General features: G+C 54.4%; 48 protein-coding genes and 1 riboswitch (2 of these 49 cut by a window edge). Of the genes, 22 read left to right on the forward strand and 26 right to left on the reverse strand.

Features of this window, described 5'->3' with window-relative positions; translation table 11 throughout:
• The 13 genes from ftsW to leuO form a co-directional block, all read right to left on the reverse strand.
• On the reverse strand, positions 1 to 801 hold the 5' portion of the coding sequence (ftsW, locus tag ACUY4S_RS19310) for a cell division protein FtsW (RefSeq protein ID WP_312687274.1). Its footprint begins 444 nt before the window's first position; only the first 801 of its 1,245 coding nucleotides appear in the window; its start codon is at positions 799 to 801; its stop codon lies beyond the left edge, outside the window.
• Entirely contained in the window at positions 801 to 2,117 is a 1,317-nt protein-coding gene (gene murD, locus ACUY4S_RS19315) for a UDP-N-acetylmuramoyl-L-alanine--D-glutamate ligase (RefSeq protein WP_458021813.1), read from the reverse strand. The genes ftsW and murD overlap by 1 nt, the downstream gene beginning before the upstream one ends.
• A gap of 2 nt (positions 2,118 to 2,119) precedes the next feature.
• Entirely contained in the window at positions 2,120 to 3,202 is a 1,083-nt protein-coding gene (gene mraY / locus ACUY4S_RS19320) for a phospho-N-acetylmuramoyl-pentapeptide-transferase (RefSeq protein WP_312687270.1), read from the reverse strand.
• Entirely contained in the window at positions 3,196 to 4,554 is a 1,359-nt protein-coding gene (gene murF / locus ACUY4S_RS19325; protein WP_458021812.1) for a UDP-N-acetylmuramoyl-tripeptide--D-alanyl-D-alanine ligase, read from the reverse strand. The genes mraY and murF overlap by 7 nt, the downstream gene beginning before the upstream one ends.
• Complete coding sequence (murE, locus tag ACUY4S_RS19330; RefSeq protein WP_312687266.1) at positions 4,551 to 6,038, reverse strand: UDP-N-acetylmuramoyl-L-alanyl-D-glutamate--2,6-diaminopimelate ligase; 1,488 nt, start codon at positions 6,036 to 6,038, stop codon at positions 4,551 to 4,553. Before murE ends, murF begins: the two co-directional genes overlap by 4 nt.
• Positions 6,025 to 7,791: a peptidoglycan DD-transpeptidase PBP3 gene (gene ftsI / locus ACUY4S_RS19335; RefSeq protein ID WP_312687262.1), complete on the reverse strand. Its 1,767-nt coding sequence runs from the start codon at positions 7,789 to 7,791 to the stop codon at positions 6,025 to 6,027. The genes murE and ftsI overlap by 14 nt, the downstream gene beginning before the upstream one ends.
• Positions 7,792 to 7,816: 25 nt before the next feature.
• Positions 7,817 to 8,182: a cell division protein FtsL gene (gene ftsL / locus ACUY4S_RS19340; protein WP_312687260.1), complete on the reverse strand. Its 366-nt coding sequence runs from the start codon at positions 8,180 to 8,182 to the stop codon at positions 7,817 to 7,819.
• Entirely contained in the window at positions 8,179 to 9,120 is a 942-nt protein-coding gene (gene rsmH / locus ACUY4S_RS19345; RefSeq protein ID WP_458021811.1) for a 16S rRNA (cytosine(1402)-N(4))-methyltransferase RsmH, read from the reverse strand. The genes ftsL and rsmH overlap by 4 nt, the downstream gene beginning before the upstream one ends.
• Positions 9,121 to 9,122: 2 nt before the next feature.
• A complete protein-coding gene (mraZ, locus tag ACUY4S_RS19350) occupies positions 9,123 to 9,581 on the reverse strand; it encodes a division/cell wall cluster transcriptional repressor MraZ (protein ID WP_312687255.1) in 459 nt (152 codons plus the stop codon).
• A 621-nt stretch (positions 9,582 to 10,202) separates the two neighbouring features.
• A complete protein-coding gene (cra, locus tag ACUY4S_RS19355) occupies positions 10,203 to 11,207 on the reverse strand; it encodes a catabolite repressor/activator (RefSeq protein WP_312687253.1) in 1,005 nt (334 codons plus the stop codon).
• Positions 11,208 to 11,385: 178 nt separating this feature from the next.
• Positions 11,386 to 11,877 carry an acetolactate synthase small subunit gene (gene ilvN, locus ACUY4S_RS19360; protein ID WP_007373137.1) on the reverse strand — a complete coding sequence of 164 codons (492 nt, stop codon included), beginning with the start codon at positions 11,875 to 11,877 and terminating at the stop codon, positions 11,386 to 11,388.
• Positions 11,878 to 11,879: 2 nt separating this feature from the next.
• The gene (gene ilvI, locus ACUY4S_RS19365) at positions 11,880 to 13,604 is read right to left on the reverse strand and encodes an acetolactate synthase 3 large subunit (protein WP_312687250.1); all 1,725 of its coding nucleotides are present in this window, start codon (positions 13,602 to 13,604) and stop codon (positions 11,880 to 11,882) included.
• Positions 13,605 to 13,990: 386 nt separating this feature from the next.
• Positions 13,991 to 14,953, reverse strand: a complete 963-nt coding sequence (gene leuO / locus ACUY4S_RS19370) for a transcriptional regulator LeuO (RefSeq protein WP_312687471.1) — start codon at positions 14,951 to 14,953, stop codon at positions 13,991 to 13,993.
• A 543-nt stretch (positions 14,954 to 15,496) separates the two neighbouring features.
• On the opposite strand from leuO, the gene leuL reads away from it, so the two are divergent.
• From leuL to leuD, 5 genes are all read left to right on the forward strand, one after another.
• Positions 15,497 to 15,583, forward strand: a complete 87-nt coding sequence (leuL, locus tag ACUY4S_RS19375) for a leu operon leader peptide (RefSeq protein ID WP_409429800.1) — start codon at positions 15,497 to 15,499, stop codon at positions 15,581 to 15,583.
• 94 nt (positions 15,584 to 15,677) lie between these two features.
• Positions 15,678 to 17,249, forward strand: a complete 1,572-nt coding sequence (leuA, locus tag ACUY4S_RS19380; RefSeq protein ID WP_458021810.1) for a 2-isopropylmalate synthase — start codon at positions 15,678 to 15,680, stop codon at positions 17,247 to 17,249.
• Positions 17,249 to 18,340, forward strand: a complete 1,092-nt coding sequence (gene leuB, locus ACUY4S_RS19385; RefSeq protein WP_312687246.1) for a 3-isopropylmalate dehydrogenase — start codon at positions 17,249 to 17,251, stop codon at positions 18,338 to 18,340. Before leuA ends, leuB begins: the two co-directional genes overlap by 1 nt.
• A 2-nt stretch (positions 18,341 to 18,342) precedes the next feature.
• A complete protein-coding gene (gene leuC / locus ACUY4S_RS19390) occupies positions 18,343 to 19,746 on the forward strand; it encodes a 3-isopropylmalate dehydratase large subunit (RefSeq protein WP_312687244.1) in 1,404 nt (467 codons plus the stop codon).
• Positions 19,747 to 19,756: 10 nt separating this feature from the next.
• Positions 19,757 to 20,362 (forward strand): 3-isopropylmalate dehydratase small subunit, encoded by a 606-nt coding sequence (gene leuD / locus ACUY4S_RS19395; RefSeq protein WP_458021809.1) that lies wholly within the window; start codon positions 19,757 to 19,759, stop codon positions 20,360 to 20,362.
• Positions 20,363 to 20,446: 84 nt separating this feature from the next.
• Here leuD and ACUY4S_RS19400 read toward each other — a convergent pair whose 3' ends face one another.
• Positions 20,447 to 21,625, reverse strand: a complete 1,179-nt coding sequence (locus ACUY4S_RS19400) for a sugar efflux transporter (protein WP_458021808.1) — start codon at positions 21,623 to 21,625, stop codon at positions 20,447 to 20,449.
• Positions 21,626 to 21,720: 95 nt separating this feature from the next.
• Entirely contained in the window at positions 21,721 to 21,897 is a 177-nt protein-coding gene (gene sgrT, locus ACUY4S_RS19405) for a glucose uptake inhibitor SgrT (protein ID WP_312687239.1), read from the reverse strand.
• 87 nt (positions 21,898 to 21,984) lie between these two features.
• Between sgrT and sgrR the strand changes: the two genes are divergently transcribed.
• The 4 genes from sgrR to thiQ all read left to right on the forward strand — a co-directional run bounded on the left by sgrR (position 21,985) and on the right by thiQ (position 27,062).
• A complete protein-coding gene (sgrR, locus tag ACUY4S_RS19410) occupies positions 21,985 to 23,640 on the forward strand; it encodes an HTH-type transcriptional regulator SgrR (protein WP_458021807.1) in 1,656 nt (551 codons plus the stop codon).
• A 36-nt stretch (positions 23,641 to 23,676) separates the two neighbouring features.
• Positions 23,677 to 23,777: riboswitch (TPP riboswitch) on the forward strand.
• Between the two features lie 30 nt (positions 23,778 to 23,807).
• A complete protein-coding gene (gene thiB, locus ACUY4S_RS19415) occupies positions 23,808 to 24,791 on the forward strand; it encodes a thiamine ABC transporter substrate binding subunit (protein ID WP_458021806.1) in 984 nt (327 codons plus the stop codon).
• Positions 24,767 to 26,377, forward strand: coding sequence for a thiamine/thiamine pyrophosphate ABC transporter permease ThiP (gene thiP, locus ACUY4S_RS19420; protein WP_458021805.1), 1,611 nt, complete (start codon positions 24,767 to 24,769; stop codon positions 26,375 to 26,377). The genes thiB and thiP overlap by 25 nt, the downstream gene beginning before the upstream one ends.
• Positions 26,361 to 27,062: a thiamine ABC transporter ATP-binding protein ThiQ gene (gene thiQ, locus ACUY4S_RS19425; protein ID WP_312687231.1), complete on the forward strand. Its 702-nt coding sequence runs from the start codon at positions 26,361 to 26,363 to the stop codon at positions 27,060 to 27,062. The genes thiP and thiQ overlap by 17 nt, the downstream gene beginning before the upstream one ends.
• Here thiQ and ACUY4S_RS19430 read toward each other — a convergent pair.
• Both ACUY4S_RS19430 and araC read right to left on the reverse strand, forming a co-directional pair.
• Positions 27,056 to 27,826 (reverse strand): DedA family protein, encoded by a 771-nt coding sequence (locus ACUY4S_RS19430; protein WP_458021804.1) that lies wholly within the window; start codon positions 27,824 to 27,826, stop codon positions 27,056 to 27,058. The two genes, thiQ and ACUY4S_RS19430, sit on opposite strands and share 7 nt — an antisense overlap.
• Positions 27,827 to 27,953: 127 nt before the next feature.
• On the reverse strand, positions 27,954 to 28,799 hold the full coding sequence (araC, locus tag ACUY4S_RS19435; protein WP_312687228.1) for an arabinose operon transcriptional regulator AraC: 846 nt from the start codon (positions 28,797 to 28,799) through the stop codon (positions 27,954 to 27,956).
• 335 nt (positions 28,800 to 29,134) lie between these two features.
• On the opposite strand from araC, the gene araB reads away from it, so the two are divergent.
• The 6 genes from araB (at position 29,135) to rluA (ending at position 39,465) form a co-directional block, all read left to right on the forward strand.
• A complete protein-coding gene (araB, locus tag ACUY4S_RS19440; protein WP_458021803.1) occupies positions 29,135 to 30,826 on the forward strand; it encodes a ribulokinase in 1,692 nt (563 codons plus the stop codon).
• A gap of 10 nt (positions 30,827 to 30,836) precedes the next feature.
• Positions 30,837 to 32,339 (forward strand): L-arabinose isomerase, encoded by a 1,503-nt coding sequence (araA, locus tag ACUY4S_RS19445; RefSeq protein WP_312687224.1) that lies wholly within the window; start codon positions 30,837 to 30,839, stop codon positions 32,337 to 32,339.
• A gap of 102 nt (positions 32,340 to 32,441) precedes the next feature.
• Positions 32,442 to 33,137, forward strand: coding sequence for an L-ribulose-5-phosphate 4-epimerase (araD, locus tag ACUY4S_RS19450; protein WP_312687222.1), 696 nt, complete (start codon positions 32,442 to 32,444; stop codon positions 33,135 to 33,137).
• Positions 33,138 to 33,210: 73 nt separating this feature from the next.
• Positions 33,211 to 35,568 (forward strand): DNA polymerase II, encoded by a 2,358-nt coding sequence (gene polB / locus ACUY4S_RS19455; RefSeq protein ID WP_458021802.1) that lies wholly within the window; start codon positions 33,211 to 33,213, stop codon positions 35,566 to 35,568.
• Between the two features lie 319 nt (positions 35,569 to 35,887).
• On the forward strand, positions 35,888 to 38,794 hold the full coding sequence (gene rapA, locus ACUY4S_RS19460; protein WP_312687218.1) for an RNA polymerase-associated protein RapA: 2,907 nt from the start codon (positions 35,888 to 35,890) through the stop codon (positions 38,792 to 38,794).
• An 11-nt stretch (positions 38,795 to 38,805) separates the two neighbouring features.
• Complete coding sequence (gene rluA / locus ACUY4S_RS19465; protein ID WP_458021801.1) at positions 38,806 to 39,465, forward strand: bifunctional tRNA pseudouridine(32) synthase/23S rRNA pseudouridine(746) synthase RluA; 660 nt, start codon at positions 38,806 to 38,808, stop codon at positions 39,463 to 39,465.
• A 37-nt stretch (positions 39,466 to 39,502) separates the two neighbouring features.
• Here the strand turns inward: rluA and djlA are convergent, their stop codons facing one another.
• Positions 39,503 to 40,333, reverse strand: coding sequence for a co-chaperone DjlA (gene djlA, locus ACUY4S_RS19470; RefSeq protein ID WP_458021800.1), 831 nt, complete (start codon positions 40,331 to 40,333; stop codon positions 39,503 to 39,505).
• 197 nt (positions 40,334 to 40,530) lie between these two features.
• On the opposite strand from djlA, the gene lptD reads away from it, so the two are divergent.
• The 6 genes from lptD to apaH are packed head-to-tail and all read left to right on the forward strand — an operon-like array spanning position 40,531 to position 47,306.
• Positions 40,531 to 42,927 carry an LPS assembly protein LptD gene (lptD, locus tag ACUY4S_RS19475; protein ID WP_458021799.1) on the forward strand — a complete coding sequence of 799 codons (2,397 nt, stop codon included), beginning with the start codon at positions 40,531 to 40,533 and terminating at the stop codon, positions 42,925 to 42,927.
• Positions 42,928 to 42,980: 53 nt separating this feature from the next.
• Positions 42,981 to 44,267, forward strand: a complete 1,287-nt coding sequence (gene surA / locus ACUY4S_RS19480) for a peptidylprolyl isomerase SurA (RefSeq protein ID WP_312687210.1) — start codon at positions 42,981 to 42,983, stop codon at positions 44,265 to 44,267.
• On the forward strand, positions 44,268 to 45,254 hold the full coding sequence (gene pdxA / locus ACUY4S_RS19485) for a 4-hydroxythreonine-4-phosphate dehydrogenase PdxA (protein ID WP_312687208.1): 987 nt from the start codon (positions 44,268 to 44,270) through the stop codon (positions 45,252 to 45,254).
• On the forward strand, positions 45,251 to 46,072 hold the full coding sequence (gene rsmA / locus ACUY4S_RS19490) for a 16S rRNA (adenine(1518)-N(6)/adenine(1519)-N(6))-dimethyltransferase RsmA (protein WP_458021798.1): 822 nt from the start codon (positions 45,251 to 45,253) through the stop codon (positions 46,070 to 46,072). The genes pdxA and rsmA overlap by 4 nt, the downstream gene beginning before the upstream one ends.
• 3 nt (positions 46,073 to 46,075) lie before the next feature.
• On the forward strand, positions 46,076 to 46,453 hold the full coding sequence (apaG, locus tag ACUY4S_RS19495; RefSeq protein WP_312687204.1) for a Co2+/Mg2+ efflux facilitator ApaG/CorD: 378 nt from the start codon (positions 46,076 to 46,078) through the stop codon (positions 46,451 to 46,453).
• Positions 46,454 to 46,457: 4 nt separating this feature from the next.
• Entirely contained in the window at positions 46,458 to 47,306 is an 849-nt protein-coding gene (apaH, locus tag ACUY4S_RS19500) for a bis(5'-nucleosyl)-tetraphosphatase (symmetrical) ApaH (protein WP_312687202.1), read from the forward strand.
• A gap of 33 nt (positions 47,307 to 47,339) precedes the next feature.
• Here apaH and folA read toward each other — a convergent pair whose 3' ends face one another.
• The 8 genes from folA to ACUY4S_RS19540 form a co-directional block, all read right to left on the reverse strand.
• Positions 47,340 to 47,819, reverse strand: a complete 480-nt coding sequence (gene folA / locus ACUY4S_RS19505; protein ID WP_312687200.1) for a type 3 dihydrofolate reductase — start codon at positions 47,817 to 47,819, stop codon at positions 47,340 to 47,342.
• A 176-nt stretch (positions 47,820 to 47,995) separates the two neighbouring features.
• The gene (gene kefC, locus ACUY4S_RS19510) at positions 47,996 to 49,858 is read right to left on the reverse strand and encodes a glutathione-regulated potassium-efflux system protein KefC (RefSeq protein WP_312687198.1); all 1,863 of its coding nucleotides are present in this window, start codon (positions 49,856 to 49,858) and stop codon (positions 47,996 to 47,998) included.
• On the reverse strand, positions 49,851 to 50,381 hold the full coding sequence (gene kefF, locus ACUY4S_RS19515) for a glutathione-regulated potassium-efflux system oxidoreductase KefF (protein ID WP_312687196.1): 531 nt from the start codon (positions 50,379 to 50,381) through the stop codon (positions 49,851 to 49,853). Before kefF ends, kefC begins: the two co-directional genes overlap by 8 nt.
• Positions 50,382 to 50,525: 144 nt before the next feature.
• Complete coding sequence (locus ACUY4S_RS19520; protein WP_312687194.1) at positions 50,526 to 50,759, reverse strand: YgdI/YgdR family lipoprotein; 234 nt, start codon at positions 50,757 to 50,759, stop codon at positions 50,526 to 50,528.
• A 206-nt stretch (positions 50,760 to 50,965) separates the two neighbouring features.
• On the reverse strand, positions 50,966 to 54,190 hold the full coding sequence (gene carB / locus ACUY4S_RS19525) for a carbamoyl-phosphate synthase large subunit (RefSeq protein WP_458021797.1): 3,225 nt from the start codon (positions 54,188 to 54,190) through the stop codon (positions 50,966 to 50,968).
• 17 nt (positions 54,191 to 54,207) lie between these two features.
• On the reverse strand, positions 54,208 to 55,356 hold the full coding sequence (carA, locus tag ACUY4S_RS19530; protein ID WP_458021796.1) for a glutamine-hydrolyzing carbamoyl-phosphate synthase small subunit: 1,149 nt from the start codon (positions 55,354 to 55,356) through the stop codon (positions 54,208 to 54,210).
• A 453-nt stretch (positions 55,357 to 55,809) separates the two neighbouring features.
• Positions 55,810 to 56,631 carry a 4-hydroxy-tetrahydrodipicolinate reductase gene (dapB, locus tag ACUY4S_RS19535; RefSeq protein WP_312687188.1) on the reverse strand — a complete coding sequence of 274 codons (822 nt, stop codon included), beginning with the start codon at positions 56,629 to 56,631 and terminating at the stop codon, positions 55,810 to 55,812.
• 161 nt (positions 56,632 to 56,792) lie between these two features.
• On the reverse strand, positions 56,793 to 57,428 hold the full coding sequence (locus tag ACUY4S_RS19540) for an alanyl-tRNA editing protein (protein WP_458021795.1): 636 nt from the start codon (positions 57,426 to 57,428) through the stop codon (positions 56,793 to 56,795).
• Between the two features lie 92 nt (positions 57,429 to 57,520).
• Here ACUY4S_RS19540 and ACUY4S_RS19545 point away from each other — a divergent pair, with 92 nt between their 5' ends.
• Positions 57,521 to 57,671: the beginning of a LysR family transcriptional regulator gene (locus tag ACUY4S_RS19545; RefSeq protein ID WP_312687183.1), read on the forward strand. Its footprint extends 749 nt past the window's final position; the window shows 151 of its 900 coding nt (coding positions 1-151); the start codon lies at positions 57,521 to 57,523; its stop codon lies beyond the right edge, outside the window.

Here is a 57,671-nt window from a genome sequence, read left to right on the forward strand (position 1 = left end):
CGACTGGGTAAGCTGGTAACCGCTACCAAAAGGATCTTCCCATGGGTTCCAGAAGGACGTTACACGGCGAATACGGTAGGGCTCAGCCAGGATTAACAGCACCACGGCTGCAATACCGGTGCCGATAATGGCGATGAATTGCCACAGTTTCGCCCCCGCCAGGAACAGCATGGCCAGCGTGGTAATAAACAGCACCACCACCGTACCAAGGTCCGGCTGCGCCAGCAGCAGCACCGCCAGCACCAGGATCACCCCCATCGGTTTGAGGAAGCCGCGCAAGTTATTGCGTACCTCATCAACCTTGCGCACCAGGTAGTTAGCCAGGTAGCAAAACAGCGACAGCTTGGTAAATTCCGCCGGCTGGAAACGCATCACTCCAAGGTCGATCCAACGTGATGCCCCATTGATCGAACTACCGACAACCAGTACCACTAACAGCATGATGATCGCGGTGATCAACATGACGGAGCTGTATTTTTGCCAGAATTCCATAGGCATACGCAGCGTGATCATCGCCGAGCAAAACGCCAGGAACAGGTACAACGCATGGCGCTTGGCAAAGAAAAAGGGATCGTTCGTCAGACGTTGACCGACCGGCATTGACGCCGAGGTCACCATAATGAAGCCAATCGCCGCCAGGCCCAGCGTCAACCACAGTAATGTGCGGTCGTACATGACCAGGCTGTTGGTATCTTTCTCTCTGGAGCCCATCACCCAGCCTTTTAATGCCGCAAACAGCCACGCCAGGACACCAAATCCTGGCAAGTGCGGCATTTTCGGGCGAGGGAGAGTTAAACGCATCAACCTAACTCCTGCGCCAGGCGGGTAAAGACATCACCCCGCTGTTCAAAGTTTTTAAACTGATCGAGGCTTGCGCAGGCGGGAGAGAGCAATACCATATCACCCGACTGTATGCGCGTGGCAATCTGGCGCATGGCCTGGTCCATGGTCTCGAATTGTTCGGCAATTTCCGGACGCAGTGCCGCCAGTTCCGCCCCATCACGGCCAAAGCAGTACAGACGCACGCGCTCGCCGCCGAGATAACGTTTCAAGGGAGAGAAATCCGCAGACTTCCCATCGCCCCCCAGGAGCAGGTGTAACGTCCCGTCAACGTGCAGACCGTTCAGCGCCGCTTCTGTACTCCCGACATTGGTCGCTTTGGAGTCGTTGATCCAACGCACGCCGTTATGATCCAGCGCCAGCTGGAAGCGATGCGCCAGCCCGGTGAAGGTTGTCAGTGCTTTCAGACTGCTTGCGCGCGGTAAACCCGCGGCATCCGCCAGCGCCAGCGCCGCCAGGGCGTTGGTATAGTTATGCTGGCCGGTCAGTTTCATCTCTTTAACATTCAATACCTTTTCACCTTTCACCCGCAGCCAGATCTCGCCCTGCTGGCGGTTAAGGTGATAGTCGCCGACATCGACGCCAAAACTGACGCAACGTTCATCCGCCCCGCGAACCGGCATCGTGAGCGCATCATCAGCATTGACCACGCACACTTTCGCGCTTTCGTAGATACGCAGTTTCGCGGCGCGGTACTGCTGCAGACCAAACGGATAACGATCCATATGATCTTCAGTGACGTTCAGAATGGTTGCCGCCACGGCCTGCAGACTGGAAGTGGTTTCCAGTTGGAAGCTGGACAGTTCCAATACATACAGTTCGCGGGCTTCGTCGAGTAGCATTAATGCAGGCAGACCGATATTACCGCCCACGCCAACGTTTACCCCGCCCGCTTCGGCCATCTCGCCTACCAGTTTGGTGACGGTGCTTTTGCCGTTCGAACCGGTGATCGCAATAATGGGTGCCTGCGCTTCACGGCAGAACAGTTCAATATCGCCAACAATTTCGACGCCCGCGTCCGCCGCCGCGCTCAAAGAAGGATGCGCCAGGGCGATGCCCGGGCTTGCGACAATCAGATCCGCCGCCAGAAGCCAGTCATCGTTAAGAGTACCAAGATGGCGTTCCACCTCTTCCGGCAGCTTATCCAGCCCCGGCGGTGAAATGCGCGTGTCCATAACACGTGGCATCACACCGCGCGCGAGGAAAAAGTCCACGCAGGAAAGGCCCGTCAGGCCTAAACCGATAATGACGACTTTTTTACCCTGGTAATCTGCCATGATTAACGTACCTTCAGCGTTGCCAGGCCAATCAGCACCAGCATCAGCGAAATAATCCAGAAACGCACGATCACGCGCGGCTCCGGCCAGCCTTTCAGTTCATAGTGGTGGTGGATCGGCGCCATACGGAAAATGCGCTGACCGCGCAGCTTGAACGACCCAACCTGCAAAATCACCGACAGTGTTTCCACCACGAAGACCCCGCCCATGATCACCAGCAGGAACTCCTGACGCAGCAGCACGGCGATAATACCCAGTGCGCCGCCCAAGGCCAGCGAGCCAACATCCCCCATAAAGACCTGAGCCGGATAGGTGTTGAACCATAAGAAGCCGAGCCCCGCGCCGACAATCGCCGTGCACACGATCACCAGCTCCCCCGCGTGGCGGAGATAAGGAATATGCAGGTAATTCGCAAAATTCATGTTCCCGGTCGCCCAGGCGACCAGCGCAAAACCGCCCGCCACAAATACGGTCGGCATAATCGCCAGGCCATCAAGACCATCCGTCAGGTTCACCGCATTGCCCGTGCCGACAATGACAAAATACGCCAGCGCGATGTAGAGCAAGCCCAGTTGCGGCATCACATCTTTAAAGAAAGGCACCACCAGTTCGGTGGCCGGGGTATCTTTACCTGCGAGGTACAGCGCAAAGGCAACGCCCAGGGCAATCACCGACATCCAGAAATACTTCCAGCGCGCGATAAGCCCCTTGGTATCTTTGCGTACCACTTTGCGATAGTCATCAACAAAGCCAATGGCACCGTAACCCACCAGCACCACCAGCACGCACCAGACGTACGGGTTGGACGGGTAAGCCCAAAGCAGCACAGACACAACGATCGCTGTCAGGATCATGATGCCGCCCATCGTGGGCGTACCGCGTTTACTGAAGTGTGATTCCGGGCCATCGTTACGCACGACCTGCCCGAAAGAGAGCTTTTGCAGGCGAGCAATCATACGCGGCCCCATCCACAACGAGATGAAGAGTGCGGTCAGCAGGCTGACAATGGCGCGAAACGTCAAATAGGAAAAGACGTTAAAGCCCGAATAATATTTGACCAAATGTTCGGCCAGCCACACTAACATGTCCCGTTCTCCTGTAATTCGCGTACCACCTCTTCCATGGCGGAACTACGTGAACCTTTCACTAAAATGGTAATAATTTGCTGTTCAGCAATCAGCGCTTTTAAGCGCGCCGCCACTGCCGCTTTATCGTTAAAATGCTCGCCGACGCCGCTAGCGTCGCTTAATGCCTTACTCAGTGCGCCAACACTCAGTACCTTGTCGATCCCCACGGCTTTTGCCGCTTCGCCAACCTGAATATGACAGGCTTCGCTTTCATCGCCGAGTTCTGCCATATCGCCAACCACCATCACCCGGTAGCCCGGCATTTCTGCCAGAACATGAGCCGCAGCCGTCATTGAACCGACATTGGCGTTATAGGTGTCATCCAGAAGTAGCTGGTTTTCAGCCAGCCTCACCGGGAACAGGCGGCCGGGTACGGCTTTCAGATTCGCCAACCCTTTTTTCACTGCATCAAGACTGGCATCCACCGCCATTGCCAACGCCGTTGCCGCCAGCGCATTGGCAATGTTGTGCCGTCCTGGTAATGGCAGAGTGACATCCATGTTGCCCGCCGGCGTTTGCAGCGTGAAATCGGTGCCATGAGAGGTGACGTGAATATTGATAGCCGTAAAATCGCTGTTTGCTGCGTTCGGCGAGAAGCGCCACACTTTGCGATCGCCAATAATGCTCTGCCAGTTCAGCCAGTCGTTATTGTCGGCGTTCAGAATGGCAATGCCGTTCTCGGGCAGGCCGGTGTAGATCTCACCTTTTGCTTTCGCCACACCCGCCAGTGAACCAAAACCTTCCAGGTGTGCTGCTGCCAGGTTATTTACCAGCGCGGCTTCCGGGCAAGTCAACCCAACCGTCCAGGCAATTTCGCCCTGGTGGTTAGCGCCCAGTTCAATTACGGCGTATTGATGCTCTCTGGTCAGACGCAGCAGGGTCATCGGCACGCCGATATCATTATTCAGATTGCCTGCGGTATAGAGGGTGTTGCCGCATTCGCTGAGAATGGCTGCCGTCATCTCTTTCACCGAGGTTTTGCCAGATGACCCCGTCAGGGCAACGACACGTGCGGGAACCTGCTGGCGGACCCATGCGGCCAGTTGACCAAACGCCTGGCGGGTATCTTTCACGACCAGTTGCGGCAGATCGATATCCAGCTTGCGGTTGACCAGCAGCGCGCCTGCGCCGCCTGCTTTCGCTTTGTCAGCAAAATCATGCGCATCAAAGCGTTCGCCTTTCAGGGCCACAAACAAGCAGCCCGGCGTCAGTTTTCGGGTATCACTGGTCACCGCATCGATAGTGATGTCATGACCGTGTAATTCTCCCGGCAGAATGCCGGTGAGTTGGCTGAGCGTTACGCTAATCATGCCACGACTCCCAGCAAACGTGCCGCCGTTACGCGGTCTGAATAATCCAGACGGCGGGTGCCGACTATCTGATAATCTTCATGGCCTTTACCAGCCAGCAGAACCACATCGTTCTCTTTCGCCTGCATAATGGCGTTGGTTACGGCTTCCGCGCGGCCTTCCACCACGTGCGCCCGGCCAGCGTCCAGCATTCCGGCCAGAATGTCATTAATGATGGCGCGCGGCTCTTCTGTTCGCGGGTTGTCATCCGTCACAACGGGCATATCCGAAAACTGTTCAGCAATTGCCCCCATCAGCGGGCGTTTGCCTTTGTCGCGATCGCCACCGCAGCCAAAAACGCACCACAATTTGCCTGTGCAGTGCAGGCGTGCGGCCTGCAAGGCTTTTTCCAGTGCATCTGGTGTATGAGCATAATCCACCACCACCGTGGGTTTACCCGGCGCGCTGAACACTTCCATACGGCCGCATACAGGTTGCAGACGTGATGCCGTCTTAAGCAGCTCCTGCAACGGGTAGCCCAGCGCCAGCAGCGTCGCCAGCGCCAGTAACAGGTTGCTGACGTTAAATGCCCCCATCAGGCGACTTTCAATTTCGCCTTCACCCCAACTGGAGCTAAAACGGATAGTCGCGCCACTGTCGTGGTAATCGACAGCGATGGTTTTCAACCAGCGACCATGGCAATCAGGATTGATATGGTCTTCCATTGATACCGCAACCGCATCCGGCAACTTCGCCAGCCAACGGCGCCCCACTTCATCATCGGCGTTAATAATTGCCTGGCCGTAGTGATGCGCGGAGAACAGTAGCCACTTCGCCGCTTCGTAGTTGGCCATGTCACCGTGATAATCCAGATGATCGCGGCTGAGATTGGTGAATACCGAAGCAGCAAACTTCAACGCCGCAACACGATGCTGCACCAGACCATGGGAGGAAACTTCCATTGCTGTGAAGGTCGCGCCCTGTTCTGCCAGTCCGGCAATCACATGCTGCACATCCACCGCCGAGCCAGTGGTATTTTCCGTTGGGGTGACTTTGCCCAGCAACCCGTTTCCTACCGTGCCCATCACCGCACTGGTTTCGCCCAGCAACTGGCTCCACTGCGCCAGCAATTGGGTGGTGGTGGTTTTACCGTTGGTGCCGGTAACGCCAATCAGGCGCAGTTGCTCAGAAGGTTCGTTATAAAAACGGCCTGCCAGCGCGGAGAGGCGCTCAGTTAACTGGCTGAGATAAATGACCGGAACACCATGCATTTCACGAATTTCACCGTCATTTGCTTCGTCTTTCGCTTCAGCAATAATGGCAGCAACACCTTGCGCAATCGCCTGCGGGATATATCGACGCCCGTCCGCCTGATGACCGACCACCGCCACAAAGAGATCGCCCGATGCAGCCACACGGCTATCGAGTATCATTTCCCGCAGTGTTCGCTCCGGCGCGCCAGGCACCCACGGAGCGAGAAGGTCGCGCAAATTACGATCTGCCACCTGTTCCCTCGCCTTGATTAATTACAAACTCACTTTTCTCGCCTGTGGTCAGCGCATCCGGCTCAATGTTCATGGTACGCAGAACGCCGCCCATGATGGCACCGAAGACCGGCGCGGACACAGCGCCACCGTAGTATTTACCCGCTTGCGGATCGTTGATAACCACCACCAGCGCAAAGCGCGGGCGGCTGGCAGGCGCGACGCCAGCGGTGTAAGCAATGTATTTGTTGATATAACGACCGTCAGGCCCGACTTTTTTCGCTGTACCGGTTTTAATCGCAATGCGATAGCCTTTGATGGCTGCTTTTACGCCGCCGCCGCCAGGCAGCGCGACGCTCTCCATCATATGCACCACAGTACGGACAATCGGCTCCGCAAAAACGCGTTCGCCAGGCACGGGCGGATCAACTTTGGTTATCGACAGCGGGCGATAAATGCCATAGCTGCCAATGGTTGCATAGACTCGCGCTAACTGTAACGGCGTTACCATTAGCCCGTAGCCGAAAGAGAAGGTGGCCCTCTCTATGTCAGACCACCGTTGTTTTTGAGGAAATAAGCCACTGCGTTCCCCGACCATCCCCAAATTGGTCGTTTTTCCCAATCCAAAACGTGAGTAAGTATCTACTAACGCTGAGGAGGGCATCGCTAACGCCAGCTTGGAAACGCCGACGTTACTCGACTTCTGTAGCACACCGGTAAGGGTCAATTCGCTGTATCGCGCCACGTCCTTAATTTCGTGGCCGTTAATACGGTAAGGTACGGTGTTTAATACGGTATTCGGATTCACGACACCACGTTGCAGGGCGGTCATCACTACCATCGGTTTAACTGTAGAACCCGGTTCGAAAACATCGGTAATAGCGCGGTTGCGCATCGCGTCCTGCGCCGTACCGGTAAAGTTGTTCGGGTTGTAGGAGGGGCTGTTAGCCATCGCCAACACTTCGCCAGTATTTACATCCACCAGTACCGCACTGCCGGATTCGGCTTTGTTAAACGCCACAGCATTGTTCAGCTCACGGTAGACCAGCGCCTGCAGACGTTCATCAATGCTCAGCGCCAGGTTATGCGCAGCCTGGCTGTCAGTAGAGGAGATATCTTCAATGACCCGACCATAGCGATCTTTACGCACAATGCGCTCGCCGGGTTGACCGGTAAGCCATTTATCAAAGCTTTTTTCAACCCCTTCAATGCCCTGGCCATCGACATTGGTGAAACCAATGAGGTGAGCGGTCACTTCCCCGGAAGGATAGTAGCGACGTGACTCTTCCCGCAGGTGAATACCTGGCAACTTGAGTTTTTTAATGTAGTCGCCCAGATCCGGGTTAACCTGACGCGCAAGGTAGATAAAGCGCATTTTCGGGTTTGCGTTAATACGTGCCGCAAGCTGGTCGAGCGGCATATTCAACGCATCGGAAAGCGCTTTCCAGCGGTTATCCAGCGTAACGCCGCCCGCATCGTGTAACTCTTTCGGATCCGCCCAAATAGCTTTTACCGGTACACTGACCGCCAGCGGGCGGCCCGACCGATCTGTGATCATCCCCCGCGATGTCGCGACTTCTTGTACGCGCAGAGAACGCATGTCTCCTTCACGCACCAACATCTCCGGATTGACGATCTGCAAATACGCAACGCGCCCGAGCAGGAACCCGAGCGCAAGTAAAATGCAACCGCAAAGCAACGCAAAACGCCAACTTATAAAGTTGGCCTGTTCTTCCTGGCGTTTCGGTTTAAGCGTCTTCGCCGCTGCTTTCATGCGTTGCGTGATTCCTTATTCATCTTTATTTCTGCACGACAATGTTTTCCTGAGAGGGATCGACATGCTGCATTTGCAGTTTATCCGTCGCGATCCGTTCAACACGGCTGTGATCGCCGAGCGCGTTCTCTTCCAGGATCAGGTTGCGCCATTCGATATCCAGCGCATCACGCTCAAGCACCATTTGTTCACGCTGCGCGGTGAGTAAGCGAGTGTGGTGTGCGGTAGTGACCACCGTTACCGCCGTCATGATGATGCAAATGAACAGACAGAGTGGCAGTTTCCCAAATCGCAAAAGATCGTCGCCGATCACGCCAGGCAAAGCATGGCGCTCGTTGCTTCCTAACGATCCCTTCACTTTGCTCAGGGTCTCTGTCACTCTGCTGATCATGCGTTCGTCCTCTCTGCGATACGCAGAACTGAACTACGGGCACGTGGGTTTTCAGCCACTTCTTCTTCGCCCGGCATCAACTTTCCTAAAGCTCGCAGTTGGCGGCCACCCAGTTTACTGAGCTGCTCTTCGGTCATCGGTAGCCCGGCAGGAACCTGAGGGCCACGGCTTTGTTCCCGCATAAAGCGTTTAACAATCCGATCTTCCAGCGAGTGGAAGCTGATAATCGAGAGCCGCCCACCAGGGGCAAGCACACCGAGCGAGTTTTTTAGCGCCAGCTCGATCTCTTCCAGTTCACTGTTCACCCAAATGCGCACCGCCTGGAAGGTACGGGTCGCAGGATGTTTGAATTTGTCTTTCACCGGCGTAGCTGCCGCGACAACTTCTGCCAACTCTTTCGTGCGGGTCATTGGCTCAACACGATTACGCTCTACAATCGCGCGAGCGATACGTTTTGCGAAACGCTCTTCGCCAAAGGTTTTCAACACCCAGGCAATATCGGCTTCTTCTGCGGTTTGCAGCCATTCGGCGGCAGACTGACCGCGTGTCGGATCCATACGCATGTCCAGCGGGCCATCGCGCATAAAAGAGAAACCGCGTTCAGGATCGTCAAGTTGCGGCGAAGAGACACCAAGATCGAGAAGAATTCCGTCGATCTTGCCATTAAGTTCGCGCTCGCTGACATAATCAGCAAGCGCAGAAAAGGGCCCATGAATGATGGAGAAGCGGGGATCATCAATGGTCTGTGCTACGGCAATTGCCTGCGGATCGCGATCGATCGCCAGCAAGCGTCCTTCCGCTCCCAGTTGGGAGAGGATCAGGCGTGAGTGACCACCGCGACCAAAAGTGCCATCGATGTAAATGCCATCCGGACGAATGTTCAGGCCATTAACGGCCTCATCCAGCAGCACCGTCGTGTGTTTAAAATTTTCCATCATATTTACAGAGACAAATCCTGCAATCGATCCGAAAGCGCTTCAGAACCTGATTGCTCAGCGTCGATATCTTCCCTGACCTGTTGATACCAGGTCGTTTCGTCCCACAGCTCAAATTTATTGAACTGCCCGACCAGCATCACTTCTTTGGTCAGCCCGGCGTGTTGCCGTAAAACAGGCGCGATCAATAGACGCCCGGCGCTATCCATCTGGCACTCGCTGGCATGACCTAGCAATAAACGTTGCACGCGTCGCTCAAGCGGGTTCATGCTCGACAGACGCGACAATTTTTGCTCGATAATTTCCCATTCGGGCAGGGGGTAAAGCAGCAGGCATGAGTGACGGATGTCAATGGTGCATACCATTTGACCGGAGGCATTCTCTTGTAGCAAATCCCGATACCGGGTAGGGACGGATAACCGCCCTTTGCTGTCGAGATTGACTAACGTCGCGCCACGGAACATGTCCGATTCACCCCCAGGTGACCTTTTTCACCACTTTATCCCACAAATCCCCACCAAGGGAGTTTACGGAGCGGAGGAAAAGCTTGTCAAGCTAGCGAAAAGGCTAACCAGAGCAAAAGATCCCTTATTCGCAATGAATATCTGCGTTGGTGAATTACTGCTCAGCTTACGAGGCAAATTAACGTCATGAATATTTGCAAGAAAATAAATAGAATATGCGCACCGGCGTTTACAACCATTCAATTTCTGCGCGCGAAATATAAAGTGTCAGTTTGCGACGCGGGCGGCATTTTAAGCCATATTTAGCCCACTGAACAGTGCCAGTTGCGTCCGTTAGCACTTTGCATGGCGGCATGTGCACTGTGTTTACTCGCCTTAAGGGAAAGCGGTTGTTAATTCAGCAATTACGGTGCTTTTTAGATGTAACAATTTAATACAGAAGTCATGTTCAGTTACTTCTCAATAACCTTTAAAAATTGTTTTTAAAGAAACGCCCAGAATAAATAAAAAGTGACCTAAGAAAAAATAAGGATTTATCTTAGGAAGGTGAAAGGCAATAAATGGATTAAAAACATCAGAGAGAACTAAAAAGGCAGCTTGCGCTGCCTTTAATCTTAACAGTTAAACGCGGCTCAATATCCCGCGGCGGTAAAGATTCCTGCGGATACGGCTCAAACCGGCTTTGGGTTTACGCGGCTCATCGAGGCTTGCAAGCACGATCTCCAGCACCCGCTCAGCGACGTCGCGGTGACGCTGCGCCACTGCAAGCACCGGGCATTGCAAAAAATCGAGCAGTTCGTGATCGCCGAAGGTTGCAATCGCTAAATCGGACGGCAGTTTACCGTCCCGGCGTAGCGTAACGTCCAGCACACCCTGCAATAACGCAAAAGAGGTGATAAACAACGCCTGTGGCATTGAGTTGGTTTCCAGCCATTTATCAAATAATTGCGCGGCAGCTTCCCGCTCGTAACTGTTCGCATAGAGGAATTGCACCTCGCGCGGGTCATCTTTCCAGGCAGTGCGGAAGCCTTGCTCTCGCAAGAAGCTGACCGACAACTCCGGAAGCGCCCCCATATAAAGCACGCGTTCCGCCGGGAATTTACGCAGCTCCTGCGCCAGCATCTCTGAATCATCCTGATCGGCACCAACAACGCTGGTGAAATGTTCGCGATCCAGTGCGCGATCCAGCGCGACAATCGGGAAAGAATCATTCGCCCAGCGCTGGTAAAACGGATGCTCAGGCGGAAGAGACGTCGAAACGATAATTGCATCCACCTGGCGCTGCAGGAGATGCTCGATACAGCGCATTTCGTTATCAGGTTGATCTTCTGAACAGGCAATAAGCAACTGGTAGCCGCGCTGACGCGCTTGCCGTTCGAGATAGTTGGCAATGCGTGTATAGCTTGTATTTTCAAGGTCGGGGATAACCAGCCCAATAGAGCGAGTACGTCCTGCTCGCAGCCCAGCCGCTACCGCATTCGGGTGGTAGTTATGCTCACGAACGACAGCCATGACTTTCTCAACGGTTTTGTCGCTGACACGATATTGCTTCGCCTTACCATTAATGACGTAGCTTGCCGTGGTACGTGAGACGCCGGCTAACCGGGCGATTTCATCCAGTTTCACAATTGCCCCTCAAAATGATGTACTCCATAACCTTTTTAGGGATATAGGATAATTTCCATAACATCTAAGCGCAGAATAGGCACTGCGGCAACCGCTTTCGTATCTGGTTCCGTCTGATTTCGCAAAAAAAAGCCCGACACAGCTATGTCGGGACTTTAAATGCAGACAGCAATAACGATTAACGCATGATTTTATCGCCGCGCGACAAGCCAACAACACCTGAGCGAGCGACTTCAACAATTTTCGCCACATCGCGAATGGTCGCCAGAAAGGCATCCAGCTTATCGCTGGTGCCGGCAAGCTGAACCGTATAAATAGAAGGCGTGACATCAATAATCTGACCACGGAAAATTTCCGCGTTTCGTTTGACCTCTTCACGCCCGTATCCGCTGGCCTGGATCTTCACCAGCATGATCTCACGCTCAACGTAAGCGCCCTGCCCCAGTTCATTAACCCGCAGTACATCGACCAGCTTGTGCAGTTGCTTTTCGATTTGCTCAAGTACTTTCTGATCGCCGACCGTTTGAATGGTCATACGCGACAGTGTCGGATCGTCGGTCGGTGCAACCGTCAGGCTTTCAATGTTGTAGCCGCGTTGTGAGAAAAGACCGATCACGCGCGATAACGCGCCCGACTCGTTTTCCAGTAAGACAGACAGTATCCGGCGCATAATCAGGTCCTCTCCGTTTTGCTTAACCACATCTCATCCATTCCGCCGCCGCGGATCTGCATCGGATAAACGTGTTCACTACCATCAACGGTAACATCAACAAACACCAGGCGATTATTTTTCACCTGCTCCAGCGCGTGTGCCAGCTTCTCTTCCAGTTCATCCGGGCGCGTAATATTGATCCCTACATGACCGTAGGCTTCCGCCAGCCGGGCAAAATCAGGCAGAGACTGCATATAGGATTGTGAATGGCGACCGGAATAAATCATGTCCTGCCACTGTTTCACCATGCCTAAATAGCGGTTGTTCAGATTAAGCACCAGCACCGGCAGCTCATACTGCAGCGCAGTAGAGAGTTCCTGAATATTCATCTGGATGCTGCCATCGCCCGTTACGCAAATAACAGTCTCATCCGGAAACGCCATCTTCACACCTAGCGCGGCAGGCAAACCAAACCCCATCGTGCCCAGGCCCCCGGAATTGATCCAGCGGCGTGGCTTATCGAAGCGGTAATAAAGCGCGGCAAACATCTGGTGTTGCCCCACATCGGAGGTCACATACGCCTCGCCGTTGGTCAGGCGCCAAACCGCTTCGATGACTGCCTGCGGCTTGATGCTGTCGCTTTGCGTGTCATATTTCAGACACTGACGCGCCCGCCACTGCTCAAGGCGCAACCACCAGTCACGAACATCATCCAGCGATTGCGGGTACTCTTCCTGAGCCAACAGTTCCAGCATTTGCTCCAGCACTAAACGCGCATCACCGACAATAGGCACGTCCGCCTGTACGGTTTTAGAAATTGAGGTGGGATCGATGTCGATATGAAGAACAGTGGCGTCGGGGCAATATTTCGCCAGGTTATTGGTCGTACGATCGTCAAAGCGCACGCCGACCGCAAAAATGACATCGGAATGGTGCATTGCCATGTTGGCTTCATAAGTGCCATGCATGCCAAGCATACCCAGAGATTGACGGTGAGACGCTGGAAATGCGCCTAATCCCATGAGAGACGACACCACCGGCACATTGAGTTTTTCCGCCAACTGACGGAGCTGGCTTTCACATGCGGAATTAATGGCCCCACCACCGACATAGATAACAGGCTTTTTGGCTGCGCTAAGCGTTTGAAGCGCACGCTTTATTTGCCCTTTGTGCCCCTGCGTTGTCGGATTATACGAGCGCATACTGACCGATTCCGGCCAAACATACGGCAACTTATTCGCTGGATTCATAATGTCTTTTGGCAGATCAACCACCACAGGCCCCGGGCGCCCGCTGGCTGCCAGCCAGAACGCTTTCTTTAATACGCCTGGAATATCTTCGGTCTGTTTAACCAGGAAGCTGTGTTTTACCACCGGGCGGGAGATCCCCACCATGTCGCACTCCTGAAAAGCATCGTAGCCAATCAGAGAAGTCGCCACCTGCCCGGACAGTACGACAAGCGGGACCGAATCCATGTACGCTGTGGCAATCCCCGTAATGGCATTTGTTGCCCCCGGCCCGGATGTAACCAACACAACGCCCACTTCTCCCGTTGCCCGTGCCAGACCGTCCGCCATATGCACTGCGGCCTGTTCGTGGCGTACCAGTACATGTTCTATCCCCCCAACCGTATGCAGGGCATCGTAGATATCGAGGACCGCGCCTCCGGGATAACCGAACACTTTCTTGACGCCTTGATCGATAAGCGATCGGACGACCATCTCGGCTCCAGACAACATCTCCATGGTTTGCCTCCAGGCTTTGTTTTGTCGACTGACGGCGAAAATCATTTCCGCGCTGTCGCTCTGTTCAGAACAGGAAAACCCTGCATTCTGATTATGAATGGCAGTTACCATAACCGCTCAAAATCTGGCAGGCAATTAGCAAACCGGTGATGGCAGATGGCCTGAAAAGAGAAATAGCAACGTCAGTTCGCAAGAATTGGTGAAAACATCTGTGATAAGTAAAGACAATGACCAATCATCGTCCTGATAAGGGACAGCGCAGTAATTCATGCATTTTTACTGCAACCACCAGCGTTTTAAGGATGACAAATCAGGACAAAATACTACCAACGAAACTGAATACAGAATAAACCGGGAGAGGGATCCCGATTTATCCTGTTACGGGGTTATCGACTGCATATCGAAACGAGCAGTTCTTCCATCCACTGGTGCCCTTTATCGCGCCCCGCCGCCTCATGCCATGAGAGATAACAGGTTCGGCTATTCAGGTGCAACGGCAGCGGTAACATGTATAACCCCAGACTTTCCGCGAACTCTTCCGCCAGCCAGCGGGGAGCAATGGCCACAAGATGCGTTTGCGAAACCACATTCAAGGCACTGGTTAACGCCATTCCCTGGTAGGCAATACGGTTTTGTTTTTCTGGCGTGTCATACCAGGGCTGGCTGAAAGAAGCATAGCGCTCCAGGGAAACGACAGCATGCTGCTCTTTAAAAATATCCTCTTCTGTGACGAGAGCATCAAGACGAGGATGATTTGTACTGGCAACCAATACCATATCGTCTTTAAAAAGAGGCACACAGACAAACTCAGGGCGGCGGAATTCATCATAGCCGATCACAAATTCAACTTCCTGATAACGCAACTGATGTTCTGTATTATGATTAAGCGCGGATTTAAAGCCTAAGTGAATATTTGGCGCAATTTTCTCTACGTTATTGTAAATAATAGAGGTTAAAAAATTATCAAGTGGACTACAAACGCAAAGATTAAAAACGCGATCGCTGGTAACAGGCTCAAATCCCGCGCCGGGTAGTTCGTTTTGCACCAGTTGCAGCGCCTGACGGATCGATCCAAAAAGCTGACAGGCGCGTGTTGTAGGTTGAATACCACGGCCATATCGCACAAAAAGTTCGTCATTAAACATTAGCTTAAGGCGGGCGACAGCATTACTGACCGCCGGTTGAGACATACCCAGCGAATGGGCCGCCCGGGTAATGTTTTGCTCCTGCATTACCGCATCAAATACGGTAAGCAGATTAAGATCCACAGAGCGTAATTGCGGTTTCCCACTACTAACAATCCTATGATTATCAACGCTCTTCCCCGGAAAATCACATGCTGTCGACATCATATACTCCCTTCAATTTCATAATAATATTCAGGAAGATGATTTATCATGCATATTGCATTAATAGAAGTATGCTACGGCAAATTAGGAATATATAAAGCCCATACCTAATGCTTAAGAAACAAAAAAATAGCGGTAATTTGTGAGGTAATATTATGACCTTAACTATTTTTTCAGTTGACTTTATAAACATATCAGGCAATTAAAAAGGAAATCATCTTATTTTCACAGAAAAATAACATACTTTATTGACTTTCCTTGTTCTTAATTTATTTGAAAAGCTAAAAAAAAGATTAATTAAATAAAAATGTTAAAAATAGACTTTGCACAAGCCAGTCCGCGCCAGCCGCATATGGCATAAGAGCGCAGACAGCAAACAAAGCGAACGGTAATAGTGCATTTCATACCACAAGCAGAATAATTATCTAAATCCATGTCAAACAATTCGCCCTCAAAGCGGTGCATTGACATGCATCAGGGTTGACATTGCAGAACGCATCCGGTACCACTAAAAGCATATCGCATTCATCTGGAGCAAGATTCATGATTCGCAACGTCGGTTTCGCTGGTCTACTACTACTAAACGCATCTCTCGTGCGCGGTAGACCGGTGGGCGACATTCAGAATTGAATCGTCTTCCAGTTTAAGACTAAGAACCCGCGCCTTGGCGCGGGTTTTTTTATGCTCGTAGCAAGGCGACCCAAGAAACAAAAGGACCTAAACCATGAGCCAGCAAGTCGTTATTTTCGATACCACGTTACGTGATGGTGAACAGGCTTTACAGGCAAGCCTGAGCGTGAAAGAGAAACTGCAGATCGCCCTGGCACTGGAACGTATGGGTGTTGATGTCATGGAAGTCGGCTTCCCTGTTTCTTCCCCGGGCGATTTCGAATCCGTGCAGACTATCGCGCGCCAGGTGAAGAACAGCCGGGTTTGCGCCCTCGCTCGCTGCGTTGAAAAAGATATCGATGTCGCAGCTGAGTCGCTGAAAGTAGCAGAAGCGTTTCGTATCCACACGTTTATCGCCACTTCACCGATGCATATCGCTACCAAATTGCGCAGCACGCTGGATGAAGTGATTGAGCGCGCTATCTATATGGTTAAACGTGCGCGTAACTATACCGATGATGTTGAGTTTTCTTGTGAAGATGCAGGTCGTACACCGATTGCCGATCTGGCACGGGTAGTAGAAGCTGCGATTAACGCTGGCGCTAAAACCATCAATATTCCGGATACCGTTGGCTACACCATGCCGTTCGAGTTCTCTAACATCATCTCCGGCCTGTACGAACGCGTGCCAAATATTGATAAAGCGATTATCTCTGTCCATACCCATGACGATTTAGGCCTGGCGGTAGGCAATGCGATTGCCGCTGTGCATGCCGGGGCTCGCCAGGTTGAGGGCGCCATGAACGGTATCGGCGAACGCGCCGGTAACTGCTCGCTGGAAGAAGTGATCATGGCAATTAAAGTGCGCAAAGACATTATGAATGTGCACACCCAAATCAATCACCACGAAATCTGGCGCACCAGCCAAACCGTCAGCCAAATTTGCAATATGCCCATCCCGGCCAACAAAGCCGTTGTCGGCAGCGGCGCATTCGCCCACTCCTCCGGTATTCATCAGGATGGCGTGCTGAAAAACCGCGAAAACTACGAAATCATGACCCCGGAATCAATCGGCCTGAACCAGGTGCAACTGAACCTGACCTCCCGTTCTGGTCGCGCAGCGGTGAAACATCGCATGGATGAAATGGGTTACAAAGAAACGGATTACAGCCTGGATAACCTGTACGACGCGTTCCTGAAACTGGCGGACAAAAAAGGCCAGGTATTCGACTACGACCTGGAAGCGCTGGCGTTTATCAACAAACAACAGGAAGAGCCGGAGCATTTCCGTCTCGAATATTTCAGCGTGCAGTCCGGCTCTAATGATATCGCCACGGCCTCGGTAAAACTGGCCTGCGGGGATGAAATCAAAGCTGAAGCCGCCAACGGTAACGGTCCGGTCGATGCAGTTTATCAGGCGATCAACCGTGTGACGGAATACGACATTGAACTGGTGAAATACGGCCTGAGCGCCAAAGGCCAGGGCAAAGATGCACTGGGCCAGGTCGATATCGTGGTGAACTACAATGGTCGTCGTTTCCATGGTGTAGGTCTGGCGACCGATATCGTTGAATCTTCTGCAAAAGCAATGGTGCACGTACTGAATAGCATCTGGCGCGCCGCCGAAGTCGAACAAGAATTGCAACGCAAAGCTCAGAACAAAGAGAACAACAAGGAAACCGTGTGATGTCGAAGAATTATCATATTGCTGTGTTGCCAGGTGATGGCATTGGCCCGGAAGTGATGGCGCAAGCGCTGAAGGTACTGGAAGCTGTGCGCAACCGTTTTGGTATGCGCATTACCACCAGCCATTATGATGTCGGCGGCATCGCCATCGATCGTCATGGCAACCCACTGCCGCAGGCAACCGTGGAAGGTTGCGAGCAGGCAGACGCGATCCTGTTTGGCTCCGTAGGCGGACCAAAATGGGAAAACTTGCCCCCGGCGCAGCAACCGGAACGCGGCGCATTGCTGCCACTGCGCAAGCATTTCAAACTGTTCAGCAATCTGCGCCCGGCTAAACTTTATCAAGGTCTGGAGGCATTTTGCCCGCTGCGTGAAGACATCGCGGCAAACGGCTTCGACATCCTGTGTGTACGTGAATTAACCGGTGGTATTTACTTCGGCCAGCCGAAAGGCCGCGAAGGAACCGGTCAGCACGAGAAAGCCTTTGATACAGAGGTGTATCACCGTTTCGAGATTGAGCGTATCGCTCGTATCGCATTTGAATCGGCGCGCAAACGGCGTAAGAAAGTGCACTCTATCGACAAAGCCAACGTTCTGCAGACTTCTCTGCTGTGGCGCGAAATCGTTAACGAAATCGCCACGGAGTACCCGGATGTGCAACTGGCGCATATGTATATTGACAACGCCACCATGCAGTTGATTAAAGATCCGTCCCAGTTCGATGTGCTGCTGTGCTCTAACCTGTTCGGCGACATTCTGTCGGATGAATGCGCAATGATCACTGGTTCCATGGGCATGCTGCCATCGGCAAGCCTGAACGAGCAGGGTTTTGGCCTGTATGAACCGGCGGGCGGCTCAGCGCCGGATATCGCGGGTAAAAATATCGCTAACCCGATTGCGCAAATCCTGTCGCTGGCGTTGCTGTTGCGTTATAGCCTGGACGCGGGCGCTGCGGCTGATGCCATCGAAGGCGCTATCAACCGGGCATTAGAAGAAGGCGTGCGCACCGGCGATTTAGCCCGTGGCGCGGCTGCAGTCAGTACCGATGAGATGGGCGATATCATTGCCCGTTATATCGCTGAAGGGGTGTAATTATGGCTAAGAGCTTGTATGAAAAGTTGTTTGACGCCCATGTCGTCTACGAAGCGCCCAACGAAACCCCGTTGTTATATATCGACCGGCATCTGGTGCACGAAGTCACTTCGCCACAGGCCTTTGATGGTTTGCGCGCGCACCGCCGCCCGGTCCGTCAGCCGGGTAAAACCTTCGCCACGATGGATCACAACGTTTCCACGCAGACGAAAGACATCAACGCCTCCGGCGAGATGGCACGCATTCAGATGCAGGAGCTGATCAAAAACTGTAACGAGTTTGGCGTCGAACTGTACGATCTGAACCACCCGTATCAGGGCATCGTCCACGTTATGGGGCCGGAACAGGGGATCACCCTGCCTGGGATGACCATCGTTTGTGGGGACTCGCATACCGCAACGCACGGCGCATTTGGCGCACTGGCTTTTGGTATCGGCACATCGGAAGTCGAACATGTTCTGGCCACACAAACCCTGAAACAGGGCCGCGCCAGGACCATGAAAATCGAAGTAAAAGGCACTGCCGCACCCGGCATTACCGCAAAAGATATCGTGCTGGCGATCATTGGCAAAACCGGCAGCGCGGGCGGCACAGGTCATGTGGTGGAATTCTGCGGCGATGCTATCCGAGCTTTGAGCATGGAAGGTCGTATGACTCTGTGCAATATGGCAATCGAAATGGGGGCGAAAGCAGGCCTGGTTGCGCCTGACGAAACCACCTTTAATTATGTGCGTGGGCGTCTGCACGCGCCGAAGGGCAAAGATTTTGACGACGCTGTCGCCTACTGGAAAACCCTGCAAACCGACGAAGGCGCGGCCTTCGATACGGTGGTGACGCTGCAGGCAGAAGAGATTGCGCCGCAGGTAACCTGGGGCACGAATCCCGGCCAGGTGATTTCCGTCACGGATGCTATCCCCGATCCGGCGTCTTTCGCCGATCCGGTGGAGCGCGCCTCGGCGGAAAAAGCGCTGGCGTATATGGGCCTGAAACCCGGTGTCCCACTGACCGAAGTGGCTATCGATAAGGTCTTTATCGGGTCCTGCACCAACTCACGGATTGAAGATTTACGTGCAGCAGCGGAAATTGCCAAAGGGCGTAAAGTTGCGCCAGGCGTACAGGCGCTGGTGGTCCCCGGCTCCGGCCCGGTAAAAGCACAGGCGGAAGCAGAAGGTCTGGATAAGATCTTTATTGAAGCCGGTTTCGAATGGCGTTTGCCGGGCTGTTCAATGTGTCTGGCGATGAATAACGATCGTCTGAACCCGGGCGAACGTTGCGCCTCAACCAGCAACCGTAACTTTGAAGGCCGCCAGGGCCGCGGCGGACGCACGCATCTGGTGAGCCCGGCTATGGCGGCCGCTGCGGCGGTAACTGGCCATTTCGCTGATATTCGTAGCCTGCAGCACTAAGGAGACCACCATGGCAGAAAAATTTACCCAACATACCGGCCTGGTTGTTCCGCTGGATGCCGCAAACGTCGATACCGACGCCATTATTCCGAAACAGTTTTTGCAGAAAGTGACGCGAACCGGTTTTGGCGCGCACCTGTTCAATGACTGGCGTTTTCTGGATGACGAAGGTCAGCAGCCCAACCCTGAGTTCGTGCTGAACTTCCCGCAATACAAAGGCGCGTCGATTTTACTGGCGCGTGAAAACTTTGGCTGTGGCTCTTCTCGTGAACATGCGCCGTGGGCGCTGACGGATTACGGCTTCAAAGTGGTTATTGCGCCAAGCTTCGCAGACATCTTCTATGGCAACAGTTTTAACAATCAGTTGCTGCCGGTAACGCTGAACGAGGAAGAGGTAGACGACCTGTTCACCCTGGTGCAAAGCCAACCGGGCATCACGTTTGAAGTCGATCTGGAAGCACAGGTGGTGAAAGCGGGCGGGAAATCCTACAGCTTCAACATTGATGCATTCCGTCGCCACTGCATGTTGAACGGGCTGGACAGTATCGGTTTAACGTTGCAGCACGAAGATGCTATCGCCGCTTACGAACAGAAACAGCCCGCGTTTATGGGCTAATGGAGAGACGTGGGTTGCCAGTTGGCACCCACGCTTACCCGGCCAGTATGATGTTGCTTGCCGGGTAAAGTAACCCCGCGCCGATCATACGTCTTTGACCCTGCTGGTTAGCACCAGCGCCACGACTGAAATTACCGCAATGCCAATATAAACCGCGCCATGACCATAGCTTTGCGCCAGCGCCCCCTGGATCACCCCGGCCAGAATCACACCTGTCGAGATACTGTTCGTGAACAACGTCGTTGCCGACCCGGCTCTTCCTGGCATGAGATCCTGAAACCATAACATGCCGATCCCGGCGATGATGCCGATAAACACTGCGTTAAACAGTTGTAAAGCAAGCAGTGCTGCCTGACTGTGAAAGAAAATCAACCCGAGATAAAACAGCACGCCAGCAGCGACGGCGATCACCATCATTGGCCGTTTACCCACGCGTTTGACCACATAACCCGCGAGGATCATCGCCGGGATCTCCAGCCCGGCAGCCGTTCCCATCAGGATCCCGGCCAGTTTATCGGGCAGGCCAAGTTCAAGGCTTATCCACAACGGCATATCAATGATGTACATGGTGTTGCAGGTCCACATCAGCGTGGAAGCTATAAACAACATGCGTACGTTGTTATCGCTCCAGCCGCTGACCTGCGTCACCGCCGTGTCAGCAGGCTGTTCAATGCGCGCCACGGAAGGTAACCACAACGCAATCAACGCCAGGCTGATAATAAAAAGCCCGGCGGCGAGGGTGAACATGGCGGTAAAGCCATAATTCAGTGCCAGCATAAACGCCAGCGGCGGGCCAATGACCCAGGCCAGCGAGAGCTGCGCACGCATGACAGAGCTGAACATCACCACTTCACGCGCCGAACTGTCGGCATATTCTCGCGCCAGGGCAAACAACTGCGGCATCGCCGTGTTCGCCAGCGAGGCCAGCAATACCCCGCAGGTGATCAAGGTCAAATAGTGGCGGTTAAAAGCAAACAGCAGTGCATTGCCGACCGCCATCATGCAGCAGAAGAGGATCAGTTTGCGGCGATCGCCCCGGCTGTCGGAACGCTTTGCCAGCCACAGGCTAACGAGGATCCCTGCAATAGCGTTGACGGTATAAAACAGCCCGATCCAGAAAGGCTCTGCGCCCACTTCACGGCTTAAAAACAGACTCAGCGTCGGCGCCTGAACCGCACCGGCGACGCCCATCATAAAGGCGACGATCATAAAGGCGATGTACACGCCATTCAGGCGGCGCCCCATCGTCATTAACCAGAGCATGGCATTTCCTTGTCGAAAACAAAAAGCGTTGCAAGCATAAACGAAAAAAGCCAGCAAAAAGGTTTTTTGCTGGCGGGTGCATTTGCACTCAATACTCAGTCACACATGACGTCTGCGGAGCGGTGTGAAGAAACAGGGGGTGTCACTTCCCACTGCATCAGTTCTTCCAGAATTTTCAGGCGCTGTCCTGCACTCTGACGGGCGAGCCAGCACGCATCCTGCGTTGCTCGAAAATAGTCCAGATAAAACCGTCGTAAGGATGCTCTCTTCATCTCACCTCCTCGCTTTCATCGAAGAGAAGTATTGGCTTAATATAGGGATTAATAAATTGCTGAGTTTTCGCCAGGAGTTCCTCTTTTATGTCGTCTGGTCGCCTGCAACAACAGTTCATCCGTCTGTGGCAATGCTGCGATGGCAAATCCCAGGAAACCACGCTCAATGAGCTGGCAGAGTTGCTCAGTTGCTCGCGCCGCCATATGCGCACGCTCCTGAACACCATGCAGCAACGCGGCTGGCTAACATGGGACGCTGAAGCTGGGCGCGGGAAACGCTCGCGCCTGACCTTCCTTTATACCGGGCTTGCGCTCCAGCAGCAGCGCGCTGAAGATCTGCTGGAGCAGGATCGTATCGATCAACTGGTTCAACTGGTCGGTGACAAAAGCGCTGTGCGACAAATGCTGGTTTCGCATTTGGGCAGAAGCTTTCGCAGCGGTCGGCATATCCTGCGCGTGCTCTATTATCGCCCGCTGCGTAACCTGCTACCAGGCACCGCGCTCCGGCGTTCCGAAAACCATATGGCACGGCAAATTTTTAGCGCGCTAACGCGAATAAATGAGGAAAATGGGGAATTGGAAGCGGATATTGCCCACCACTGGAAGGCGATTTCCCCGTTACACTGGCGTTTTTATTTACGCCCTGGCATTCATTTCCATCATGGCCGCGAACTGGAAATGAGCGATGTTATCGCTTCCCTGCAACGTGCAACGGCGTTACCGCTTTATTCGCATATCAGCGAGATCCTCTCGCCAACCCCATGGACGCTGGATATTCACCTGACACAACCGGATCGCTGGCTGCCATGGTTGATGGGTTACATTCCGGCAATGATTTTGCCTCGCGAGTGGAATACGATGGCCAACTTTGCCAGCCAGCCGATTGGCACCGGCCCCTATGCGGTCACCCGCAATACCCATAATCAGCTTAAAATCCATGCCTTTGATGATTACTTCGGTTTTCGCGCTCTGATCGACGAAGTTAACGTGTGGGTGTTGCCGGATCTCGCCGATGAACCGACCAGCGGCCTGACGCTCGAAGGGCCAACCGACGGCGAAAAAGCCGTTGAGAGCCGTCTCGAAGAGGGATGCTATTATCTGCTGTTCGACGCCCGCTCCAGCCGTGGCGCTAACCCGGCGGTCAGAGAATGGGTCAGCCAGGTGCTCTCACCCACTAACCTGCTCTGGCATGCCAATGAGCAATATCAGCGCTACTGGTTCCCGGCGTATGGTCTGCTGCCACGCTGGCACCATGCCCGCCCCGGCAGCGGCGAAAAACCTGCCGGTCTGGAAACCCTGACGCTCACGTTCTACCGTGAACATAACGAGCACGAAGCACTCTCCCGCACCATGAGCACCTTATTAGCAGAACATGGGGTAAAACTGATCGTACAGGAAGTGGAGTACGAGGAGTGGTATCGGGGTGAAGCCGTGAGCGATATCTGGCTTAACAGCGCCAACTTTACGTTACCGCTGGATTTTTCCGTGTTCGCCAACCTGTATGAAGTCCCCCTGCTGCAGCACTGTATTATGCGCGACTGGCAAGCCGATGCCGCACAATGGCGTACCGGCGACATGAACCTCGCCCTCTGGTCGCAAGAGTTGCTTGCCAGCAAAGCGATGGTGCCGCTTATTCACCACTGGCTGATGATTCAGGGGCAACGTTCCATGCGCGGGCTGCGTATGAACACACTGGGCTGGTTTGACTTTAAATCTGCCTGGTTCGCGCCACCGGACCCATAACGCTTTCCCATTGTTTACCAAATCATTACAATAGCGGCGTTCTCAACGGGGTGCTGCGCAAAGAGCGTGTGCTGAGAAAATACCCGTCGAACCTGATCCGGATAACGCCGGCGAAGGGATTTGAGGCTATGACTCAAAATCCTTTGCCACCCATATTGAGGTGCAAAGTGTTAAAAAAATGTCTGCCATTCCTGCTGCTGATTGCAGCGCCTGCTTTTGCCAAACCTGTATTGACCGTTTACACCTACGACTCGTTTTCCGCCGACTGGGGCCCGGGCCCTGCGGTGAAAAAAGCCTTTGAAGCCGACTGTGACTGCGAACTGAAATTCGTCGCGCTGGAAGATGGCGTCTCACTGCTTAATCGTCTGCGTATGGAAGGGAAAAAAAGTAAAGCAGACGTGGTACTGGGACTGGATAACAACCTGCTTGAAGCCGCAACGCAGACTAACCTGTTCGCCAAAAGCGGCGTCCCCACCGATGCCGTCAGCATTCCCGGCGGCTGGAAAAACGAGACGTTCGTTCCGTTCGACTATGGCTGGTTCGCCTTTGTCTACGATAAAAACAAGCTGAAAAACCCGCCGAAAAGCCTGAAAGAACTGGTAGAGAGCGACCAAAAATGGCGTGTCATCTATGAAGATCCGCGCACCAGTACGCCAGGCCTGGGTCTGCTGCTGTGGATGCAAAAAGTCTATGGCGACAAAGCCCCGGAAGCCTGGCAAAAACTGGCAGCAAAAACGGTGACCGTCACCAAAGGCTGGAGCGAAGCTTATGGGCTGTTCCTGAAAGGCGAGAGCGATCTGGTGCTAAGCTACACCACCTCACCGGCTTACCATCTGATCGAAGAGAAAAAAGATCACTACGCGGCGGCCAATTTCAGCGAAGGGCACTATTTGCAAGTGGAAGTGGCCGCCCGCACTGCCGCCAGTAAACAGCCGGAACTTGCGGAGAAGTTCCTGAAATTTATGGTTTCCCCCGCTTTCCAGAATGCTATCCCGACTGGCAACTGGATGTACCCTGTCAGCGATGTCACTCTGCCTGCCGGTTTTGAGACGCTGACAAAACCGCAGACGTCACTCGAATATAGCCCGCAAGATGTTGCCGCACAGCGCGCGGGCTGGATTAGCGCATGGCAACGCGCCGTCAGCCGCTGATTGCCGGCTGGCTGATACCTGGCCTCACCGCCGCCATTGTGATGGTGGCGGTGGCGCTGGCCGCTTTCCTGGCACTATGGCAAAACGCCCCCACCACCGCGTTGTCGGCGTTCTGGCAGGACAGCTACTTGTGGCACGTGGTGCGGTTCTCTTTCTGGCAGGCATTTCTCTCCGCCCTGCTCTCCGTGGTTCCGGCCATTTTTCTTGCCCGCGCCCTCTACAGACGCCGCTTCCCTGGCCGTCTCGCACTGTTACGCCTGTGCGCAATGACGCTTATCCTGCCGGTGCTGGTCGCAGTATTTGGCATTCTTAGTGTTTATGGGCGCCAGGGGTGGCTGGCCAGCCTCTGGCAACTCTCAGGACACGAGTGGACATTTTCGCCCTATGGATTACAGGGTATTTTGCTGGCCCATGTCTTTTTTAACCTGCCAATGGCGTCGCGTTTATTTTTGCAATCGCTGGAGCTGATCCCCGGCGAGCAGCGCCAGCTGGCAGCGCAGCTGGGCATGAACGGCTGGTCATTCTTTCGCTTTGTTGAGTGGCCGTGGCTACGTCGCCAGCTCCTCCCTGTCGCGGCGCTGATTTTTATGCTCTGTTTCGCCAGTTTCGCTACCGTCCTGTCGCTTGGCGGCGGGCCGCAAGCCACTACCATTGAACTGGCTATCTACCAGGCGCTAAGCTTCGATTTCGATCCCGCACGTGCTGCCATGCTGGCGCTGATCCAGATGGTGTGCTGCCTTGCATTGGTATTGCTGAGCCAACGGTTGAGCAAAGCGATAGCCGTGGGTAGCCATCAGATTCAGGGCTGGCGCAATCCGCAGGACCGTCTGTTCAGCAGAATTGCCGACAGCATACTGATTGGCCTGGCACTGCTGCTGCTGCTGCCGCCCTTGCTGGCGGTGATCGTTGACGGGATCAATATGAGCATGCTGAAAGTTCTGGCAGAACCTATTCTATGGCAGGCCATTGGCACCTCACTGCGCATTGCGCTGGCCGCCGGGTTGCTGTGTGTGGTACTCACAATGATGCTGCTGTGGAGTAGCCGTGAACTACGCGCCCGCCAGCAAAATCTGGCCGGTCAGGCGCTGGAGCTGAGCGGCATGCTGATTCTGGCAATGCCAGGCATTGTGCTGGCTACCGGTTTCTTCCTGTTACTGAACGACAGTGTGGGTTTGCCTGCTTCCGCCGATGGCATCGTCATCTTCACCAATGCATTGATGGCCATCCCTTATGCTTTGAAAGTACTGGAAAACCCGATGCGCGACGTGGCTGAACGCTACAATTTGCTGTGCCAGTCGCTGGGCATGCAGGGCTGGCAGCGGTTGCGGGTAGTGGAATTACGCGCCCTGAAACGCCCGCTGGCGCAGGCGCTGGCCTTTGCCTGCGTTCTTTCAATCGGGGATTTTGGTATTGTGGCGCTCTTTGGCAATGACGATTTCCGCACATTGCCGTTTTATTTGTATCAACAAATCGGCTCTTATCGCAGCCAGGACGGGGCTGTTACCGCATTGATCCTGCTGCTGCTGTGCTTTTTATTATTCACATTGATAGACAAACTTCCGGGCCGCCATGCTAAGACTGACTGATGTCACCTGGCTTTATCAGCACCTGCCAATGCGTTTCTCTCTCTCGGTTCAACGCGGAGAGCAGATTGCTGTTCTCGGCCCCAGCGGGGCAGGCAAAAGCACACTCCTGAACCTGATTGCCGGCTTCCTCACCCCAGCAAGCGGCACGCTGCTGATAGCAGGAACAGACCATACACGGACGCCCCCATCTCAGCGCCCGGTCTCAATGCTGTTTCAGGAAAACAACCTGTTTACCCACCTCACCGTGTACCAGAACATCGCACTGGGGCTGCATCCGGGGCTAAAACTGCATGCCGACCAGCAAAGCAAGCTGCAGCGAATTGCGGAAACGATGGGGCTGGAAACATTACTGCAACGTCTGCCAGATCAGCTCTCCGGCGGCCAGCGCCAGCGTGTTGCACTGGCCCGCTGCCTGGTCCGGGAACAACCGGTACTGCTACTGGATGAACCCTTTTCGGCGCTCGATCCGGCGCTACGTCAGGAAATGCTGAGCCTGGTGCGGGAGGTGTGCCGCCACCAGCAACTCACGCTCTTGATGGTGTCACACAGCATTGAAGACGCTGCGCACATTGCCGATCGTTCGCTGGTCATTGCAGATGGACGTATCGCCTGGGATGGTCGCACCGCCGATTTGTTGAGCGGCAAATCGGCGGCATCAGGATTGTTGGGTATTCGCGGTCAGTGACCGCGTATAACATCCGCCAGAATGTTGAGATACATTGGCATCAGTGGGTGTTTCGACAGCAAGACTGCCGCTGCCACGCCTGCGATTAACGTTACTGGCGCCAGCCAGATCAGCCGCTGCCGCGGCAAATAACGCGCCAGACGATCGACGCCCGCCTTGCCGGAGCGCCATAAGCGCCAGCATAACCAGCCGCCCAGCCACAACAACAACGCCGTCAGTAGCAGCAACCATTTGAAATTGCCGCTTTGCATATCCGGCGGAATGTCAATTGCCGCACCGGCAAGAATACCGGGCAGAAAGTAGAAGGGTGGCCATAACAGGCAGCCGATAATATTCGGCGGCAGGAACTTACGGATCGGCAGATCCAGCATACCGGCCACCATCGGGATTAGCGGACGCGTCGGGCCAACAAAGCGCCCAACAAGAATGGTAAACACGCTGTGCTGGTGCAGCGCATGTTCGGTTTTGTTGAGCAGCGCTTTGTTCTTTTTCATAAACGACCAGCGATGCAGCGGACCTTTAAAGCGCCAGCCAAGCCAGAATGAGATCCAGTCGCCCAGCAGGCATCCCACTATTCCCGCCAGCCACGCATGCCAGAAATTGACTTCGCCGCTGCCAATCAGCGCCCCCAGCGCTGCCATCATCACCGTTCCGGGCAGGATCAACCCAACCAGCGCCAGCGATTCAAAGAAGGCTACCAGCGCAATCGCCGCCAGCGAATAGGCGGCGGATTGGGTAATAAAGTGTTCCAGCAGTGATTCCATAACCTGTCCTGTTCAGAATGAAGGCTGGATTCTCCAGAGGGTATCCGCGAGCGTCAAGCTTTCAATTATCTGAAATTTTTACGAGTTATGTCACTTTTCAGAACCGTTTATTGCCAAACTTTACGAATCATTCACATCCGGCACGGAATTCACTCGGGCTGGCGCCCGTGCATTTTTTAAACACCCGCGAGAAGTAGAGTTGATCATCAAAACCGACATTGCGGCCCACGCTGGCAATCGGCATACGCGTGGTGCTGAGCAGTAATTTGGCCTGACTGATGCGCTGATCCTCGCGCCAGCTCAACACGCTCACCCCCAACTGCTGGCGAAACAGGTGCGACAACCGCGACGGCGACAAACAGACATGCTGGGCTACGCCCGCAATATCGAAATGGCTGTCCGCCAGGTGGTCGCTAATGTACTGGCAGGCATCACGCACGCGGTTATCCAAAGGCGGGTGCAGCGAGGCGTTGATTGCTTCCATTCTGCGCAACAGAAGCTGCTCCAACAGGTTTATCGCCAGATGTTCCGCATAGCGGCCTGCGCTCTGCCCGGCATCAATAATTTGCGCGAAAAGTTCGCGAAAACGCTCCATATTGTCATCATCCGGGCGGTAAAATCCCGTTTGTGCAAATAGCGTCGGCCAGCTTAACCACTCATGCCAGTAAGCGCGCGGCCGAAAATAAACCCACTGGTGATACCACTCTGTGGCGTCCGGGTGGCGGCCATAATGGTGAATTTCACCCGGCGGAAAAAGCAAAATATCCCCGGGGCGGCAGACGAATTGCTTGCCCTGGTTTTTGACAATCCCTTCACCGCGCACGGTAAGATTGAGGATATAGCCTTTCATTCCCAACGGGCGGTCAATAAAGAAATCGAGATACCCTTCTGACTCGATAGGCGTCAGACCCGCGACCAAATGCGCGTTAAATGAGTATCCGGGCAGCAGTGGATCATTTTGTGATTCAGCCATAAACGCATTACTCCGAGGCTCAGCAAGGAAACCAATTGTCCATATTGGCGGTCACACAACTTCCCCCACTCCTGCGCACAGGGGATGCAAACGCGTATAACGTGTAATCCCGCCAGATAAAAGCAATTACGCCTTTCCTCCCCCTTCAGTCGGGGTAAAAAGGGATAACGAAAGTGTCTATAAAGGTGGCAGAAATGTCCACATGGAATTTTTGCACGGCGTCACACTTTCCCATGCCATAGCATTTTCGTCCATAAGATTAGCGGATCCTGCCTGACGGTTTTTGCCATCGGTCACTATGTTTTTGCTAACGGTTATTCTTATGGAGCAACACCATGGCAATCACAATTGGCCTCGATTTCGGCAGCGATTCAGTACGTGCGCTGGCGGTAGACTGCACATCCGGGGCGGAGATCGCCACCAGCGTAGAATGGTATCCGCGCTGGCAGGAGGGCCGCTATTGCGACGCCCCACATAATCAGTTTCGTCATCATCCGCGTGATTACATTGAGTCGATGGAAGCCGCACTCAAAGCAGTCGTGACGCAGTTAAGTGAAACGCAACGGGCGGCGATCAAAGGTATCGGCGTAGACAGCACCGGTTCTACGCCCGCCCCGATTGATGCGGAAGGTCGCGTACTGGCCCTGCGCCCGGAATTCGCCGATAACCCGAACGCCATGTTTGTGTTATGGAAAGATCACACTGCCGTCGAAGAAGCGGAAGCGATTACTCGCCTGTGCCACACCCCCGGCAAAACAGACTACTCACGCTATATTGGCGGCATTTATTCCAGTGAATGGTTCTGGGCCAAAATTCTGCATGTCACCCGAGCCGACAGCGCCGTGGCGCAGGCCGCCGTCTCCTGGATCGAGCTGTGCGATTGGGTTCCGGCCCTGCTTTCCGGGACCACCCGTCCGCAAGCGATTCGCCGTGGTCGTTGCAGCGCCGGGCATAAATCGCTGTGGCATGAAAGCTGGGGTGGCTTACCACCGGCCTCTTTCTTTGACGAGCTGGATCCGATCATTAATAAGCATCTCGACTGGCCGCTGTTCACCGATACCTTTACCGCCGATCTTCCGGTCGGCACGCTCACCGCAGAATGGGCACAGCGCCTGGGTCTTTCCGAGTCGGTCGTGATTTCCGGCGGTGCGTTTGACTGCCATATGGGCGCAGTGGGCGCTGGCGCACAGCCCAACACGCTGGTGAAAGTGATTGGTACTTCTACCTGCGACATTCTGATTGCCGACAAACAAAGCGTTGGGCAACGCGCGGTAAAAGGCATTTGCGGCCAGGTTGATGGCAGCGTGGTACCGGACTTTATCGGGCTGGAGGCCGGGCAATCCGCCTTTGGCGATATCTATGCCTGGTTTGGCCGTATCCTCGGCTGGCCGCTGGAACAACTGGCGCAACAACACCCGGAACTGAAAGCGCAAATCCAGGCCAGCCAGAAACACCTTCTGCCCGCGCTCACTGACGCCTGGGTAAAAAATCCCTCGCTGGAACATCTGCCAGTCGTGCTCGACTGGTTTAACGGCCGGCGCACCCCCAACGCCAACCAGCGCCTGAAAGGGGTCATCACCGACCTCAACCTGGCGACCGACGCGCCAGCGTTGTTCGGTGGGCTGATCGCCGCAACAGCCTTCGGCGCGCGCGCCATCATGGAGTGCTTTACCGAACAGGGGATCGCCGTCGACAACGTGATGGCGCTGGGCGGTATCGCCCGCAAGAACATCGGCGTAATGCAGGCCTGCTGTGACGTGCTTAATCGCCCGTTGCAGGTGGTGGCCTCTGAACAATGTTGTGCGCTGGGCGCGGCCATTTTCGCCGCCGTCGCGGCGCAGGTGCATGCGGATATCCCGGCGGCGCAACAGAAGATGGCCAGCGCCATCGAAAAAACCCTGCAGCCTTCGCCGCAAGCTCAGCAATTTGAACGCCTCTATCGCCGCTATCAGCAGTGGGCGAAGAGCGCCGAACAACACTATCTCCCTTCCGCCGCGACAGTCTCGCAGGCCGCGTTAACTCATTAAGGACAAGATCATGACTATTTTCGACAATTATGAAGTGTGGTTCGTCATTGGCAGTCAGCACCTGTATGGCCCTGAAGCGCTGAAGCAGGTGACGAAGCATGCTGAACAGGTGGTCAACGCCCTCAATGCGGAAGCGAAACTCCCCTGCAAACTGGTGCTGAAACCACTGGGCACCTCGCCGGACGAAATCACAGCGATTTGTCGTGATGCGAACTATGACGACAAATGCGCCGGGATGGTGGTGTGGCTGCACACTTTCTCCCCGGCAAAAATGTGGATCAACGGCCTGAGTATCCTGAACAAACCGCTGTTGCAGTTTCATACCCAGTTTAACGCTGCCCTGCCGTGGGACAGCATTGATATGGACTTTATGAACCTCAACCAGACCGCGCACGGCGGCCGCGAATTTGGCTTTATTGGCGCACGTATGCGCCTGCAACATAGCGTTGTAACTGGCCACTGGCAGGACAAACACGCGCACACCCGTATTGGCGCCTGGATGCGTCAGGCTGTCTCTAAACAGGATACCCGCCACCTGAAAGTGGTCCGTTTTGGCGACAATATGCGCGAAGTAGCAGTGACCGATGGCGATAAAGTCGCTGCCCAGATTAAGTTTGGTTTCTCGGTTAATACCTGGGGCGTGGGCGATCTGGTTCAGGTGGTCAATGCGGTCAGTGACGGTGATGTTAATGCGCTGGTGGATGAGTACGAAAGCAGCTACCGGCTGACGGCAGCGGCACAAGTACACGGCGACAAACGTCAGAACGTTATCGACGCCGCGCGCATTGAATTGGGTATGAAGCGTTTCCTTGAAGAGGGTGGATTCCACGCGTTTACCACTACGTTTGAAGATTTGCATGGCCTGAAACAACTGCCGGGCCTGGCGGTGCAACGCCTGATGCAACAAGGCTACGGCTTTGCTGGCGAGGGTGACTGGAAGACTGCAGCACTGCTGCGCATCATGAAGGTGATGTCCGGCGGACTGAATGGAGGCACCTCCTTTATGGAGGATTACACCTACCACTTTGAACACGGAAACGACCTGGTGCTCGGCTCCCATATGCTGGAAGTCTGCCCGAGTATCGCCATTGAAGAGAAACCGATCCTCGACGTGCAATACCTCGGCATTGGCGGCAAGGCCGATCCGGCACGCCTGATCTTCTCCACGCAGACCGGCCCGGCAATTAACGCCAGTCTGATCGATCTGGGGGATCGTTTCCGCCTGCTGGTGAACTGCGTCGACGCGGTGAAAACGCCACATGATCTGCCCAAACTGCCAGTGGCCAACGCACTGTGGAAAGCGCAGCCGGATCTGCCAACCGCATCGGAAGCGTGGATCCTCGCCGGCGGCGCGCACCACACCGTATTTAGTCACGCGCTGACGCTCGATGACATGCGCCAGTTTAGTGAACTGCATGACATCGAACTGACTGTGATTGATAACGACACCCGCCTGCCTGCGTTTAAAGATGCGCTGCGCTGGAACGAAGTGTATTACGGTTCAAAACGCTAAACCGTTACGACCGCGCCCGGTGGCAATACGTTCACCGGGCCAGGTTACGTCGTAAGCCGGATGAGCGTTGGCGCCATCCGGTAACGTGTTCAGGAGAGAAGTATGCTCGACGATCTCAAACGGCAGGTGCTGGAAGCTAACCTGGCGCTGCCCAAACATAATCTGGTGACGCTGACCTGGGGTAACGTCAGCGCGGTAGACAGGCAAACAGGCCTGATGGTGATCAAACCGTCCGGCGTTGATTACAGTGTGATGACCGCCAACGACATGGTAGTGGTAGATATCACCACCGGCAAAGTGGTCGAAGGGACGAAGAAACCGTCTTCGGATACCCCGACCCACCGCCTGCTTTATCAGGCTTTCCCGACGATTGGCGGCATTGTGCATACTCATTCGCGTCACGCTACGATCTGGGCACAAGCGGGTCAGCCGATCCCGGCGACCGGTACCACGCATGCCGACTATTTTTACGGCGAGATCCCTTGCACCCGCAAGATGACCGACGAGGAGATCAACGGCGAGTATGAGTGGGAAACCGGTAATGTCATCGTTGAAACCTTTGAACGAAAAGGCATTGACGCAGCACAGATGCCAGGTGTGCTGGTGCACTCGCACGGGCCATTCGCATGGGGTAAAAATGCGGATGATGCGGTGCATAACGCCATCGTGCTCGAGGAAGTCGCCTATATGGGCATTTTCTGCCGCCAACTGACTCCACAACTGCCCGCTATGCAGCAAACCCTGCTGGATAAACATTATCTGCGCAAGCACGGGGCAAAAGCCTACTACGGGCAATAACTGTATAAAACCACAGCTTAAAAAACTGAACCAGGCTATAATCTTGCCTGGTTTTGTTTAATGAGAGAACGCTGTGGCGCAGGCGCGAGAAGGCTTTTTATTGACCCGACACTGGCGGGATACCCCCGCTGGCACCGAGGTGGAATTCTGGCTGGCAACGGACGAAGGTCCGTTGCGTGTTGTTCTGCCGCCACAGGAATCAGTGGCATTTATTCCCGCCACCCAGGTGGAAAAAACCAAACAGTTGCTGCGCAGTGAAAACCACTGGCGTTTAACCCCTCTGAATCTGGCGGATTTCCACCGTCAACCCGTGTATGGCCTCTACTGCCGTGCCCACCGCCAGTTAATGCGCATTGAAAAACTGCTGCGTGAGAACGGCGTTACCCTCTACGAAGCCGATGTGCGCCCGCCTGAACGCTTTCTGATGGAACGCTTTATTACCGCGCCGGTGTGGGCCGATGGCGAGCGTCAGGGATCTGCGCTGGTCAATGCGCGTCTCAAACCCAACCCCCATTACCGACCACCGCTAAAATGGGTTTCACTGGATATCGAAACGAGCCGTCATGGCGAACTTTACTGTATTGGCCTTGAAGGCTGCGGTCAGCGCACCGTGTATATGCTGGGGCCAGAAAACGGCGACGCGCGGGCGCTGGATTTTGATCTCCACTATGTCGCCAGCCGGCCACAACTGTTAGAAAAACTAAACGCCTGGTTTGCCGAACACGACCCGGATGTGATCATCGGCTGGAATCTGGTGCAATTTGACCTGCGGGTTCTGCAAAAGAGTGCCGAGCGCTACCGCATGCCGCTTACGCTTGGGCGTCTCGGCAGTGAACTGGAGTGGCGCGAGCACGGTTTTAAAAACGGCGTGTTCTTTGCCCAGGCCACCGGCAGGCTGATTATTGACGGCATTGAAGCGCTGAAATCCGCTTTCTGGAACTTCTCCTCTTTCTCGCTGGAAGCTGTCTCGCGGGAGCTGCTGGGTGAAGGTAAAGCCATTGATAATCCGTGGGATCGCATGGATGAAATCGACAGACGCTTTGCCGAAGATAAACCGGCGCTCGCCACGTATAATTTGAAAGATTGCGAGTTGGTGACGCGCATTTTCCATAAAACGGAGATCATGCCGTTTCTGCTGGAGCGCGCCACGGTTAACGGCCTGCCGGCTGACCGGCACGGCGGCTCGGTCGCGGCATTCAGCCACCTCTATTTCCCCCGCATGCACCGTGCCGGGTACGTCGCGCCAAACCTTGGTGATGTTCCGCCTCAGGCCAGCCCAGGCGGCTATGTCATGGATTCCCAGCCGGGCTTGTACGACTCGGTACTGGTGCTTGACTATAAAAGCCTGTACCCCTCGATTATCCGCACTTTTTTGATAGATCCTGTAGGCCTGGTTGAAGGGATGGCGCAACCGGATAATGCACACAGTACTGAGGGTTTTCTTGGTGCCTGGTTTTCACGCGAAAAGCACTGTCTGCCGGGCATTGTCGGGCAGATCTGGCATGGGCGTGATGATGCCAGGTGTCAAGGCAACAAACCGCTGTCGCAGGCGCTGAAAATTATTATGAACGCGTTCTATGGCGTGCTCGGCACCAGCGCTTGCCGCTTTTTCGATCCCCGCCTGGCATCGTCGATCACTATGCGCGGCCATGAGATCATGCGCCAGACAAAAGCGCTGATCGAAGCGCAAGGTTATGACGTGATCTATGGCGACACCGACTCGACCTTTGTCTGGCTTAAAAAGCCGCACAGCGAAGAAGCAGCCGCGCAAATTGGCAAAGCGCTGGTAGAACAGGTCAACGCATGGTGGGCAGCACATTTACAGCAACAGGGGCTGGAGAGCGCGCTGGAGCTGGAGTTCGAAACCCATTTTTGCCGCTTTTTAATGCCCACCATTCGCGGTACCGACCAGGGTAGCAAAAAGCGTTACGCCGGGTTGATTCAGGAAGGCGACAACCAGCGTATGGTGTTTAAAGGGCTTGAGACGGTGCGCACTGACTGGACGCCACTGGCGCAACAGTTTCAGCAGACGCTTTACCTGCGCGTGTTTCGTAACGAGCCTTATGAGGACTATGTGCGCGAAACGATTGCCAGCCTGATGGCGGGCGAGCTCGATGCACAGCTGGTCTACCGTAAACGCCTGCGCCGGGCGCTGGCAGATTATGAACGCAATGTGCCCCCACACGTGCGCGCCGCCAGACTGGCCGATGAAGAAAACCGCAAGCGTGGTCGCCCGGCACAGTACCAGAATCGTGGCAGCATAAAATACGTCTGGACGCTCAACGGCCCGGAGCCGGTGGATTACCAGCACTCGCCACTGGATTACGATCACTACCTGAGCAAGCAGTTACAACCCGTCGCCGACGGAATTCTTCCTTTCATTGACGATGATTTTGCTACACTACTGACAGGGCAACTGGGATTATTTTAAAGCCACGTCATTCCGTCGCTAGCCTGAATAATTTGAGTTGCAGGGAACCTCTCGTCACGGATGTCAGTCAGTGACGGGGTGAGCGCCCCGTCTGCTGGAGCAGATTTCAACACTGTTCGCGGCAGGCTGAAGGGTGATGCTCATGGACGAGCCGGGTAGCAAAGCCAACGCGCATGCAACCTGGAGTATGACGGGTATATACGAACGAGGTGTCATCCAGTACCATAGCGCCCTTCCTGTTCCTGGCCCCAAATTTATGCCCGCCTAACCTAAGGCGGTGACGAACTATTGCCTGAAATTTGAGATATAGAGTCCATTTATGCCCTTTACACTTGGTCAACGCTGGATTAGCGACACGGAAAGCGAACTCGGACTTGGTACGGTCGTCGCAATGGATGCGCGCACAGTTACGCTGCTGTTTCCCGCCACGGGAGAAAACCGTTTGTACGCACGCAGCGATTCACCCGTTACCCGCGTGATGTTTAACCCCGGCGATACGGTCACCAGTCATGAAGGCTGGCAGCTCGCGGTTGAAGACGTAAAAGAAGAAAATGGCCTGCTTGCCTACACCGGGACTCGCCTGGATACGCAAGAGAGCAATGTCGTGCTGCGCGAAGTCCTGCTCGACAGCAAGCTGGTGTTCAGCAAGCCACAGGACCGCCTGTTTGCCGGGCAAGTGGATCGCATGGACCGCTTTTCGTTGCGTTTTCGCGCCCGTAAATACCAAAGTGAACAGTACCGCATGCCATGGAGCGGTCTGCGCGGTCAGCGCACCAACCTGATCCCGCACCAGTTACATATCGCTCACGATGTTGGTCGCCGTCACGCGCCACGCGTTCTGCTGGCCGATGAAGTAGGCCTGGGTAAAACCATCGAAGCCGGCATGATCCTGCATCAACAGTTGCTCTCTGGCGCCGCTGAGCGCGTTCTGATCGTGGTACCGGAAACCCTGCAACACCAGTGGCTGGTAGAAATGCTGCGTCGCTTTAACCTGCGTTTTTCGCTGTTTGATGACGAGCGCTATGCAGAAGCCCAACACGATGCGGACAACCCGTTTGAAACAGAACAACTGGTGATTTGCTCACTCGACTTCGTACGTCGCAATAAACAGCGGCTGGAGCACCTGTGCGAGGCGGAATGGGATCTGCTGGTGGTTGACGAAGCGCACCACCTGGTGTGGAGCGAGAACGAAGCGAGCCGCGAATATCTGGCCATTGAACAACTGGCCGAACGCGTACCGGGCATTCTGCTGCTGACCGCCACGCCGGAGCAACTGGGGATGGAGAGCCATTTCGCCCGTTTGCGCCTGCTGGATCCGAATCGCTTTCATGATTTTGCCCAGTTTGTGGAAGAGCAACAAAACTACCGCCCGGTAGCCGATGCCGTTGCGCTGCTGCTGGCAGGTAAGCATCTGAGTAATGAAGAGCTGAATACCTTAAGCGATCTGATTGGCGAACAGGATATCGAGCCATTACTGCAAACCGCCAACAGCGATCGCGACAATGCCGACGCGGCCCGCCAGGAGCTGATCGCCATGCTGATGGATCGCCACGGCACCAGCCGCGTGCTGTTCCGCAACACACGTAATGGCGTGAAAGGTTTCCCGAAACGCGAGTTGCACACGGTGAAATTGCCGTTGCCTACCCAGTATCAAACCGCGATTAAAGTTTCCGGCATTATGGGCGCGCGCAAGAGTCAGGAAGAACGCGCGCGCGACATGCTCTACCCGGAACAAATTTATCAGGAATTTGAAGGCGATAGCGGCACGTGGTGGAACTTCGATCCGCGGGTTGAGTGGCTGATGGGTTACCTGACCAGTCACCGTTCGCAGAAAGTGCTGGTGATTTGCGCTAAAGCCGCCACCGCGCTGCAACTGGAGCAGGTTCTGCGCGAGCGTGAAGGCATCCGCGCGGCGGTGTTCCATGAAGGGATGTCTATTATTGAGCGTGACCGGGCCGCAGCGTGGTTTGGTGAAGAAGACAGCGGTGCGCAGGTGCTGTTGTGCTCGGAGATCGGCTCTGAAGGCCGTAATTTCCAGTTCGCCAGCCATCTCGTCATGTTCGATTTGCCGTTCAACCCGGATCTGCTGGAGCAACGCATCGGCCGTCTGGATCGTATTGGCCAGGCACACGATATTCAGATCCACGTCCCATATTTAGAGAAAACCGCCCAGTCCGTTCTGGTGCGCTGGTACCACGAAGGTCTGGATGCTTTTGAGCACACCTGCCCGACGGGTCGCACAATCTATGACAGCGTGCATAACCCATTGATCGGTTATCTGGCCGCGCCGGAAAACAGTGAAGGCTTTGAAGAGCTGATCAAATCCTGTCGCGAACAGCACGATGCGCTGAAAATCCAGTTGGAACAGGGTCGGGATCGTCTGCTGGAGATCCACTCCAACGGTGGCGAGAAAGCACAGGCGCTGGCCGACAGCATTGCCGAACAGGACGATGACACGGCACTGATCAGCTTCGCCATGAACCTGTTCGATATTATTGGTATCAACCAGGACGATCGTGGCGAAAATATGATTGTTCTCACGCCGTCGGATCATATGCTGGTACCCGACTTCCCGGGGTTACCGGAAGATGGCTGCACCATCACCTTTGATCGCGATGTCGCACTCTCCCGTGAAGATGCACAGTTTATTACTTGGGAGCACCCGTTAATCCGCAACGGTCTGGATCTGATCCTCTCCGGCGATACTGGCAGCAGCACCCTGTCGCTGCTGAAAAACAAAGCGCTGCCGGTCGGTACTCTGTTGCTGGAATTGATTTATGTGGTAGAAGCCCAGGCACCGAAGCAGTTGCAACTTAACCGCTTCCTGCCGCCAACGCCGATTCGCCTGCTGGTCGATAAAAACGGCACCAACCTGGCAGCACAGGTCGAGTTTGAAAGCTTTAACCGCCAACTCAGCGCCGTTAACCGCCACACAGCCAGTAAACTGGTCAATGCGGTTCAGCAGGAGGTACACACTATTCTGCAGAAAGGCGAAGCACAGGTCGAAGCCGCCGCGCGCACATTAATCGATGCCGCACGTAGCGAAGCCGATGAGAAATTATCGGCCGAGTTTTCTCGCCTGGAAGCGCTGAAAGCGGTCAACCCGAACATCCGCGATGACGAACTGGCTGCCATTGAAAGCAACCGCCAGCAGGTGATGGATAGCCTGGCGCAGGCAGGCTGGCGACTGGATGCGCTGCGTTTGATCGTTGTGACGCATCAGTAACGGAGCTGGCAATGATGATGGAGCCCTACAATCCGCCACGGGATCCCTGGCTGGTTATTCTTTATCAGGATGAGCACATTATGGTCGTCAACAAGCCCAGCGGCTTGTTGTCGGTGCCGGGGCGTCTGGAAGAGCACAAAGACAGCGTGATGACGCGCATTCAGCGCGACTTTCCTCAGGCCGAATCGGTGCATCGTCTGGATATGGCGACCAGCGGGGTGATTGTAGTGGCGTTGACGAAAGCAGCGGAGCGAGAATTAAAGCGACAGTTTCGCGAACGTGAGCCGAAAAAGCAGTACCTGGCACGTGTCTGGGGTCACCCGGAAAACGCCGAAGGTCTGGTGGATTTGCCACTGATTTGCGACTGGCCGAATCGCCCGAAGCAGAAAGTATGTTACGAAACCGGTAAAACGGCGCAAACCGAGTACGACGTGTTGAGTTACGACGAGGATGGCACGGCGCGTGTACGGCTGAAGCCGATTACCGGGCGCTCGCATCAACTGCGCGTGCATATGCTGGCGCTGGGGCACCCGATTCTGGGCGATCGCTTCTACGCACCGCCGGCCGCGCTGGCAATGGCACCGCGTTTGTTGCTGCATGCCGAAACGCTGACCATTACCCATCCGACGTTCGGCAACAGCATGACGTTCAGAGCGCCGGTTGATTTCTGACTGGTTCCCCCGCCGTTAGCGCGGGGGGATATCCTGCTTAGCGGAATCCCTTCTGCTCGCGGATCAATTCGTACGCTTTTTGAATTTCCTGCGCCTTTTGTTTCGCCATCTCCATCATTTCTGGCGGCAACCCTTTTGCTACCAGCTTGTCCGGATGATGTTCGCCCATCAACTTGCGATACGCTCGCTTAATCGTGGTGGCGTCATCCGTCGCTTTAACGCCCAGCACATTACAGGCATCTTCCAGCGTCGGCCGACGCTGCGTCTGCTGCCAGCCTGCGCCACCGCCAGAATGCTGTTGCTGCTGTTGATGGAAACCGCCACCAAACTGCGCGCCGCCCTGCATCATGCGCAGGAACTGATCGAACTGCAGACGTGAGATCCCCAGCTCCTCGGCGATGACGTACAGCACCTGCCGTTCACTGGGATGCAACGTACCGTCGGCAAAAGCCGCCTGGATTTGAATTTCCAGAAACATCCTAATCAAATCAAAGCGCCCGAAACAAATGCTGCGGAACTGTCGCATTTTGTCGCGAAGCGGATAATTGTCCGTTTTGCCGACGCGAAAAGCGTGCTGCGCCGCGGTCCGCGACTCGCCGTGTAGGTTCATCCGGTCCATAAACAGGCTGGCGACCTGAATGTCTGCTTCGGTAACGCGACCCTTCGATTTGGTCAGGTGCCCCATCACTTCAAAAGTGGTGGCAAAAAAGAGCGACTGACGTTCACGTTGATTGGCAAACCACGCCATTTTACGGCTGCGCGCTTTATCAAACATATGCCCGACAATGAGCCCAAGAATCGCGCCCCAAAAGCCGCCGCCCACGAAAAGGGCAATGACTACACCAACCACTTTTCCCCAATACTGCATATACTCCCCAAATCGTCATGCCGTCGGCTAAAATTTGCTTTATCATACCCGTCATTCTATGCCGTGCACAGGCACAGTCTTCTCTGACCTGGCTCGACCGCGGGCAGGATTAACACTAGCGTTGCAAAGGTGAGTAAGTTAGTCTCTGACCGTTTGCCAGCGTAAAGCCACAGATGACGGAACAACAAATACAACGTATGAAAAAACGTATCCCCACCCTCCTGGCCACCATGATTGGCTCTGCTCTCTATAGCCAGCAGGGGATGGCAGCCGATCTCGCCTCGCAATGTATGCTTGGCGTTCCCAGCTACAACCGCCCACTGGTGCAAGGCGATACCAACAACTTACCGGTGACCATTAACGCCGATCATGCAAAGGGCAACTACCCGGATAATGCCGATTTTAGCGGCAATGTTGATATTAATCAGGGTAATAGCCGCTTGCAGGCTGATGAAGTTCAGCTTCACCAGAAGCAGGCGGAAGGTCAGACGGAACCGGTTCGCACAGTGGATGCACTGGGTAATGTGCACTATGACGACAATCAGGTCATCCTGAAAGGTCCGAAAGCCTGGGCAAATTTAAATACTAAAGACACCAACGTCTGGAACGGTGATTACCAGATGGTCGGACGCCAGGGGCGCGGTAACGCTGACCTGATGAAACAGCGCGGACAAAACCGTTACACCATTCTGGAAAACGGCTCATTCACTTCATGCTTGCCGGGTTCAGATACCTGGAGTGTGGTTGGCAGTGAAGTGATTCACGATCGCGAAGAGCAGGTTGCCGAAATCTGGAATGCGCGCTTTAAACTCGGGCCGGTGCCAGTGTTCTACAGCCCTTATTTGCAGCTGCCAGTGGGTGATAAACGTCGCTCCGGTTTCTTGATCCCGAACGCCAAGTACAGCACAACGAACTACTTCGAATTTTATCTGCCGTACTACTGGAACATTGCGCCAAACTTCGATGCAACGCTGACGCCGCATTACATGCATAAGCGTGGCGGGGTACAGTGGCAGAACGAATTCCGTTATCTGACTCAGGCCGGTTCAGGTCTGGTCGAGTTTGATTATCTGCCGTCTGATAAAGTCTACGCGGGTGACTACCCGGCAGAAGGCGATCGCCATCGCTGGTTGTTCTACTGGCAGCATGCCGGGGTAATGGATCAGGTTTGGCGTTTTAACGTTGACTACACCAAAGTCAGCGATGCCAGCTATTTTAATGACTTCTCGTCAAAATACGGTTCCAGTACCGACGGTTACGCCACGCAAAAATTTAGCGTCGGCTACGCGGTGGAAAACTTTGACGCGACCGTCTCTACCAAACAGTTCCAGGTCTTTAACCGCCAGAACAGCAACTCCTATTCGGCGCAGCCGCAACTGGATGTGAACTGGTACCACAATGATTTGGGGCCGTTTGACGCGCACATTTATGGCCAGGCAGTTAACTTCGTCAGCACAAGCTCTAACAACCCGGAAGCGACGCGTGTCCACCTGGAACCGACGCTGAGCCTGCCGGTGTCCAATGAGTGGAGCAGCCTGAATACCGAGGTTAAATTGCTGGCGACGCACTACCAGCAGAGCAATCTTGATAACTATCGTTCCTACGCGCAGCAGCAGTACAACAATAGTTCGAGCAGTTCAAATCTCACCACGCTGGAGTCAGCAAACCGACTCAAAGACTCCGTTAACCGTGTAATGCCGCAGTTCAAAATGGACGGCAAACTGGTGTTCGAACGGGATATGAACTGGGCGGAGGGTTACACTCAGACGCTGGAGCCGCGCGCGCAGTACCTGTACGTGCCGTATCGCGACCAGAGTCATATCAACAACTACGACTCCACCCTGCTGCAATCAGACTATAGCGGTCTGTTCCGCGACCGCACCTACGGGGGTCTCGACCGTATTGCCTCCGCGAACCAGGTCACTACCGGCGTCACAACCCGCATTTATGATGATGCGGCAGTTGAACGTTTTAACGTTTCTGTTGGTCAAATCTACTATTTCACCGAGTCACGGACCGGTGATGACAACATTAACTGGGAGAAAGACAACAAAACGGGCCCGCTGGTATGGGCTGGAGATACCTACTGGCGTATCTCCGATCGCTGGGGTCTGCGCGGCGGGGTTCAGTACGACACGCGTCTGAACAGCATTGCGAACAGCAGTTCATCGCTCGAATACCGCCGTGATGAAGACCGTATGGTGCAACTGAGTTATCGTTACGCCAGTCCGGAATATATCCAGGCAACGCTGCCAAGCTATGCCAGCGTTGCGCAATATAAAGACGGTATTTCGCAAGTGGGTGCAGTGGCGAGCTGGCCGATCGTTGATCGCTGGTCTGTTGTCGGTGCTTACTACTTCGATACCAATACTCACAAACCTGCCGACCAGATGTTAGGTTTGCAGTACAACTCCTGCTGTTATGCAATTCGCGTGGGCTATGAGCGCAAAATTAACGGCTGGCAAAATGACCAAAGCAAGTATGACAACGCCATCGGTTTCAACATTGAACTGCGCGGTCTGAGTTCCAACTACGGTTTGGGCACGCAACAAATGCTGCGTTCGAACATTCTGCCGTACCGTAGTTCAATGTGATCTGTTTGATTTGCAACGTAATCCGCATTGCGGTTAATTGAAATGGAAAAGGTATGAAGAACTGGAAAACGCTGCTCCTCGGTATCGCTATGGTTGCGAATACCAGTTTTGCAGCGCCTCAGGTTGTCGATAAAGTCGCCGCCGTCGTGAACAACGGCGTCGTGCTTGAAAGTGACGTTGATAGTTTGATGCAATCCGTGAAGGCAAACGCAGGCCAGGCGGGCCAGCAGTTGCCGGATGACGCCACGCTGCGCCATCAGATCCTTGAACGTCTGATCATGGATCAAATCATCCTGCAAATGGGCACCAAAATGGGCGTCAAAGTGACCGACGAACAGCTTGATGCCGCCATCGCGGATATTGCTAAACAAAACAATATGACGATGGACCAAATGCGCAGCCGCCTGGCTTACGACGGGGTGAATTTCAGCACTTACCGTAACCAGATCCGCAAAGAAATGATCATTTCTGAAGTCCGCAACAGCGAAGTACGCCGTCGCGTGACCGTGCTGCCGCAGGAAGTCGAAACGCTGGCTAAGCAGGTTGGGAACCAGAACGATGCCAGCACCGAGCTGAATCTGAGCCACATTCTGATCCCACTGCCGGAAAACCCGACCTCCGATCAGGTTAACGAAGCGGAAAGCCAGGCGCGTTCAATCGTTGAACAGGCCCGTAACGGCAACGACTTCGGTAAACTGGCCATCACCTATTCTGCCGACCAGCAAGCGCTGAAAGGCGGTCAAATGGGTTGGGGTCGAATTCAGGAACTGCCGAGCATTTTTGCTCAGGCACTCAGCACCGCGAAAAAAGGCGACGTCATTGGGCCAATCCGTTCTGGTGTAGGTTTCCATATTCTGAAAGTGAACGATCTGCGCGGCCAGAGTCAGAGCATTTCCGTCACCGAAGTACATGCGCGGCATATCCTGCTGAAGCCGTCGCCGATCATGAGCGACGATCAGGCGCGGGTAAAACTGGAACAGATCGCAGCCGACATCAAGAGTGGCAAAACCACTTTTGCTAACGCAGCGAAAGAGTTCTCACAGGATCCAGGCTCTGCCAACCAGGGCGGCGATCTGGGCTGGGCGGCGGCGGATATTTACGATCCGGCTTTCCGCGATGCACTGATGAAACTGAAACGCGGTCAGATGAGCGGCCCGGTACACTCCTCCTTCGGCTGGCATCTGATCGAGATGCTGGATAGCCGCAACGTCGATAAGACCGATGCTGCCCAGAAAGACAGAGCTTACCGCATGCTGATGAACCGTAAATTCTCTGAAGAAGCGGCAACCTGGATGCAGGAACAGCGCGCCAGCGCTTACGTCAAAATTCTGAGCAACTAAATGAAGACAGCGCGTGTCATTATCACTCCCGGCGAACCTGCCGGGATTGGCCCGGATTTAGTGGTGCAACTCGCCCAGCGCGACTGGCCGGTTGAACTGGTTATCTGTGCAGATGCGACGCTATTAACAGACCGGGCTGCGCTGCTCGGTCTGCCACTGGCGCTGCGGGAGTACGTCCCCGGCACGCCAGCAGTGGCACAACAGGCCGGTACACTGACACTGTTACCTGTTCCTCTGCGCACCCCGGCAACGCCGGGCATGCTGAATACGCTCAATGGTCCTTACGTTGTTGATACGCTTGCCCGTGCTTGCGACGGCTGCCTGAACGGCGAGTTTGCAGCGCTAATTACAGGACCGGTGCATAAAGGCGTTATCAACGATGCGGGTACCCCCTTTACCGGGCATACCGAGTTCTTTGAAGAGCGTTCGCAGGCGACCAAAGTCGTGATGATGCTGGCTACTGAAGCGCTGCGCGTGGCGCTGGCCACCACGCATTTGCCGCTCAAAGCCGTAGCCGATGCCATTACACCGGCGCTGCTGCACGAAGTGATCGGCATTCTGCACGCGGATTTGCAGCAGAAGTTTGGCATTCCGCAGCCGCACATTCTGGTTTGTGGTCTTAACCCGCACGCGGGTGAAGGCGGCCATATGGGGACGGAAGAGATCGACACGATCATTCCGGTGCTGGATGCGTTGCGCGCGCAAGGGATGCATTTGAGCGGTCCACTGCCTGCCGACACGCTGTTTCAGCCCAAATACCTTGATAATGCCGACGCCGTGCTGGCGATGTACCACGATCAGGGTCTGCCCGTGCTAAAATACCAGGGATTTGGCCGTGGCGTGAATATCACCCTCGGTTTACCTTTTATTCGTACATCTGTCGATCACGGTACCGCGCTTGAACTGGCGGGCCAGGGCACGGCAGATGTCGGCAGTTTTATTACGGCGCTTAATCTCGCCATCAAAATGATTGTTAATACTCAATGAATAATCGCGTCCATCAGGGCCACTTAGCCCGCAAACGCTTCGGGCAAAACTTTCTCCACGACCAGTTCGTGATCGACAGCATCGTTTCGGCGATCAATCCGCAAAAAGACCAGGCCATGGTAGAAATCGGCCCCGGGCTTGGCGCGCTGACCGAGCCGGTTGGCGAACGTCTGGATAAAATGACGGTCATCGAGCTTGACCGCGATCTGGCCGCACGCCTGCAAACGCATCCTTTCCTCGCACCGAAACTGACTATCTATCAGCAAGATGCGATGACGATGAATTTCGGCGAACTTTCTCAGACGTTAGGCCAGCCGCTGCGTGTCTTCGGCAACCTGCCGTATAACATCTCGACGCCGCTGATGTTCCATCTGTTTAGCTATACTGATGCCATTGCTGACATGCATTTTATGTTGCAGAAAGAGGTGGTGAATCGCCTGGTTGCAGGGCCAAACAGTAAGGCGTATGGTCGATTGAGCGTCATGGCACAATATTACTGTCAGGTCATACCGGTACTGGAAGTGCCGCCAACTGCATTTGCGCCGCCGCCAAAAGTGGATTCTGCGGTTGTTCGCCTGGTGCCGCATGCGACCTCACCGTACCCGGTGAAGGATATTCGTGTACTGAGCCGCATCACGACGGAAGCGTTTAACCAACGTCGCAAGACCATCCGCAACAGCCTCGGCAATGTCTTTACCGTTGAGGTGCTGACGTCGCTGGGTATTGATCCGGCGATGCGTGCAGAAAATATCTCTGTTGCACAATATTGCCAGTTAGCTAACTACCTGACTGACAATGCGCCGCCAAAGGAGAGCTAAGTTATGATCAATTCGCCCCGAGTTTGTATCCAGGTGCAAAGCGTCTACATTGAGTCTCAGTCCGCTCCCGACGATGAACGTTATGTTTTTGCTTACACCATTACTATTCGGAACCTGGGGCGAACCCCTGTCCAGTTGCTCAAACGCTACTGGCTGATCACTAATGGCAATGGCCGCGAAACAGAAGTTCAGGGCGAAGGTGTGGTAGGCGTCCAGCCACACATCGAGCCCGGCGGCGAATATCAATATACCAGCGGTGCAGTTATCGAAACGCCGCTGGGCACCATGCAAGGCCACTACGAGATGATCGATGCGCAGGGTGAACCTTTCCGCATCGCCATCCCGGTCTTCCGACTCGCCGTTCCAACACTGATCCATTAATACAATGTCTACATATCTTATTGGCGACGTTCATGGTTGCTATGATGAACTGATCGCATTGTTAAAGCAGGTCGATTTCACGCCCGGCAAAGACACGTTATGGCTGACAGGCGATCTGGTCGCTCGTGGGCCGGGTTCACTGGAAGTGCTGCGTTTCGTCAAATCTCTTGGCGATAGCGTACGTCTCGTTCTGGGGAACCATGACCTTCATCTGCTGGCGGTTTTTGCCGGCATCAGCCGGAATAAGCCAAAAGATCGGCTGACTCCGCTGCTGGAAGCGCCAGATGCCGACGAGCTGATTAACTGGCTGCGTCGCCAGCCGTTATTGCAAATCGACGGCGAGAAAAAACTGGTAATGGCGCATGCCGGCATCACGCCGCAATGGGATCTGGATACCGCCCGACACTGTGCGCACGACATCGAAGCCGTGCTGTCGAGCGACTCTTACCCGCTGTTTCTTGACGCCATGTACGGCGATCTGCCGAATCACTGGAGCCCGGAGCTGAGCGGCCTTGCGCGTCTGCGTTTTATCACCAATGCATTGACGCGTATGCGCTATTGCTTCCCGAACGGGCAGCTCGACATGTACTGCAAAGATATTCCTGCGCATGCCCCTGCGCCGCTGAAACCCTGGTTCTCCATTCCTGGGCCAGTATCACAAGAGTACAGCATTGTCTTTGGTCACTGGGCATCGCTGGAAGGTGAAGGGACACCAGAAGGGATTTACGGGCTGGATACCGGTTGCTGCTGGGGTGGAGTTTTAACGTGCCTGCGTTGGGAAGACAAAGCGTACTTTGTCCAGCCGTCGAATCGCCAGATGGATTTGGGCGACGATGAGGCCATCGCCTCCTGAAAAAGATTCCCCGGTTTAGGCCGGGGAAGTCTCTTATCTGCGATCGAGGATCTCGAAGCAGTAACTGTGTGAATTCTGTGCGTCTGCGTCGTTAAACTCACTGAACACAGACTCCCACTCATCCGGATCGTAATCAGGGAAATGGGTGTCACCTTCCACTTCCGCATCAATGTGCGTCAGATACAGGCGTTGCGCTTTCGGCAGGAACTGCTCGTAAACGCGGCCACCGCCGATCACCATAATCTCTTCCACGTCGCCACACTCGGCAATCGCTTCATCAACAGATTTTACCCATACCACGCGATCGTCCGTACCGGGCTTGCTGCTGATGACAATGTTTTTTCGGCCCGGCAACGGGCGACCAATGGACTCCCAGGTCAGGCGGCCCATTACGACAGGCTTGTTTAAGGTGTTGCGCTTAAACCAGGCGAGATCGGCAGGTAAATTCCACGGCATTGCGTTTTCCATGCCAATGACGCGATCCACCGCTAACGCCGCAATCAAACTGATCATTCATTCATTCCTGGATGCAAAAAAATTGTCGCCACTATACGGAAAGCGCAATCTTTCGTCGACGGTGTACAAGGTAAAGAATGAGAAAATTTTCTATTCTGCTGGCGGCTCCACAGCACAACACTGTACCGCCAGCATGCCTCTCTTTGTGAATCAGTCCGTTAGCCGCGACGAGCTCAGTTCTGCGGTTTCACAGCGGGCTCATCGGCAACATTGCCTGTATGTCGCCCCTCTTCCGTACCCTGCCAGCCATGCTGCTGGATCAGCGAAAGATGCGCGCGATCCTCCGAAATAATTTCCGTCAGCATCGCACTGGTGCGTTTAAATACTGCCGCCCGGGCGAGTGCATCGTTCTCTACTTGCGCCATCTCATCCACCATTTGTGTATTGAAACGGCGGAAATGATCGGCTCTTTCTCGGGCTTCATACGACCCCAGCCCCAATCCCTCCAGCGCGATTCGGCCCACTTTTAATGCTGCTTCGAACGTTTCACGCTCAGGTTTCTCTACCCCCGCCAGGCGCAAACGTATGTAGTGATCCACATCGCGGGCGCGGGCGATAATCTGCAAATGTGGGAAATGCTCTCTCGCCAGTTCTGTCAGCAGCAGGCTCCCTTGCGGATCATCAATCGCATTAATCAACACTTCCGCACGCGCGGCCCCCGCAGATTCCAGCAGATCCACCCGCGTTGCATCGCCATAAAATACCTTCATGCCAAACTTACGCAGCGTTTCAATATGATCCGGATCGTGATCCAGCACCACCATCTTCACACCGCTGGAAAGTAATAAACGTCCGGCGATCTGCCCAAAGCGGCCAAAACCGGCGATGATCACCCGCGCCTCTTCTTCATCAATCTCGTCGGCTTCGCGTTCTTGCTGCGAGCCAGTTTTTTCCAGCCGGGTGAGCAGTACCAGCAGCACGGGGGTCGCCGCCATTGATAATGCGACCGTCAGGGTTAAGGCTTTCGACCACTCGCTATCCAGCACCTGTGCCGTTTGCGCCGCGCCAAACACCACAAACGCAAATTCACTCCCCTGCCCCAGCAGTGCAGCAAACCAGAGCCGCTGTTTACCCGGTACGCTTAGCGGGCGGGCAATCAGCCACAATACCGCGCTTTTGATTGCCAGGAACCCGACCAACAGCAGCAGAATACGCAGCGGGTGAGTGACTAATGTGCCAAAGTCGATCGACATCCCCACACCGATAAAGAACAGTCCGAGCAGCAGACCTTTGAACGGTTCAATATCGCTCTCCAGCGCATGGCGATATTCAGAACTGGCGAGCAGGACCCCGGCCAGAAATGCGCCCATCGCCATCGACAGCCCGGCTTCTTCAAGTAATAAACCAAAACCAAAGACCAGGAACAGCGCTACCGCGCAAAAGACTTCACGCAGGCCGGAGCGGGCGACAAAACGCAGTGCCGGGCGTGCAACATACCGCCCGATTAACACCACCAGCGCCAGCGCACCTGCCACTTTTAATGCCGAAAGCGTAAACGCGCCCAGTGTGGTCGACGCCCCGCTTGCCGCCAGTAGCGGGATCATCGCCACCAACGGAATGGCGGCGATATCCTGAAACAGTAGCACGGAAAAGGCGCTACGCCCCATTTGCGACACGGTCAGGTTGCGCTCATTCATCGCCTGCATGGCAATCGCGGTTGAAGAGAGTGCCAGCGTCAGACCAATTAGCAACGCCACGGGCCAGGGCAGCCCAAGCAATGCGCAGAAGAGACCAAGCAGGATCCCGCAGCTGGCCATTTGTAACGCTCCGCCGCCAAATACCGATGCGCGTAGCTTCCATAACCGCTGCGGATCCAGCTCCAGACCAATCACAAACAGCATCAACACCACGCCGATTTCGGCAAAATGAAGGATCGATTCTGCGTCTGTCACCAGACGTAACCCCCACGGGCCAATCACCCCGCCCGCGATCAAATAACCGAGCACAGACCCCAGCCCCAGCCGTACCGCAATGGGTACAATCAGTGCCGCCGAGCCCAGATAGATCAGGGCCTGAATCAGAGAGTGACTATCCACGCTGCGCCTCCTGCCATTCCAGCAAGCGATGTTTGTAATGCCGCGCCTGTGACTGCAACGTTTCATCGTCACAAACAAAGGTGTAATGCACCGCACAAGGCGGTAACCAATTCAACCCACAATATAGCGCCGTCGCTTGCAGAGGCTGGCATAAGACATCGAACCCTGGATGCGAACCAATATTGAAGTGGTTCTCGCCGCCGCCGGTGGTCACTGCCCACATCACACTTTTTCCGCGCAGCGCTGTGCCACCGTGACCGTAAGCCCAGCCGTGCGCCAGCACTTTATCAATCCATAATTTCAGCAGCGGCGTTACACCGTACCATTGCATAGGGTGCTGCCAGACAATAAGGTCAGCGCGGGAAACAGCTTCCTGTTCTGCGGCAACGTCGATATTAAAATCAGGGTAGAGTTCGTAGAGGGAGCGGACTTCCACATTTTCCAGCGTCCCTGCCAGTTCAATCATCCGTTTATTCGCATGCGAATGCTGCGGATAAGGATGTGCATAAATAATCAGAATCATTGATTAGCCTGTTTTCACTCAACTATTTTCCTTCAGAGTGTAGACAGTTAATCGTCCGGCTAACAGCGCCAATCTGTGTGGGAATACGGGGGCGTAAGCAGAAGGGGTGCGGCAGCCGGGGCTGCCGCCTGAGCGCTGTCGGAATTAGTTATCCAACTCACTCATGTTTTTCACCTGATCGCGGTTAATCTGCTCGGTTTTACCGGTTTCCGCATTTTTGTAGGACACCAGCCCGGTATCGTCATCAACCTGCGGCTTACCGTCGGTCACAATCGTGCGCCCATCGGTGGTGCGAACTGCCTGATTAGAAGAACACCCGGCAACAGTAAACAGCGCTGCAGCAGTAAAAAGTGAAGTGATCAGAAGTTTAGTTTGCATGGTTATCTCCCTGCTTTTCAGTGGTTATCATTCATCTGCTTATCTATTTTAGGTTAACTCACTGAGCCAGGTGGAAAATGCAGAACACTCTGAAGGGAAGCAGCAGGGATACAAAAAGACACAGGCCTGATAAGCGAAGCGCCATCAGGCCTGTGGTCACACCGTGCAGGTCAATCAACCCGCCCAAAAAACGGGCCGGATATGACTTATTTACCGATTAACGCGTGCATCTCCTGCACCGAAATTACCTTTTCAGTGGCATCAGCATTTAACGCCATGGTGGTGGCGAAACCGCCATTCAACGTAGTGTCATAATGCACTTTGTATTGCAGTGCGCTGCGGCGAATCAGTTTGGAGTCTTCAATCGCCTGACGTCCCGCCGTGGTGTTAATGATGTAGGTGTACTCGCCATTCTTGATACGATCCTGAATGTGTGGGCGGCCCTCATGCACTTTGTTCACCAGGCGCGGGTTAATACCCGCTTCCCCCAGCACAATCGCCGTACCGTGAGTGGCATCCAACTCGAAGCCCTGTTTCAGCAGTTTTGCCGCCAAATCCACCACGCGTTCTTTATCACCTTCACGCACGGAGAGCAGCGCGCGCCCCTGCTTCTTCATGTTGGAGTTGCTGCCCAGTTGCGCTTTCGCGAACGCTTCCGCGAAGGTGCGTCCTACGCCCATGACCTCTCCGGTCGAACGCATTTCTGGCCCTAACAGCGGGTCAACGCCCGGGAATTTGTTAAACGGCAACACCACTTCTTTCACCGAATAATACGGCGGGATGATCTCTTTAGTATGGCCCTGCTGCACCAGCGTTTTACCGGTCATCACGCGCGCGGCAACTTTTGCCAGCGGCAGACCAGTCGCTTTGGAGACAAACGGTACCGTACGCGCAGCACGCGGGTTCACTTCAATCAGATAGACTTCGTTATCTTTGACGGCAAACTGCACGTTCATCAGACCGCGCACTTGCAGTTCGAACGCCAGCTTCTGCACCTGCTGACGCATAACATCCTGAATTTCCTGGCTCAGCGTATACGCTGGCAGAGAGCATGCGGAGTCGCCGGAGTGAACGCCAGCCTGTTCGATATGCTCCATGATGCCGCCAATCAGCACGTTTTCGCCGTCGCATACTGCGTCAACGTCCACTTCCACCGCGTCATCAAGGAATTTATCCAGCAGCACCGGCGCGTCATTAGATACGCTAACTGCGGTCATAAAGTAGCGGCGCAGGTCAACTTCGTCATAGACGATTTCCATGGCGCGCCCGCCCAGTACGTAAGAAGGACGCACCACCAGCGGATAAGTGATCTCTTTGGCTTTCTCAACCGCCTGCTCCAGCGCAGTTACCGTGGCGTTGGCAGGCTGTTTCAACTTCAGGCGCTCAACCGCATGCTGGAAACGCTCGCGGTCTTCCGCGCGGTCAATGGCGTCCGGGCTGGTACCAATAACAGGTACACCCGCCGCTTCCAGCGCACGAGCCAGTTTCAGTGGCGTCTGGCCGCCGTACTGCACGATGACGCCTTTTGGCTTCTCAATACGCACGATTTCCAGCACATCTTCAAAGGTAACCGGTTCGAAGTAGAGACGGTCTGAGGTGTCGTAATCGGTCGATACGGTTTCCGGGTTACAGTTCACCATAATGGTTTCGTAACCATCTTCACGCAGTGCCAGCGAGGCATGTACGCAGCAGTAATCGAACTCGATACCCTGGCCGATACGGTTTGGTCCCCCGCCCAACACCATGATTTTTTCACGGTCCTGATTCGGGTTGGCTTCGCACTCTTCTTCATAGGTGGAGTACATGTAGGCCGTGTCGGTGGAGAATTCCGCCGCGCAGGTATCCACGCGCTTGTAAACCGGGTGCAGGTTGTACTGATCGCGCAGCTTGCGGATTTCCGCTTCGCGTACACCAGCCAGTTTTGCCAGGCGCGCATCGGCAAAGCCTTTGCGTTTCAGCTGACGCAGGAATTCTGCATCCAGACCGTTGATACCCACTTCCGCAACCTGCTCTTCCAGGCGCACCAGTTCTTCGATTTGCACCAGGAACCAGCGGTCAATATTAGTGAGATTAAATACGCCATCTACAGAGAGGCCCGCACGGAAAGCATCCGCGATGTACCAGATACGCTCTGCGCCAGCATCTTTCAGTTCGCGGCGGATTTTGGTCAGCGCTTCCGGGTCATCCAGGCTGACTTTTGGATCAAAACCGGTCGCACCCACTTCCAGGCCGCGCAGCGCTTTCTGCATCGACTCTTGCTGCGTGCGGCCAATCGCCATCACTTCGCCCACCGATTTCATCTGAGTGGTCAGGCGGTCATTGGCACCAACGAATTTTTCGAAGTTAAAGCGAGGGATTTTGGTAACAACATAGTCGATAGAAGGCTCGAACGATGCCGGGGTGCGTCCGCCGGTAATGTCGTTCATCAGCTCATCCAGCGTGTAGCCCACCGCCAGTTTCGCCGCGACTTTGGCAATCGGGAAGCCGGTCGCTTTTGACGCCAGCGCCGAGGAGCGCGACACACGCGGGTTCATCTCAATAACGATCAGACGACCATTTTTCGGGTTCACCGCAAACTGTACGTTCGAGCCGCCGGTTTCCACCCCGATTTCACGCAGTACCGCCATCGAGGCGTTACGCATGATTTGGTACTCTTTATCGGTCAGGGTTTGCGCTGGCGCAACGGTGATGGAGTCGCCGGTATGGATACCCATGGCATCGAAGTTTTCAATCGAGCAGACGATGATGCAGTTGTCGTTTTTATCACGCACCACTTCCATCTCGTACTCTTTCCAGCCAATCAGCGACTCGTCAATCAGCAGCTCATTGGTCGGGGAAAGATCCAGCCCGCGGGCGCAAATCTCTTCAAACTCTTCTCGGTTGTAAGCGATACCGCCGCCAGTGCCACCCATCGTAAAGGAAGGACGGATAATACACGGATAGCCGACATCTGCCGCCACGGCCAGTGCTTCGTCCATCGTATGTGCAATGCCGGAGCGGGCTGTGTCGAGGCCGATTTTTTTCATCGCAATATCGAAACGACGGCGATCTTCAGCTTTATCAATCGCATCGGCGGTAGCACCAATCATCGTCACACCGAACTCTTCCAGTACACCCTGGCGTTCCAGTTCCAGCGCACAGTTCAGCGCCGTCTGGCCGCCCATGGTAGGCAGTACCGCATCCGGGCGCTCTTTCTCAATAATTTTGCGCACCACTTCCCAGTGAATCGGCTCGATGTAAGTCGCATCGGCCATTTCCGGGTCAGTCATAATGGTTGCCGGGTTGGAGTTCACCAGAATAACGCGGTATCCCTCTTCGCGCAGGGCTTTACAGGCCTGCGCGCCTGAGTAGTCGAATTCACATGCCTGGCCGATAACAATCGGGCCAGCGCCAAGGATCAGGATGCTTTTTATATCAGTACGTTTTGGCATGGCTCTTTTTCTCCTGATTATTTGGCGGTGTTGCGGTATTGCTCAATTAACTCAATGAAATGGTCGAACAGTGGCGCGGCATCGTGCGGGCCAGGGCTGGCTTCCGGGTGCCCCTGGAAGCTGAAGGCCGGTTTGTCAGTACGATGGATGCCCTGTAACGTGCCATCAAACAGCGATTTATGCGTAACGCGCAAATTGGCCGGCATGCTCGCCTCATCTACCGCAAAACCGTGGTTCTGCGCGGTGATCATCACGGTGTTGTTATCAATGTCTTTCACCGGGTGGTTACCACCGTGGTGACCAAACTTCATCTTCACGGTTTTTGCACCGCTTGCCAGCGCCAGCAGTTGATGGCCAAGGCAGATGCCGAACACTGGGATGTCGGTGTCGAGGAACGTTTTAATCGCCTCAATCGCATAGTCGCACGGCGCCGGGTCACCCGGACCGTTAGACAGGAACACACCGTCCGGATTGAGTTTCAGTACTTCTGCTGCAGAGGTTTTTGCCGGGACGACCGTCAGGCGACAGCCTCTGTCTACCAGCATGCGCAGGATATTGCGTTTTGCGCCGTAATCGTACGCCACCACATGGTAGGGCAGTTCGTCGTCTTTCTTCGCTGGCGGCAGGTCGTCTGCGAGTGTCCAGCTGCCCTGTGTCCAGCTGTAGGTTTCCGCCGTAGTGACCTCTTTTGCCAGGTCCATACCGTTCAGGCCCGGGAAAGCTTTCGCTTTTTCCAGCGCGACGGCAGCGTCCACCTTTTCCCCGGCGATGATGCAGCCGTTTTGCGCGCCTTTCTCACGCAGCAAACGGGTCAACTTACGGGTATCGATATCGGCAATCGCCACAATGTTATGGCGCTTCAGATAAGAAGAGAGGTCTTCGGTATTGCGGAAGTTGCTGGCAATCAGCGGCAGGTCACGAATGACAAGACCTTGCGCATGGACCTGGGAAGATTCTTCGTCAGCGGAATTGGTGCCGACATTGCCGATATGAGGATAAGTAAGAGTAACGATTTGGCGGGAATAGGAAGGATCAGTGAGGATTTCTTGATAACCGGTCATTGAAGTATTGAAAACGACTTCCCCAACCGCCGTGCCCGTTGCCCCTATGGCCCGACCGTGAAACTGGGTTCCGTCTTCCAGAACCAATAGCGCTGACTTAATCAAAACACCCTCCAGAGAATATTCACTCACTTTATTTGCATATTAATTCAAATGCAGATGATGAATCAATGCAAATTTGCTGGCCGTGGATTTTTGGCAAACGGCGGCATTCTGGAGAGAAGCCGGTTAAAAGTCAACTTTTGTCACCGTTTTTTCTTCCTGTTTTACGCCACTGCCCTTATTTACTGGGTTTAACAGATAAAAAGATCAAACAAAGGCCGCAGGAAAACGCTTGCGCGTATAGAAAATTGCATAGCGCTTACCATCAACGGGAAAAAGTAGACCATATGGTCAAAATTTACATTCCGGAAACAAAAAACAGAGAGAAGAGTGATAATTTTAGGCGGTATTCAAATAATTTATACTGAAAAAGATAAAATAAAAGGGCAATAAAATATTGCCCCTTGCAATCAACTGGTTACGACTGCAACAACCACATCACGATGGGTAATAAACTTACAGATTATTGAGATCAAGCACATCCCGCATATCGAAAAGGCCATTATTTTTTCCTTTAAGCCATGAAGCGGAACGAACCGCGCCATTAGCAAAAGTCATGCGACTTGATGCTTTATGCGTTATCTCGACACGTTCGCCAATATCGGCGAACATCGCCGTGTGTTCGCCGACGATATCCCCTGCACGCACGGTCGCAAAACCAATTGTGCCCGCCACGCGTTCGCCTGTATGCCCTTCACGAGAATAAACAGCGCACTCTTTTAAATCTTTATTCAGTGCATGAGCAATCGCTTCACCCATTGCCAGCGCCGTACCCGACGGTGCATCGACTTTGTAACGATGGTGCGCTTCCACGATTTCGATATCGGTATAGTCGCCCATCACTTTTGCTGCTTTCTCAAGCAGCTTCAGCATCACGTTCACACCCACGCTAAAGTTTGCAGCAAAGACAATCGCGATATCGTGCGCCGCATCGGCTATGGCCTGCTTGCCTGCATCATCAAAACCCGTGGTGCCAATAACCATGCTTTTCGCGTGCTGTCGGCAAAATGCCAGGTGATTCAGCGTACCTTCCGGACGGGTGAAGTCGATAAAGACATCAAAATTATCTTTCACCGCCTCAAGGCTGCTCTGAAGGGTGACCCCCGTTTTCGCCACGCCAGCCAGTTCACCGGCGTCGCTGCCCAGCAGGGATGAACCTTCACGTTCCAGTGCCGCGCCAAGCTCGACGCCGTCCATTGCCAGTGCCGCCTGAATCAGCTGACGGCCCATACGCCCGCCAGCCCCCGCGATGGCTACGCGGATTGGTGCATCATGCATAGTTGTGCTCTTTTGTTAAAAAATTGCGTAAGAATCGTTTCCAGATTAACCAGCCCGCGTCGGGGCCACCAGCCGAAAACACCGATAATTAGAATTTAATGATATACAGCTGAAAATATCAGTAAAAGGCATGATACGTCGACGCGTATGCAGGTGCTGGCTTATTCCACCGCGTAGCTCACAATCAGCTGACCTTTTTTGATTTTGATCTGGCTGATCGTAACCTGCCCCAGCGCCGCCAGCGAGTGCAGATGCGTTCCCCCGCAACCGTAAGCGGGAAGCTCACCAAAACGCACTTCACGACGCCCTTCTTTAAACACAATATGGCGAACAAGATCTGCAGATTGCCAGTCTGCGATCGGCACCAGCAAAGCGCTGGCTTCGGGCAATATTGCCTCATCGCCGCCCTTAAAAGTTATCCGCCCTTCGCCGGGCCAGTGGTGTGCCTTCACCGGCTGCCAGCCGAGCAATTCACCGGCATAACCTATGAGATGCCCGGCAGTGTGCAGACGCGAATGTAGCATCCGCGAAGCTGCATCAACATTCAGTTCAACCGGGTCGTCTGTCGCAGGCAATACGGATGACAAAATATGCCATACCTCGTCACCGTGCTGTAATACCGCCTCGACCGCGATCCCGGCAATCGTGCCGTTGTCGGCTGGCTGGCCTCCCCCCTGAGGGTGAAAAACCGTTTTGTTGAGCACCACAGTATAGCGTCCATCATCCTGCGCTTCACAACGTAAAACCTGCGCAGTACAGGTTAGCGTATCACTGGTGTAATAAAGGCGTTCTGTCATGGCTATTCTCCTGGAAAGAGGAAGAGTATATTCAATCTGCCGACAGCAATAATTACGTCATCATTCAATGCACTTTTGCCTGGTACGCACAAATGAACTTTACTCTTCTTCCCGACCTGGCGACGTTCGTATTGATTGTCGATCAGGGGAGTTTTTCCGCAGCCGCCCGCGCGTCGGGGGCGACACCCTCCGCCCTCAGCCGCAGCGTAACGCGCCTCGAACGTGAAATGGGCAGTAAGTTAC

This window comes from Kosakonia beeri, assembly GCF_054165705.1.

What these genes read in the sequence shown, in the direction of transcription:
- murD (WP_458021813.1), bottom strand. Translation starts at nt 2,117, where the DNA reads ATGGCAGATTACCAGGGTAAAAAAGTCGTCATTATCGGTTTAGGCCTG.
- mraY (WP_312687270.1), bottom strand. Translation starts at nt 3,202, where the DNA reads ATGTTAGTGTGGCTGGCCGAACATTTGGTCAAATATTATTCGGGCTTT.
- murF (WP_458021812.1), bottom strand. Translation starts at nt 4,554, where the DNA reads ATGATTAGCGTAACGCTCAGCCAACTCACCGGCATTCTGCCGGGAGAA.
- ftsI (WP_312687262.1), bottom strand. Translation starts at nt 7,791, where the DNA reads ATGAAAGCAGCGGCGAAGACGCTTAAACCGAAACGCCAGGAAGAACAG.
- ftsL (WP_312687260.1), bottom strand. Translation starts at nt 8,182, where the DNA reads ATGATCAGCAGAGTGACAGAGACCCTGAGCAAAGTGAAGGGATCGTTA.
- rsmH (WP_458021811.1), bottom strand. Translation starts at nt 9,120, where the DNA reads ATGATGGAAAATTTTAAACACACGACGGTGCTGCTGGATGAGGCCGTT.
- mraZ (WP_312687255.1), bottom strand. Translation starts at nt 9,581, where the DNA reads ATGTTCCGTGGCGCGACGTTAGTCAATCTCGACAGCAAAGGGCGGTTA.
- ilvN (WP_007373137.1), bottom strand. Translation starts at nt 11,877, where the DNA reads ATGCGCCGGATACTGTCTGTCTTACTGGAAAACGAGTCGGGCGCGTTA.
- ilvI (WP_312687250.1), bottom strand. Translation starts at nt 13,604, where the DNA reads ATGGAGATGTTGTCTGGAGCCGAGATGGTCGTCCGATCGCTTATCGAT.
- leuO (WP_312687471.1), bottom strand. Translation starts at nt 14,953, where the DNA reads ATGTCGACAGCATGTGATTTTCCGGGGAAGAGCGTTGATAATCATAGG.
- leuL (WP_409429800.1), top strand. Translation starts at nt 15,497, where the DNA reads ATGATTCGCAACGTCGGTTTCGCTGGTCTACTACTACTAAACGCATCT.
- leuA (WP_458021810.1), top strand. Translation starts at nt 15,678, where the DNA reads ATGAGCCAGCAAGTCGTTATTTTCGATACCACGTTACGTGATGGTGAA.
- leuB (WP_312687246.1), top strand. Translation starts at nt 17,249, where the DNA reads ATGTCGAAGAATTATCATATTGCTGTGTTGCCAGGTGATGGCATTGGC.
- leuC (WP_312687244.1), top strand. Translation starts at nt 18,343, where the DNA reads ATGGCTAAGAGCTTGTATGAAAAGTTGTTTGACGCCCATGTCGTCTAC.
- leuD (WP_458021809.1), top strand. Translation starts at nt 19,757, where the DNA reads ATGGCAGAAAAATTTACCCAACATACCGGCCTGGTTGTTCCGCTGGAT.
- ACUY4S_RS19400 (WP_458021808.1), bottom strand. Translation starts at nt 21,625, where the DNA reads ATGCTCTGGTTAATGACGATGGGGCGCCGCCTGAATGGCGTGTACATC.
- sgrT (WP_312687239.1), bottom strand. Translation starts at nt 21,897, where the DNA reads ATGAAGAGAGCATCCTTACGACGGTTTTATCTGGACTATTTTCGAGCA.
- sgrR (WP_458021807.1), top strand. Translation starts at nt 21,985, where the DNA reads ATGTCGTCTGGTCGCCTGCAACAACAGTTCATCCGTCTGTGGCAATGC.
- thiP (WP_458021805.1), top strand. Translation starts at nt 24,767, where the DNA reads ATGGCAACGCGCCGTCAGCCGCTGATTGCCGGCTGGCTGATACCTGGC.
- thiQ (WP_312687231.1), top strand. Translation starts at nt 26,361, where the DNA reads ATGCTAAGACTGACTGATGTCACCTGGCTTTATCAGCACCTGCCAATG.
- ACUY4S_RS19430 (WP_458021804.1), bottom strand. Translation starts at nt 27,826, where the DNA reads ATGGAATCACTGCTGGAACACTTTATTACCCAATCCGCCGCCTATTCG.
- araC (WP_312687228.1), bottom strand. Translation starts at nt 28,799, where the DNA reads ATGGCTGAATCACAAAATGATCCACTGCTGCCCGGATACTCATTTAAC.
- araB (WP_458021803.1), top strand. Translation starts at nt 29,135, where the DNA reads ATGGCAATCACAATTGGCCTCGATTTCGGCAGCGATTCAGTACGTGCG.
- araA (WP_312687224.1), top strand. Translation starts at nt 30,837, where the DNA reads ATGACTATTTTCGACAATTATGAAGTGTGGTTCGTCATTGGCAGTCAG.
- araD (WP_312687222.1), top strand. Translation starts at nt 32,442, where the DNA reads ATGCTCGACGATCTCAAACGGCAGGTGCTGGAAGCTAACCTGGCGCTG.
- rapA (WP_312687218.1), top strand. Translation starts at nt 35,888, where the DNA reads ATGCCCTTTACACTTGGTCAACGCTGGATTAGCGACACGGAAAGCGAA.
- rluA (WP_458021801.1), top strand. Translation starts at nt 38,806, where the DNA reads ATGATGATGGAGCCCTACAATCCGCCACGGGATCCCTGGCTGGTTATT.
- djlA (WP_458021800.1), bottom strand. Translation starts at nt 40,333, where the DNA reads ATGCAGTATTGGGGAAAAGTGGTTGGTGTAGTCATTGCCCTTTTCGTG.
- lptD (WP_458021799.1), top strand. Translation starts at nt 40,531, where the DNA reads ATGAAAAAACGTATCCCCACCCTCCTGGCCACCATGATTGGCTCTGCT.
- surA (WP_312687210.1), top strand. Translation starts at nt 42,981, where the DNA reads ATGAAGAACTGGAAAACGCTGCTCCTCGGTATCGCTATGGTTGCGAAT.
- pdxA (WP_312687208.1), top strand. Translation starts at nt 44,268, where the DNA reads ATGAAGACAGCGCGTGTCATTATCACTCCCGGCGAACCTGCCGGGATT.
- rsmA (WP_458021798.1), top strand. Translation starts at nt 45,251, where the DNA reads ATGAATAATCGCGTCCATCAGGGCCACTTAGCCCGCAAACGCTTCGGG.
- apaG (WP_312687204.1), top strand. Translation starts at nt 46,076, where the DNA reads ATGATCAATTCGCCCCGAGTTTGTATCCAGGTGCAAAGCGTCTACATT.
- apaH (WP_312687202.1), top strand. Translation starts at nt 46,458, where the DNA reads ATGTCTACATATCTTATTGGCGACGTTCATGGTTGCTATGATGAACTG.
- folA (WP_312687200.1), bottom strand. Translation starts at nt 47,819, where the DNA reads ATGATCAGTTTGATTGCGGCGTTAGCGGTGGATCGCGTCATTGGCATG.
- kefF (WP_312687196.1), bottom strand. Translation starts at nt 50,381, where the DNA reads ATGATTCTGATTATTTATGCACATCCTTATCCGCAGCATTCGCATGCG.
- ACUY4S_RS19520 (WP_312687194.1), bottom strand. Translation starts at nt 50,759, where the DNA reads ATGCAAACTAAACTTCTGATCACTTCACTTTTTACTGCTGCAGCGCTG.
- carB (WP_458021797.1), bottom strand. Translation starts at nt 54,190, where the DNA reads ATGCCAAAACGTACTGATATAAAAAGCATCCTGATCCTTGGCGCTGGC.
- dapB (WP_312687188.1), bottom strand. Translation starts at nt 56,631, where the DNA reads ATGCATGATGCACCAATCCGCGTAGCCATCGCGGGGGCTGGCGGGCGT.
- ACUY4S_RS19540 (WP_458021795.1), bottom strand. Translation starts at nt 57,428, where the DNA reads ATGACAGAACGCCTTTATTACACCAGTGATACGCTAACCTGTACTGCG.